General features: G+C 54.7%; 46 protein-coding genes (2 of these 46 cut by a window edge). 15 read left to right on the forward strand and 31 right to left on the reverse strand.

Annotation, left to right across the window (positions count from 1 at the left end):
- The 5 genes from G8770_RS13370 to G8770_RS13390 form a co-directional block, all read right to left on the reverse strand.
- Positions 1–919: the 5' portion of a VWA domain-containing protein gene (locus tag G8770_RS13370; RefSeq protein ID WP_167187540.1), read on the reverse strand. 143 nt of this gene lie to the left of the window's left edge; only the first 919 of its 1,062 coding nucleotides appear in the window; its start codon is at positions 917–919; the stop codon falls past the left edge of the window.
- The gene (locus G8770_RS13375) at positions 916–1,596 is read right to left on the reverse strand and encodes a DUF4381 family protein (RefSeq protein WP_167187543.1); all 681 of its coding nucleotides are present in this window, start codon (positions 1,594–1,596) and stop codon (positions 916–918) included. The genes G8770_RS13370 and G8770_RS13375 overlap by 4 nt, the downstream gene beginning before the upstream one ends.
- Positions 1,593–2,528, reverse strand: a complete 936-nt coding sequence (locus G8770_RS13380; protein WP_167187548.1) for a DUF58 domain-containing protein — start codon at positions 2,526–2,528, stop codon at positions 1,593–1,595. Before G8770_RS13380 ends, G8770_RS13375 begins: the two co-directional genes overlap by 4 nt.
- Positions 2,528–3,511 carry an AAA family ATPase gene (locus G8770_RS13385; protein ID WP_167187550.1) on the reverse strand — a complete coding sequence of 328 codons (984 nt, stop codon included), beginning with the start codon at positions 3,509–3,511 and terminating at the stop codon, positions 2,528–2,530. The genes G8770_RS13380 and G8770_RS13385 overlap by 1 nt, the downstream gene beginning before the upstream one ends.
- A 537-nt stretch (positions 3,512–4,048) precedes the next feature.
- Complete coding sequence (locus G8770_RS13390) at positions 4,049–5,605, reverse strand: arylsulfatase (RefSeq protein WP_167187804.1); 1,557 nt, start codon at positions 5,603–5,605, stop codon at positions 4,049–4,051.
- A 346-nt stretch (positions 5,606–5,951) separates the two neighbouring features.
- Between G8770_RS13390 and G8770_RS13395 the strand changes: the two genes are divergently transcribed.
- Both G8770_RS13395 and G8770_RS13400 read left to right on the forward strand, forming a co-directional pair.
- Positions 5,952–6,887, forward strand: a complete 936-nt coding sequence (locus G8770_RS13395; RefSeq protein WP_167187553.1) for a LysR family transcriptional regulator — start codon at positions 5,952–5,954, stop codon at positions 6,885–6,887.
- 240 nt (positions 6,888–7,127) lie between these two features.
- Positions 7,128–8,534, forward strand: coding sequence for a TolC family outer membrane protein (locus tag G8770_RS13400; protein ID WP_167187556.1), 1,407 nt, complete (start codon positions 7,128–7,130; stop codon positions 8,532–8,534).
- Positions 8,535–8,633: 99 nt separating this feature from the next.
- On the opposite strand, the gene waaA is transcribed toward G8770_RS13400, so the two are convergent.
- Positions 8,634–9,920 carry a lipid IV(A) 3-deoxy-D-manno-octulosonic acid transferase gene (gene waaA, locus G8770_RS13405; RefSeq protein ID WP_167187559.1) on the reverse strand — a complete coding sequence of 429 codons (1,287 nt, stop codon included), beginning with the start codon at positions 9,918–9,920 and terminating at the stop codon, positions 8,634–8,636.
- 322 nt (positions 9,921–10,242) lie between these two features.
- Between waaA and G8770_RS13410 the strand changes: the two genes are divergently transcribed.
- From G8770_RS13410 to G8770_RS13420, 3 genes are read left to right on the forward strand one after another with little or no spacing between them, the layout of a single operon-like run.
- The gene (locus G8770_RS13410; RefSeq protein ID WP_167187562.1) at positions 10,243–11,520 is read left to right on the forward strand and encodes an FAD-dependent oxidoreductase; all 1,278 of its coding nucleotides are present in this window, start codon (positions 10,243–10,245) and stop codon (positions 11,518–11,520) included.
- Between the two features lie 57 nt (positions 11,521–11,577).
- A complete protein-coding gene (locus G8770_RS13415) occupies positions 11,578–12,405 on the forward strand; it encodes an aldo/keto reductase (RefSeq protein ID WP_167187565.1) in 828 nt (275 codons plus the stop codon).
- 28 nt (positions 12,406–12,433) lie between these two features.
- Entirely contained in the window at positions 12,434–13,129 is a 696-nt protein-coding gene (locus G8770_RS13420) for a BUD32 family EKC/KEOPS complex subunit (RefSeq protein ID WP_167187568.1), read from the forward strand.
- Positions 13,130–13,260: 131 nt separating this feature from the next.
- On the opposite strand, the gene hldE is transcribed toward G8770_RS13420, so the two are convergent.
- The 4 genes from hldE to G8770_RS13440 form a co-directional block, all read right to left on the reverse strand.
- Positions 13,261–14,688 (reverse strand): bifunctional D-glycero-beta-D-manno-heptose-7-phosphate kinase/D-glycero-beta-D-manno-heptose 1-phosphate adenylyltransferase HldE, encoded by a 1,428-nt coding sequence (gene hldE, locus G8770_RS13425; protein WP_167187571.1) that lies wholly within the window; start codon positions 14,686–14,688, stop codon positions 13,261–13,263.
- Positions 14,689–14,863: 175 nt separating this feature from the next.
- On the reverse strand, positions 14,864–16,702 hold the full coding sequence (gene msbA / locus G8770_RS13430; RefSeq protein WP_167187574.1) for a lipid A export permease/ATP-binding protein MsbA: 1,839 nt from the start codon (positions 16,700–16,702) through the stop codon (positions 14,864–14,866).
- 97 nt (positions 16,703–16,799) lie between these two features.
- On the reverse strand, positions 16,800–17,897 hold the full coding sequence (locus G8770_RS13435) for a hypothetical protein (protein WP_167187577.1): 1,098 nt from the start codon (positions 17,895–17,897) through the stop codon (positions 16,800–16,802).
- Positions 17,898–17,908: 11 nt separating this feature from the next.
- The gene (locus tag G8770_RS13440) at positions 17,909–19,453 is read right to left on the reverse strand and encodes an MBOAT family O-acyltransferase (protein ID WP_167187580.1); all 1,545 of its coding nucleotides are present in this window, start codon (positions 19,451–19,453) and stop codon (positions 17,909–17,911) included.
- 131 nt (positions 19,454–19,584) lie between these two features.
- On the opposite strand from G8770_RS13440, the gene G8770_RS13445 reads away from it, so the two are divergent.
- A complete protein-coding gene (locus G8770_RS13445; protein ID WP_167187582.1) occupies positions 19,585–21,168 on the forward strand; it encodes a hypothetical protein in 1,584 nt (527 codons plus the stop codon).
- A 6-nt stretch (positions 21,169–21,174) separates the two neighbouring features.
- Positions 21,175–21,945 carry a sulfotransferase family protein gene (locus tag G8770_RS13450; RefSeq protein ID WP_167187585.1) on the forward strand — a complete coding sequence of 257 codons (771 nt, stop codon included), beginning with the start codon at positions 21,175–21,177 and terminating at the stop codon, positions 21,943–21,945.
- Positions 21,946–22,004: 59 nt separating this feature from the next.
- On the opposite strand, the gene G8770_RS13455 is transcribed toward G8770_RS13450, so the two are convergent.
- From G8770_RS13455 to waaF, 8 genes are all read right to left on the reverse strand, one after another.
- Complete coding sequence (locus tag G8770_RS13455) at positions 22,005–22,541, reverse strand: acyltransferase (protein WP_167187588.1); 537 nt, start codon at positions 22,539–22,541, stop codon at positions 22,005–22,007.
- A 31-nt stretch (positions 22,542–22,572) separates the two neighbouring features.
- Positions 22,573–24,039, reverse strand: a complete 1,467-nt coding sequence (locus tag G8770_RS13460; RefSeq protein ID WP_167187591.1) for a BUD32 family EKC/KEOPS complex subunit — start codon at positions 24,037–24,039, stop codon at positions 22,573–22,575.
- 28 nt (positions 24,040–24,067) lie between these two features.
- Complete coding sequence (locus tag G8770_RS13465) at positions 24,068–25,798, reverse strand: carbamoyltransferase C-terminal domain-containing protein (protein ID WP_167187593.1); 1,731 nt, start codon at positions 25,796–25,798, stop codon at positions 24,068–24,070.
- 80 nt (positions 25,799–25,878) lie between these two features.
- On the reverse strand, positions 25,879–26,625 hold the full coding sequence (locus G8770_RS13470; protein WP_167187596.1) for a lipopolysaccharide kinase InaA family protein: 747 nt from the start codon (positions 26,623–26,625) through the stop codon (positions 25,879–25,881).
- A complete protein-coding gene (rfaP, locus tag G8770_RS13475) occupies positions 26,625–27,425 on the reverse strand; it encodes a lipopolysaccharide core heptose(I) kinase RfaP (protein ID WP_167187599.1) in 801 nt (266 codons plus the stop codon). The genes G8770_RS13470 and rfaP overlap by 1 nt, the downstream gene beginning before the upstream one ends.
- Entirely contained in the window at positions 27,422–28,549 is a 1,128-nt protein-coding gene (locus G8770_RS13480; protein WP_167187602.1) for a glycosyltransferase family 4 protein, read from the reverse strand. The genes rfaP and G8770_RS13480 overlap by 4 nt, the downstream gene beginning before the upstream one ends.
- An 11-nt stretch (positions 28,550–28,560) precedes the next feature.
- Positions 28,561–29,565, reverse strand: coding sequence for a lipopolysaccharide heptosyltransferase RfaC (gene rfaC / locus G8770_RS13485; protein ID WP_167187606.1), 1,005 nt, complete (start codon positions 29,563–29,565; stop codon positions 28,561–28,563).
- A complete protein-coding gene (waaF, locus tag G8770_RS13490) occupies positions 29,562–30,596 on the reverse strand; it encodes a lipopolysaccharide heptosyltransferase II (protein ID WP_167187609.1) in 1,035 nt (344 codons plus the stop codon). The genes rfaC and waaF overlap by 4 nt, the downstream gene beginning before the upstream one ends.
- Before the next feature lie 218 nt (positions 30,597–30,814).
- On the opposite strand from waaF, the gene G8770_RS13495 reads away from it, so the two are divergent.
- Entirely contained in the window at positions 30,815–31,813 is a 999-nt protein-coding gene (locus G8770_RS13495) for a branched-chain amino acid aminotransferase (protein WP_167187612.1), read from the forward strand.
- 131 nt (positions 31,814–31,944) lie between these two features.
- On the opposite strand, the gene glnE is transcribed toward G8770_RS13495, so the two are convergent.
- Positions 31,945–34,914 (reverse strand): bifunctional [glutamate--ammonia ligase]-adenylyl-L-tyrosine phosphorylase/[glutamate--ammonia-ligase] adenylyltransferase, encoded by a 2,970-nt coding sequence (glnE, locus tag G8770_RS13500; RefSeq protein WP_167187615.1) that lies wholly within the window; start codon positions 34,912–34,914, stop codon positions 31,945–31,947.
- Between the two features lie 164 nt (positions 34,915–35,078).
- Positions 35,079–36,854 (reverse strand): type IV pilus assembly ATPase TfpB, encoded by a 1,776-nt coding sequence (gene tfpB / locus G8770_RS13505; RefSeq protein ID WP_167187618.1) that lies wholly within the window; start codon positions 36,852–36,854, stop codon positions 35,079–35,081.
- Positions 36,855–37,155: 301 nt separating this feature from the next.
- Between tfpB and G8770_RS13510 the strand changes: the two genes are divergently transcribed.
- The 5 genes from G8770_RS13510 to G8770_RS13530 all read left to right on the forward strand — a co-directional run bounded on the left by G8770_RS13510 (position 37,156) and on the right by G8770_RS13530 (position 42,766).
- Positions 37,156–37,836, forward strand: coding sequence for a TIGR00153 family protein (locus G8770_RS13510; protein ID WP_167187621.1), 681 nt, complete (start codon positions 37,156–37,158; stop codon positions 37,834–37,836).
- Positions 37,837–37,956: 120 nt separating this feature from the next.
- Entirely contained in the window at positions 37,957–39,225 is a 1,269-nt protein-coding gene (locus G8770_RS13515; protein ID WP_167187624.1) for an inorganic phosphate transporter, read from the forward strand.
- 337 nt (positions 39,226–39,562) lie between these two features.
- On the forward strand, positions 39,563–40,978 hold the full coding sequence (locus G8770_RS13520) for a sigma-54 dependent transcriptional regulator (protein WP_167187627.1): 1,416 nt from the start codon (positions 39,563–39,565) through the stop codon (positions 40,976–40,978).
- 97 nt (positions 40,979–41,075) lie between these two features.
- The gene (locus tag G8770_RS13525; protein ID WP_167187630.1) at positions 41,076–42,143 is read left to right on the forward strand and encodes a transporter; all 1,068 of its coding nucleotides are present in this window, start codon (positions 41,076–41,078) and stop codon (positions 42,141–42,143) included.
- A gap of 29 nt (positions 42,144–42,172) precedes the next feature.
- Positions 42,173–42,766: a hypothetical protein gene (locus G8770_RS13530; protein ID WP_167187633.1), complete on the forward strand. Its 594-nt coding sequence runs from the start codon at positions 42,173–42,175 to the stop codon at positions 42,764–42,766.
- Positions 42,767–42,911: 145 nt separating this feature from the next.
- Here the strand turns inward: G8770_RS13530 and G8770_RS13535 are convergent, their stop codons facing one another.
- The 5 genes from G8770_RS13535 to G8770_RS13555 form a co-directional block, all read right to left on the reverse strand.
- Entirely contained in the window at positions 42,912–43,736 is an 825-nt protein-coding gene (locus tag G8770_RS13535; RefSeq protein WP_167187636.1) for a hypothetical protein, read from the reverse strand.
- 15 nt (positions 43,737–43,751) lie between these two features.
- Positions 43,752–44,477 carry a C39 family peptidase gene (locus tag G8770_RS13540; protein ID WP_167187639.1) on the reverse strand — a complete coding sequence of 242 codons (726 nt, stop codon included), beginning with the start codon at positions 44,475–44,477 and terminating at the stop codon, positions 43,752–43,754.
- A 29-nt stretch (positions 44,478–44,506) separates the two neighbouring features.
- Positions 44,507–44,869, reverse strand: coding sequence for a hypothetical protein (locus G8770_RS13545; RefSeq protein ID WP_167187641.1), 363 nt, complete (start codon positions 44,867–44,869; stop codon positions 44,507–44,509).
- 163 nt (positions 44,870–45,032) lie between these two features.
- Entirely contained in the window at positions 45,033–46,055 is a 1,023-nt protein-coding gene (locus G8770_RS13550; protein WP_167187644.1) for a hypothetical protein, read from the reverse strand.
- An 840-nt stretch (positions 46,056–46,895) separates the two neighbouring features.
- Complete coding sequence (locus G8770_RS13555) at positions 46,896–48,302, reverse strand: aminotransferase family protein (RefSeq protein WP_167187647.1); 1,407 nt, start codon at positions 48,300–48,302, stop codon at positions 46,896–46,898.
- A gap of 350 nt (positions 48,303–48,652) precedes the next feature.
- Between G8770_RS13555 and G8770_RS13560 the strand changes: the two genes are divergently transcribed.
- The gene (locus G8770_RS13560; protein ID WP_167187650.1) at positions 48,653–52,186 is read left to right on the forward strand and encodes an ATP-binding protein; all 3,534 of its coding nucleotides are present in this window, start codon (positions 48,653–48,655) and stop codon (positions 52,184–52,186) included.
- Positions 52,183–53,097 carry a response regulator transcription factor gene (locus G8770_RS13565; RefSeq protein ID WP_167187653.1) on the forward strand — a complete coding sequence of 305 codons (915 nt, stop codon included), beginning with the start codon at positions 52,183–52,185 and terminating at the stop codon, positions 53,095–53,097. Before G8770_RS13560 ends, G8770_RS13565 begins: the two co-directional genes overlap by 4 nt.
- A 206-nt stretch (positions 53,098–53,303) precedes the next feature.
- On the opposite strand, the gene G8770_RS13570 is transcribed toward G8770_RS13565, so the two are convergent.
- The 6 genes from G8770_RS13570 to G8770_RS13595 all read right to left on the reverse strand — a co-directional run.
- Positions 53,304–53,501: a hypothetical protein gene (locus G8770_RS13570; protein WP_167187657.1), complete on the reverse strand. Its 198-nt coding sequence runs from the start codon at positions 53,499–53,501 to the stop codon at positions 53,304–53,306.
- A gap of 156 nt (positions 53,502–53,657) precedes the next feature.
- Positions 53,658–54,371, reverse strand: coding sequence for an urease accessory protein UreG (ureG, locus tag G8770_RS13575; RefSeq protein WP_167187660.1), 714 nt, complete (start codon positions 54,369–54,371; stop codon positions 53,658–53,660).
- 90 nt (positions 54,372–54,461) lie between these two features.
- On the reverse strand, positions 54,462–55,196 hold the full coding sequence (locus G8770_RS13580; protein WP_167187662.1) for an urease accessory protein UreF: 735 nt from the start codon (positions 55,194–55,196) through the stop codon (positions 54,462–54,464).
- Positions 55,177–55,617 (reverse strand): urease accessory protein UreE, encoded by a 441-nt coding sequence (gene ureE / locus G8770_RS13585; protein ID WP_243760492.1) that lies wholly within the window; start codon positions 55,615–55,617, stop codon positions 55,177–55,179. The genes G8770_RS13580 and ureE overlap by 20 nt, the downstream gene beginning before the upstream one ends.
- Before the next feature lie 94 nt (positions 55,618–55,711).
- The gene (gene ureC, locus G8770_RS13590; protein ID WP_167187668.1) at positions 55,712–57,451 is read right to left on the reverse strand and encodes an urease subunit alpha; all 1,740 of its coding nucleotides are present in this window, start codon (positions 57,449–57,451) and stop codon (positions 55,712–55,714) included.
- Positions 57,448–57,671: the 3' portion of an urease subunit beta gene (locus G8770_RS13595; protein WP_167187671.1), read on the reverse strand. Its footprint extends 157 nt past the window's final position; 224 of the gene's 381 nt are visible here — the last part of the coding sequence; its start codon lies beyond the right edge, outside the window — the gene reads right to left on this strand; it ends in the stop codon at positions 57,448–57,450. Before G8770_RS13595 ends, ureC begins: the two co-directional genes overlap by 4 nt.

A 57,671-nucleotide genomic window follows, 5' to 3' on the forward strand; every position in this document is an offset into this window, starting at 1 on the left:
TGATGCTGTCGTTAAGTTGAGGCTCCAGTTTTTCCAGTTCATCCATCACCGTTCGCAACTGATCACCGGATTGAGCCTCAAAAAAGACGCCGCCGGTTTGCGCGCTGATGCCTTTCAACGAATCCATGTCCATCGCCTCTTCACCCACTGCCTGCGGATCTCCCACCGCAATGGTGTGGATCACAATGTCGTTGTCCGCCGCCACTTTGGCGGCGTCCAGTGGCGGCACCCGACTGCCGGAATCATTGCCGTCCGTTAACAGTAACAAGACTTTTTGTTTCGGGGTGCGCCCAGTTGAGCGACTGGCTTTAGTGGCATCTGTGTCGCTGGCGTCACTGCCGCGGAAATGATTCACCCCCAGACCGATGGCGTCACCGAGCATGGTTTTCGGGCCGGCCATGCGGGTTTGAGCCTCGTTCAGTAAATCGAGAAACAACTGATGATCTTCGGTAAAAGGCACCTGCAAATAGGGCGCATTGCCAAACACAATTAACCCCAGTCGATCGCCGTCACGCTGCGCGACAAAATCCATCACCACCCGTTTTACACCCGCCAAACGCTGCATCGGTGGCTGACTGCGCAACACAAAATCCTGACTGTCCATGGAGCCGGAGAGATCCACGGCCAGCATCAAATCCCGACCCGGGAGCTGCTGGACCTTGGGCTCACCCAGCCACACCGGTTGCGCCAGTGCGGCCACAATCGCCACCCAACTGCACAACACCCCCAACTGCTGCCAAACATTGCGTTTTAAAATTAACGCCCCGCGTGCCGGTCGATGTCCGGTCAGGTTGACCAACTGCTGAAACACCGATACCCGCAGCGCCGCTCTCGGGGTGTGGTAAGCCCCCATCAACCATGTCACCAGCAACGGCAACGGCAGGAACACAAAGGCCCAGGGTTGCTGAAAAACGATCATGGCAAGTTCTCCTTGCCCTGCGGCGGCTGCTCATCGCGATTCTGACCATCGAGTGCCTGCCGAGAATTCCGGCTGACGCGGTGATGCCGAACCCAATCGTCACACCATTGCAACAGCGCCGCCAGCTCGTCAGTCGGCCAGCTGGCCAGTGTATCTAAAGGCACAAAAGCCAGGCTGCGAAAGCGTTCAGCCAAAGCGGGCTGCGCGCTCAGCGAGTGCCGGTTACTTCTGCCCTCCCCTCCTGTCAGGTCCAGCCATTGCTGCCATTGATTGGCGGAAAGTCCGCTCACCTGCGTGCGCGGCAGCCCTGCCAACGCCACCGACTGCAGCGCAACGCGCCTGATCAGGGCCGGCACCTGTTGCAACTCGGCCAGTGCTTGTTGCTGCATTTGCCCTTGCAGCGACTGTCGACAGGCACGAATTGCGGCACAGGCTTGCCGGCGATAAGCGTTGTCTTTCCAGTGCCAATAGCGGCGTACACACAACCCCACCCCCAGCCAGGCAACGACAAACATCAGCCACCACCACCCCGGAGCCGGCCACCCGTGACTCAACGGCGCGGGCAGAAGTACTTCGTGCATATGGGTCAACCAATCGTTACCAAATCCCGGCGGTGGCTGAAAGCTGTCGTTCACTAAAGCCCGTGCCTTGACTGCAACCACTCCCGCTGCGCTCACAACCGCCCCCCCATCAAGGCCAGCCACTGGGCCGCCACTGGCCGGTCAGTACTGATGGATAAAATGGGTATGTGAGGATTGCGTATTAATTGTCGGGCAGTCTCCAGGCGCTCGCGAAACTGTTGTTCAAATTCTTGTCGTAACTGACTGTCGGCAGTGTCCACCTCCACCTGATACTCGCCGTCACTCACCGCCAACTTGCCGCCTTCCGGCAGGTGTTGTTCCATGGGGTCATAGATCCACCCCAAAATCACATCGTTGTGATTTTGCAGTTGCGAAAGCAGGTTTTTGCTGGTGTCATCTGCACCATCCAAATCCGTGATCAGATAAATCAGTGAATCGTGCCTGGCCAGGTTCAGTAGTCGGGTCAACATTTCGTTCAATTGCCCGGCCCGGCCCTGTTCGACCTCGCGCAACTTTTGATTGTAGTCACTCAATCGATGAAACACTTGCAGCAAGTGTGTCTGGCTGCGACGCGGCTTCAATTCCACCATGTCGTCATCGCCAAAAATTAACGCCCCCACACGATCCTGATGAAACAGCGTTTGCCAGCCCAACAAGGCCGCCACTTCGGCCGCCGCCACAGACTTCATGGCTCGGCGGGAGCCAAAAAACATCGACAAGCGCTGATCCACCACCAACAGCACTGGCCGCTCGCGCTCTTCTGCGTAAATACGCACATGCGGTTTGCGAGTGCGGTTGGTCACCTTCCAATCCATCTGTCGGATATCGTCACCGACGCGATACTGCCGGAGTTCTTCGAAATTCAATCCGCGACCGCGCACCGATGAACGGTGACGTCCCACCAAAGGATTATTAATGCTGTGAGAATGGCTGAACGGTAACTTGCGGGCTTCATATTGCAGATTCACCAGGTCAGCGACGGTGACCGTCACACCCGCTGAGTCAGACACCTCTTTGACCGCCGCCATCAGGCCACCGCCACCTGCTGCAGGATGGTCTCCACCAGCTTGCGGGTGTCGACACCTTCGGCCTGAGCCTCATAGCTCAGTTGAATGCGATGCCCCATCACTTGCAGAGCCACCGCCTGCACATCTTCGGGAATCACATGATCGCGGCCACACAGCCAGGCCCGGGCCCGGGCACAGCGATCCAGAGCCAGACTCGCCCGCGGGCTGGCACCAAACGCAATCCAGCGGCGTAAATCTTCGCTGTAACGTTCGGGGTGGCGCGTCGCCATCACCAGAGCGACAATGTAGTGCTCAATGGCTTCACTGATGTGCAGATTTTTAATTTGTTCCCGCGCTGCAAACACCGCGTTTTCATCCACCACAGGCTCGCGCAGCTGCGGTTGTAACTCTTCACCGCGCACCAGGCGAATAATACTCAACTCGCTGTCATCGTCCGGGTAATCCATGTCGACTTTCAACAGGAAGCGGTCCATCTGGGCTTCGGGCAAGGGATAGGTGCCCTCCTGCTCAATCGGGTTTTGCGTCGCCAGCACCATGAACAATTGTGGCAGCGGGTAGGTTTTTCCCGCCACGGTAACCTGGCGTTCCTCCATGGCTTCGAGCAATGCTGACTGCACCTTGGCCGGGGCCCGATTAATTTCATCCGCCAGAATTAAGTTGTGAAACAGCGGCCCCGGCTGAAACGCCAAGGTCTCTTTATCCCCGTCCACGTGATAAACCTCGGTACCCGTCACGTCCGCCGGCAACAGATCCGGGGTAAACTGGATGCGTCCCAATTCCGCCTGCAGGGCTTTTGACAAGGCCTTAATCGAACGGGTTTTGGCCGTGCCCGGCAAGCCTTCCAACAACACATGACCATTGGCCAGCAGCGCGATCACCAGATGTTCAATCACCGCCTGCTGGCCAATGATGGTCTGCTGTATTTGCTGCACCAGCTGAGCGAGCGACTGCTGCGGGGTTTGCTGGGAAAAATCAGTACTCATTCGGCATCCTGGCAATATGATTTATCTGAAATGTAAAGAATAAATACTTTAGCATCGAAACACCCACCCTAACACCGGGTTACTGTGTCCATATCTCTAGCATAGCCCTTAAACCAGGTTCAGCAGACATCACGGCATCAGACTCCGCAGTGAATCGTCGTAACAGTCAGCAATGGATACGCCGGTATGTGAGACCGTATCGCACGACCCCCTTTACCGATCACTCATCCTAGGTTAACCGGGCTGGTGGCTGGTGTTCGTGGCGCCAGGTTTGCGGCACCCTGTTGCGCGTATCGTCATTGCCGCCACGCCACATGCCGGCAATGTCCGTGCATCCCGCCGGCACACCTCTGGTGGATCAATCACTCGCGTCAGGGTAGAGTTCAAGAGAATGGAACGGAGACGTCAGGTACGAAGTCGTCACCGCGGCCCTCAGAAAAGAAATAACACCTGCCATTTCTGTGAGAGCCGGGATGACATCAAGCACAACCGGTTATCACAATTCGGGTTAGCCTATGGATGTGAAACACTTCCGGGCTAGTCGGCCTTTTGCGGTTGATAACGGGTCAACTGCTCCACCACACCGTCGACGGTAAAACTGTTAGGCGCCTGACGCGACGGGAACTCCTTGAAGGTTTGTGCAAACTGAACCGCTTTGGCCGAGCCATAGAAGATTCTGCCGGCATTATTTTCCCACCAGGTGTTGTAATTATTGGCATCTGTATCCGCACGTTCAAAAGGATCGCGGCGCAGATTGAATATTTTGGGGATGCGCAAACGCACAAACGGCTCACGCCAGACATCAAACTTACGTGCGCGCTGCTCGGCATACACCACTTTCCAGTCACCACTGCGAACACCGAGGAAGGCGCCATCGTCGCTGAAGTAAAAAAATTCCGTGCGCGGTCCGGTATTTTCTTCACCTTTCAGGTAAGGCAAAAAGTTATGCCCGTCCAGGTGTACCTTATAATCCCGATTGCCAAACGCGCGCCCTTTTTTGAGTTCACTGACGACCTGGTCTTCACCCACCGCCGCCATCAGGGTGGGCAGCCAGTCCAAATGCGACATGATGGAATTCGACACCTGCCCCGGAGCAATTTTGCCCGGCCAGCGCACCAGCGCCGGCACCCGGAAACCGCCCTCCCAGTTGGTGTTCTTTTCACTGCGGAACGGCGTGATCGCGGCATCCGGCCAGGTGTTGTAATGCGGGCCATTGTCGGTGGAGTAGATGACGATGGTGTTATCTTCGATGCCCAGGTCTTTCAGTTGCTGCAGCATTTCACCCACGTGTTCATCGTGCGTCACCATCACATCGTTGTAAAAGCCCTGTCCGGATTTACCCAGATTCTTTTCAGCCGGGTGGGTCCAGTAGTGCATGCCGGTGGTGTTCAACCAGACAAAAAACGGTTTCTTCGCCTTGTGTGCCTTGCTGATAAAATTCTTGGCGCCGGCGACAAACTCTTCATCCACGGTCTCCATGCGCTTGCGAGTCAGCGGACCGGAGTCCTCCACCCGGCCGTCGGCGTAGCTGTGAATCACACCGCGGGGGTTAAAGGTTTTCTGGAACCAGGCCTCCTGCGGGTAATCCGGCATCTCAGGCATTTCTTCGGCATCCAGGTGATAGAGGTTGCCAAAAAACTCGTCAAAACCGTGGTTGGTGGGTAGGAATTCATTGCGATCCCCCAGGTGGTTCTTGCCAAATTGCCCGGTGGCGTACCCCAGGGGTTTGAGCATTTCCGCCAGCGTGGGATCTTCTTTCTGGATACCGGTGTCGGCGCCGGGGGTGCCCACTTTTGTCAAGCCGGTGCGCACCGGGATCTGGCCGGTAATGAACGCTGAGCGACCCGCAGTGCAACTTTGTTCGGCGTAATAATCGGTGAACATCATGCCCTCGCGGGCGAGGCTGTCGATATTCGGAGTTTTATAGCCCATCAATCCATGACTGTAGGCACTGATGTTGGTTTGGCCGATGTCATCGCCAAAGATGACCAGGATATTGGGTTTGTCGGCCGCCAGAGCGGCTGTTGACACCACACCCAGGCCCACCAAAGCGGTGACCGCCAGGGCACGGCGCGCAGTCAAGGCACGCCGCATTAAAGTTATTGGATTGCACGTCATCTCTCTGACCTCATAGTGTTATCGGTTATGTCGTTATGAGTTCTGTCGCTATGGATTCGGTGGGGCAGACAACGGATCCTTTACATCACATCCACCCACAAAGCCTCTGTCCCTGCCAGGCTGACTCACTCCAGCTTCAACGAGTGTAGTCAAATTGACGGCCTCAGGTTCTTTCCAACTGCGACGGCCTCTCGGGCCTGACAACTCATGGCCTTCTGCCAGCCACACATGACTTTATCCTGACCACAAGTTATATACCTAATGACATTTTTGGCATAAAGTTCATAACCAAACCAATATAACACGACAGCGACCCGGACTCATGCCTGCCTCACCCCTAACCCGCCTGGACTTCAAATTGCTGTACGCCCTGCAAGTCTTGATTGAAGAGAGGAGCGTCACGCGTGCCGCCGAGCGCCTCCACGTGTCTCAACCGGCCATGAGTAAAACGCTGGTCAGATTAAAAACATTGTTCGGCGACCCGCTGTTTACCCGCACCGCCTACGGCTTGATTCCCACCCCCAAAACCGAAGAGCTGGCACTGCGTTTGCCCGCCCTGCTGGGCGAATTACAAGGGCTGGTCGAGGGGCATGAATTTCACCCCGGGGAGTATCGCGGTCGCTTCTGTCTCGGCCTGCCCCAATGGGTTTCAGAAATGAACCTGCCGCAAATCATCAAAAAAGTGTGTGCTCAGGCACCCCGTGTCCAGATCGCCACTGTCGACATGCCACAGGATTACCTGGAACAACTCGCCACCGGCAAGCTGGATTTCGCGATTCAACGGCAGCAGTCTGTACCCGACGGGTTTCTCAGTTTTCCGCTGGGCAGCGGCAATGCCGGATGCCTGATGCGCAAAGGGCACCCTCTGAGTCAACAGTCGACCCTGAGCCTTGACGATTATCTGCACTACCCTCACATCCGGGTGTCGTTTCCCGGCATGACCGACGACAACACCGGCATCATCGATCAGGTTTTAAAAGCGCAACACCTCAGCCGTCAGATTGCCTTTGACACCACCCAATTGGCCGCGGCACTGGAAACCCTGGTCAATACCGATTGCCTGATGGTTGGCCCCTACTACCTCGCGATGAAAGGCCGCTATCAGCCCTGGCTGCACGTCGTGCCATTTCCGAAAACCCTGACGTTTCCCAAATTGCCCTTTGTGCTATTGCAACATGAGCGCACCGAAAAAAGCCCGGCTCATCGCTGGCTGAACAAAATACTGCTGGAGATGACGAAACAAAGTCTGATCGACTGAGCCGGCAGCCACAGTGGTTTACCGCCACCGCCACTGTCCCCCGGCCCTTTTTCGCGGTTTGCCCTGTTTTAGCGCTGCTTTGCACCATCGGCTCCCATGAACACCGCCGTTAACACAAATTAACCGCTGTCGCCTGAGTTCCTGTCGACGCTTTCGGCACAAAGCGCTAAACTCGGCGGGTTAATTTATTTACAGAAGGCGGCTAGCTTAAGCCTTCTCACAGCGGATACAGGATTATCTATGCTTAAGCGACGCTTAACCCTCGCGCTGGTCAGTACAGCTGTCAGTTTATGTGCCATGTCCCCCCTGCAGGCGGAAACTCTGGAAGAAATTTACCGCCTGGCGCTGGAAAATGACCACCAGCTGAAAGCCGACACCGCGGCCTACGAGGCCGGCAAGGAAAACCTCACCATCGGCCGTTCGGCGCTGTTGCCGCAAATCAATGCGCAGGCGAGTTATTCCGAAACCGAGCAAACCACCCTTGGCGAGAGCGCTTTCACCTCATCCCCGCCTGAATACGAAATTGAATCGGAAAATGAAGCCTACTCCGTGACATTAACCCAGCCGCTGTTCAATATGGCGGCCTGGTTTGGCTACCAGCAGGGCAAATCCCTCAGCCATCAGGCGCAAGCCCAGTTCAGCGCCGACCAGCAGTCGCTGATCATCCGCGTCTCCGAAGCGTATTTCACGGTTTTGCGTGCGATCGATAACCTCACCACCGCCCGCGCCGAAGAGAAAGCCCTGGGCCACCAGCTGGAACAAACCAAACAGCGTTTTGACGTGGGCCTGACCGCCATCACCGATGTGCACGAAGCCCAGGCGGCGTACGACAACGCCACCGCCACCACCCTGGAAGCACGCGGCAATCTGGCGATTGCGTTTGAAGGGCTGGAAGTACTGACCGGGCAACAACACGAGCAGGTTGCCCCACTGGTGGAAAACTTCCCGGTCACTAACCCCGCGCCGATGCAACGCAGCGAATGGGTCGACTTCGCCCTGAACAACAACTACACCCTGCAGGTAGCCAAATACAACGCCGAGGCGTTTGAAGACAACGCGCGCGCCGCAGCTTCGGGACACTTGCCGACACTGTCAGCCAATTTGAGTTATGGCAATCGCGATGACAGCAACACCGATATTTTTGTCAATGGCTCATCGGCATCAAACGATTCCCGAATCAATGACCGCTCCACCATCGGCGTCCGCCTGGACGTACCCATCTTCAGTGGCCTGCGGGTGTCCGGTCAGCGCCGTCAGGCCTACAGCCAGTCCATGCAGGCCGACGAAATCTACAACAAGACCCAGCGCGACATTATTCAAGGCGCCCGCTCACTGCACCTTTCTGTCGTGACCAACGTCGCCCAGGTCAATGCCCGCCAGCAGGCCATCACCTCCAGCAGGAGTGCACTGGAAGCCACTCAAGCCGGATACGAAGTGGGCACCCGCAACCTGGTGGACGTGCTGATCGCGCAGCAGAATCTGTATCAGGCGCAGCGCAATTACGACGACACCCGCTACGCCTACATCGTCAACATGTTGCGCCTGAAAGAAGTGGCCGGCAACTTGACGCCGGAAGATGTGCTGCAACTGAATCGCTGGCTTAACGTCGAAAAACAAGTGGACCGCAGCCTCTACGAAATCAAATAAACCAGCAAGCTCTGACCAACCGGGGTCTCACAACCCCGACAGTGGTAACGTCTACAAACCCCGGCCCTCCGGGGTTTGTTGTTTCTGACAGCTTGCGGCTTACATCAGCTGATGATCAATGACACCCAGCAGCCGTTCCAGCGCCCCGCGGTTGGCGTCCGCCACCTGCTGCGCCGCTTGGCCCATGCGCTCTGATCGCTCGGGAGAGGACAAGGCCTGAGCCACCGCCAGTGCCAAATCCGCCGGCGTCTCCACCACCTGCAGGCCACCGGCTTCTTTCAACAAACGCGACACTTCGGCGAAATTAAACAGTGACGGACCGCAAAAGACAGGCTTGGCCCAGGCGGCCGGCTCAATCAGGTTGTGCCCCCCGTTCGGTACCCAGGTGCCCCCCATGAACACCAGGTCACTGGCACCCAGCAGCGCCAGCAACTCGCCCATGGTATCGCCCACCACCACTTGGGTATCTGCGGCCACCGCACCACCCTCGCTGTGCTTTTGCAGCCGATAATTCCTGGACGCTTCGGCCGCCACCCGCTCAAAACGTTCGGGGTGACGCGGCACCAACACCAACAGCAGGCTCGGGTGTTCAGGCAACAGTGTGGCAAACGCCTGCAACAGCAGAGCGTCCTCCCCCTGGTGTGTACTCGCTGCCAGCAAAATGGGGCGGGCAGAATTCGACGCCTGGCCAGTACCCTGCCAGCGCTGCCGAATCGCCTGCGCCTGAGCTCTCACAGTCGCATCCAGCGTCAGATCGAACTTGATATTACCCGTCACCGACAGCTTGTCGGATGGTACCCCCAGGTTCACAAACCGCTGGCCATCCGCTTGCGCCTGCGCCGCGACCATACTCACCTGCTGTAGCATGGGTGTCGCCAGGGCAGCAAACCGCCCATAACCCCGCGCCGATTTTTCCGATAAGCGGGCATTGGCAATCACCACCGGAATCTGCCTTTTATGACAGGCCGCGATGGTATTGGGCCACAACTCGGTTTCCATAATCACCGCCAGTTGTGGGCGCGCCCGGCGTAAAAAGCGCCCCAGGCAATCGGGCAGGTCATAGGGCGCGTAGACATGAAACACCGTCTCGCCGAACGCCGCCTTGACACGCTCCGACCCGGTCGGAGTGGTGGTGGTGACGATCAGGTCATGCTGCGGATAACGCAATTGCAGCTGTTTAATCAGGGGCAGGGCCGCCAACGTCTCCCCGACGGACACGGCATGCAACCATATGGCCGGGCGGTTACCGGGACGGGCGGCGAAGAAGCCAAACCGCTCTCCCCAGCGACGGGCATAGGCCGGTGCCGAGCGAGCACGCCACAACAGCCGTACAACCACCAACGGCAGAGACAGATAAAAAACCAGACTGTAAAACCAACGCATCATAAATTCACATTTTTACCATTCACACCACATTCACCGGCTGCCAGCCTGGCAAATCACATTTTGCCTGGGCTTACTCATGAACGATCACCCGCCAGACCAACCCAGGCATGAAGGCCCTGAAACAAGACGCCACATCGCCAGGCAGGAGGATAACCAGCCCACCGCCTCAAGCCCAGTTCTTTATCACAAACAGTGCCATCCCCCGCACACGAAAATACTTTACACGCCCAAACGGTTTCACAATCCGGCTAACAATACACAAACCACGTTTTTTGCGCTTAAATCTCGTATAATCCCTGCACTTCCCAAACGTCGGTATCCCATGCATACATCGCCACAGGCTCAGCAAAATAACTCACAGGCCAGCGGAAACCCCGAAGGCCAGCGGGACATTTACCTCGACATCGCCATCATTGGCGGAGGTATTGCCGGTCTTTGGCTGATCAATCGCCTGCAAACTGCCGGCTATCAATGCGCCTTGTTTGAAGCAAAAGCGCTGGGCAGCGATCAGTCTGTGGCCTCACAGGGTATGATCCACGGAGGCATCAAGTACACCCTCAATGGTGCCCTGACTGGAGCCTCCGAGGCCATTGCCGACATGCCCGCTCACTGGCAAGACTGCCTGGTGGGATGTGGCGATGTAGATTTGCGCGGCGCCAACGTCCTCAGTGATCACTTTTACATGTGGTCCACCGCCAGTGTGACGTCCAAAATTACCACCTTTTTTGCCAGCAAAGCCACTCGCGGCCGGGTAGACAAGGTCGCTCCCGCTGATCGCCCCGCACTCTTCCGGCAAAAAGGTTTCAGGGGCCAACTTTATAAGCTGGTGGATATCGTACTGGATGTCCCGAGCGTCTTGCAGAAGCTCGCGAGCAATGCTGCCGGCAGAACCTACCTGCTGCCCACTGAATCCGCCCGCTGGGAGAAAGATGAAGAGGGGCAGTGCCTGCTGCACATCAGCACCGACTCGGAAACAATCAGGGTGCACGCCAAGCAATTCATCTTTACCGCCGGCAAAGGTAACGCTGACCTGCTGCACCAGCTGGGTGAAATTGCTCCGGCCATGCAGTCGCGTCCCCTGCAACAGGTTATGGTCAAGTTTGATGTGCCTCACAAATTTTATGGCCACTGCCTGGGGGCCGATAAGACTCCCAGACTGACCATTTCCAGCCACCCCTGCCTGGACGGAAAATGGGTCTGGTACCTGGGCGGCAGTCTGGCCGAAAACGGGGTCAAGCAGGATGCCGACACGCTGATTGATCACGCCGATCGGGAACTGAAAAACCTGATGCCATGGCTGGATCTGTCCCATGCCCAATGGAGCACGCTGTGGGTTGAGCGCGCAGAGCCGCGGCAAAAAAATTTAGTGCGCCCCGACCAGGCCTTTATTGAGCGCGCCCCGCACTGTCGCAACCTGGCTGTTGCCTGGCCCACCAAGTTAACCCTCAGCCCCAATCTGGCAACGGCAACGCTGGAGTTGTTAAACAAACAGGGCATCAAACCCGGCAAGGTCGCTGACTTCAGCGCCCTCTCATCCCTGCCCCAGGCTCCGGTTGCCAAATCGCCCTGGGACACAGCGATTTTTCACGCACGCCCCTAACCAAGAAATTTCGTTAAGCCAGAATCCGTAACCCCCGATCAGGATCAACAACACCCCATGAACAGCCTTTTCAACTTTCGCCACGCCATTGCGGATACCGGAATTCGGGTGAGCCCCCTGGGGCTGGGCACCGTAAAGTTTGGCCGTAATCAAGGGGTGAAATACCCGTCCGGGTTTGAACTGCCCAGCGATCAGGACGCGGCAAATCTAATCGCTCAGGGCAAAGACCTCGGCATCAATTTAATCGATACCGCGCCCGCCTACGGCACCAGCGAAGAGCGCCTCGGGCCGCTCCTTAAAGGGCAACGCCACGACTGGATTATCTGCAGTAAGGTCGGCGAAGAGTTTGAGCTGGGGCAATCCACCTTTGATTTTTCCGCAGCCCATACCCGCCGCAGTATCGAGCGCAGCCTGCAGCGCTTACAGACAGACATGATTGATTTGGTGCTGATACATTCAGATGGCAACGACCTGGACATCATTGACAACGGTGAAGCCTTGGGCGAACTGGAAAAGTTGAAACAGGAGGGGCTGATTCGCGCGTTCGGCATGTCCACCAAAACCGTGGCCGGGGGGATCGAAGCCGCCAAACGCAGCGATTGTGTAATGGTGACTTACAACCTCAACCAGCCCGAAGAAAAACCGGTTCTCGATTACTGCGCGCAACATCATAAAGGGGTGCTGATCAAAAAAGCGCTCGCCAGCGGTCACATCGCCCTTGATGACAGCACCGACCCGATTCAGGCCAGCATGGATTTTCTGTACGCGCACCCCGCGGTCAGCAGTGCGATTATTGGCACCATCAACCCGCGTCATCTGGCGGACAATGTCAGCAAGGCATTAACCACACTCAATCGACTGGCGTGCGCTGACGCTAAGCGTTAGCGCAATCTGGAAACGTGATAACACAAACATGAAGCAAAGCTCATTCAAACACCTCTTCAAAATGAAAACCCTGCAAAATGCGGAACTGGAGAAACTGATTGTAGCCGGCCACGTTCTGGAAAAGGACGGTCACGGCCCCAAAGTCATTCTTTTGGCAGAAGATCGCTACCTGAAAATCTTTTACCCAAAGCGCGCGATCAGCATGTCAAGGCTGCGCTCACGGGCATCACAGTTTGCCAGTAACGCCGCCAAACTGAAAAAGCGTGGCATCACCACCGTCGGTATCCTTGATGTGTTCCGCACCTGCAATCCACGCCGGGACTGTGTTTGTTATCACGGCATACCCGGCGAGACGGTGCGCAGTGCACTGAAAAAAACACCCCGCGACACCGCCCTGTCAAAACAGCTGGGGGGCTATATCGCACAGCTGCACAACGCCGGAGTGATGTTTCGCTCACTGCACTTTGGCAACGTGATTCAGTTGCCGGACCAACGCCTTGGGCTGATTGATATTGCGGACATGCGGCTGAATGTTTTTACACTGACGTATCATCAACGCCAACGCAACTTCCAACATGTGTTTCGCTATGAAGAAGATCTGACCCTGATTCATCTGGAGTCCTTTATTGACGGCTATCACGCCGTCAATAAGAGTCAGGGGCATAACAGGGCACGCCTGGAAGAAGCCATTCGCAACGCCGCGCCTGCGATTACCGGCTCCTAGTACTGCAGCCCCGAAGTCAAGGGCTAGAAGAAGTCACGGGCTATAAGTCACTGGCTATAAGCCTCAGAGGGCAGCGCAATGCAGTTGCCCTCTGAGACGTAAGTCTTGCAACTACTGAGCCGCGGTCAGGCTCAATCCTGGTCGCGGATTTTTTCAACAATGGCGGTGGTCGAGCAGTTGTCGAAAAAGCTCAGAACCTTCACCTCGCCACCATAACCTTTGACTATTTCCCAGCCCACGACCTGGTCTTCGGAGTAGTCTCCGCCTTTGACCAGCACTTCGGGCTTGATGATCTCCAACAAACGCTCCGGGGTGTCATCGCCAAAGGAAATGACCCAGTCGACCGCTTCCAGACCCGCCAGCACCGCCATGCGACGATCCACCGGGTTGATCGGGCGGGCAGGGCCTTTTAGCCGCGACACCGACTCATCACTGTTAATGGCCACCACCAACCGATCCCCCAGGCTGCGAGCGTCCTCGAGGTATCCCACATGGCCAGCGTGGATAATGTCGAAGCAGCCGTTGGTAAACACGACCTTTTCGCCCTGGGCGCGAGCATCCTCCAACGCAATCAACAGTTGCTCTTCGGTCATCACACCGCGCTCGGAGCCCTGCTCGGCACCAATGGCGCGGCGCAATTCCGGCCCACTGATGGTCGCCGTACCCAGCTTACCCACCACAATACCGGCGGCCAGATTGGCCAGCGCCACCGCCTGCGGCAGCCCACTGCCCGCCGCCATTGAAGAAGCCAGCACCGAAATCACGGTATCCCCCGCACCGGTCACATCAAATACTTCGCGGGCCCGGGCCGGCAAATGAAACTCCGGCTGGTTGGGGCGCAACAGGGTCATCCCGTGCTCTCCCCGGGTTACCAGCAGCGCTTCCAGATCCAGCGACAGCATCAATTCGGTGCCCTTGGCCACCAGAGTGCTTTCCTGAGAACACTCCCCCATGACCGCTTCGAATTCGTGCAGGTTCGGCGTTAACAAGGTGGCCCCGCGGTAGCGCTCAAAATCGGTCCCTTTCGGATCCACCAATACCGGCACCTTGGCCGCCCGCGCCGCCTTGATCAGGCTCTGGGTATCCTGCAAGCTGCCTTTGGCGTAATCCGACAGGATTACGGCCCCCATCATCGGCAGTAATTTGCGAGCTTTATCCAGAAACCCGTCACTGTCTGCGGCACCGAAACTGTCTTCAAAATCCATCCGAATCAGTTGCTGGTGACGGCTGATCACCCGCAACTTGGTGATGGTGGGTTTGTCGGCCGAGGTCTGAAAATCCGTATGAATGCCCACCGATTCCAGCCGGCTACGCAACGCATCCGCCGCTTCGTCCTGCCCCACCACACTGATGAGGGACGCCCCCGACCCCAATGCCGCAATATTCAATGCCACGTTACCCGCACCACCCGGGCGATCTTCCACCCCGTTCACCTTGACCACCGGCACCGGCGCTTCCGGGGAGATTCGCGAGGTGCCACCGTGCCAATAGCGGTCGAGCATGACATCGCCAATAACAAGAACCTGGGACTGATCAAAACGGGGCATGGTGAGTTGCATGATATTTTCTCAATAAGTCTTAGGGTACTGGGGGTTGGGTGCCTGCGCCACAACAGCGTCAGCAACAAGAACACCTCCCAAAAATCATTTCCCGTCATTTTAGCCGCTGACAGCACAGGCTGACAGGAACAGCCTCTTAATCTGAACACCGGGCACTGGCAACCGAAGTTAAACCCTAGCCCTGAAATTGCATGGAGTGTAATTTGGCATAGGTCCCCTGCTTTTCCAGCAACTGCGCATGGTTGCCGATTTCAACAATACGCCCTCGATCCATCACCACAATTTTGTCGGCACTTTCAATGGTGGATAAGCGATGGGCAATCACCAGCGTAGTGCGGCCTTTCATCAGCTCCTCCAGTGCCCCCTGAATCGCGCGCTCGGACTCGGTATCCAGCGCAGACGTTGCTTCATCCAGAATCAGAATAGGCGCATCCTTAAGCAGCGCACGGGCAATCGCCAGGCGCTGACGCTGGCCACCCGACAAGCGTGTGCCATCCTCACCGATCAGGGTATTGAAACCTCTGGGCATGTTTTCAATAAATTCCGTGGCATGGGCGGCATCGGCTGCCTGGCGAATGGCCTCTTCTGAGGCCCCCGCCAATCCACCGTAGGCAATATTACTGGCGACGGTATCGTTGAACAGCACCACATCCTGATTGACCAGTGCAATCTGGGAACGCAAAGACGACAGGGTGTACTCCGTTAACGGTTGACCATCGATTAAAATCTGCCCCTGTTGATAGTCGTAAAAGCGCGGAATCAAACTGGCCAAGGTCGACTTACCACTGCCGGAGCTGCCCACCAGCGCCACCGTTTCCCCGGCCGCAATCTCAAGGTCAATCTCTTTCAGCACCTCGCCGTCCTCTTCCTGATAGGCAAACGAGAGGTCTTTGAATTCGATACGCCCCTGCAAACGACCACTTTCCAGTGTGCCGTCATCGTGTTCCGTCTGTTCATCCAGCTGCTCAAAAATGCTTTGCGCGGCCGCAATGCCTTTCTGAATCGTGCCATAGATTTCACTGAGCTGGCGCACCGGTTTGGGGATCAAGCCTGCGGCAGTGATGTAAGCCACAAAAGCACCAGGGCTGCTGGTATCCATGAAGGTCATGGCCAGATACACCAGCGCTCCCATGGCGGCCGCCACAATCACCTGCATGACTGGCGTTGCCAAGGCACTGGTTTTCACCAACTTCAGATTCTGCTTGAGGTTTTCCTGACTGACTTTTTCAAACCGTCGGCGCTCATACTCTTCACCGGAAAAGGTTCGCATCACCCGATACCCCGAAATCATCTCCGAACAGATTTGAGTGATATTGCCCATCACCACCTGAATTTTACTGGCCAGCTTTTTCAGGCGCTTGCCCACGGTCGCCACCAGAATACCGATGAAAGGCGCTATCACCACAAACACCATGGTCAGCTTCCAGTCCTTCCACAGCAGGTAACCTAGTAGGCACACAACGGTAAAACCCTCACGAATCAGAACCTTCAGAGCATCGGTAGCAGCACCGGTGACGCCCTGCACGTTATAGGTAATGCGGGAGATGAGGTTGCCGGAATTGTGTTCATCGAAATAGCTGCTGGGCAGGCAGGTGAGCTGGTTAAAAAGCTGCACCCGCAAGTTGTGAACAATATTCAACGACACCTTGGCGATAAAATAATTACCAACGAAAGAGCCCACCCCACGGATGGCAAAAATCGCCATCATCAGCAGAGGAATCGCAACGCGCTGATCCCGGTCGCCACTTTCAATGGCGTTGATGAGCATTTCCATCACCTGCGCCAGTGCCGGCTGACTGGCGGCAAAGATTAAAAAACCGATGATACTGAGGGCAAATATGTGCCAATAGGGGCCAAGGTACTTCAGCAGACGCCAGTAGACATCCACTCCACCGGCTGGCGGTGCTCCTGCCAGCGCGTGCGCACCTTCTTTTGTCGTGGACTCGCTCAAGCTGGCCTGAGAGGCAGCGGGTTCAGACAACGCAGTTTCAGATTCTGCTGCGGGCTTATTCATATACAGGCACCAACCATAGCAGCCAAGCTGCCGGACCGAAAAAATTGGGGGCCAATCATAACACAAAGCACCCGCCTTCTACCCCGGCCATTGGGGTTTAGCCTTCTGCCGGAGCTTGTAGGCATTCAGAGACCGCCATGTTAATCGCCGCGCCCTTCATCAGGTGAGGAAAATGCCCAACAGTTCCCAATTGAGCGTCAGTCACTCTGAATTCGCCCGCCTGCATCATTCGCAGCAGCTGCGAACTGATTTGGGGAGAGAAATGGATCAAATCCTTGTAATTCTGCAGGTTATCCACAACGCCCTGCAGAGCGGTAAAGTCAAACAGCTCGACATTCGGCTCTGGGGTTAATTGAATCACGACCTCCCTCATGAGTCGGCGGTAAGCGGCATAACGCAAAGGCTGACGCTCCGCCAGCAGGGCCCAGTAAAGCTCTGAAAAGGGAGGAAAAAACAGCTTAAACTGCGTTCCCGGGTGAGCCTGCACAGTGGCTAGCAAGTTTTCGCTCACATTACTGACAATTTGCTCATCTGCGACCCGAAAATCATCACTGACCGCCGGGAGACCGCGGCGACTCATCTGTAACGCCATGATGTCCGGGCAGCCGTATTGATATTTATCCCCCCAATACTGAAGGTTTTGCCAAGACTGTCCCGTGACATCTTGTCTGGCGGATAAGCTGCGCAATGCGCCCCTCCAGTCCTTCAGTGCTTTTTCGATATTACTGATGTTAAATAAATAATATATATCATTGAGCCAGTGGTTGTCGTAAAGATACCCGGGGAAAGCGTTACCTTTCACTTCCTGCGCAGGCAGGATGAAGGAGCCCGGATGCACGCCCCATACCAGGGTATCAAGCGTCTGCTGCTGCAAAGCCAGCCCCGCGGTCAATGCCTGCTCCCGCCCTGTGCCGGCCGAAATGGAGAGCACAGCCGCCTGACCTCCGAACAGCTGCTGCAGCTCTTCAGGCCTGAAGTTTTGGGTCATTGAGGTGCCGATGACGGCCACATTGAACGCTCTCTGGCGAATAATACCCGGGTTCTGCTGACGACCATCACTGTCCCAATGAGCCAGCCCCGAGTCATGGAAAAAACGCCAGGGGTCCACGTACGCATTTAACGCAATGATCGTCAGACAGCTCAGTCCGGCCGTGAACAGGATACTGAGTAAGAAAGATTTAGATGATGCCTGCATGGATCCCGCGCCTAAAATTGAAAATACAGAAATTCAGAAACACGACTGAGGGACAGCAGGCCAGCCACCAGCAGCAAACCACAGAAAAAGCCCGTCAGCGGCGTCAGCGGTAAGGCAAAACGACTCCTTTGCACCTCCTCCAAAACCGGTTGTTTGTGAGCCAGAAGATTATAAATATTTGGCGCAGAACAAACGAAGACCCACAAAGCCAGCATATTCCACAATGGGGACAGCGATTGCAAGGTTTCAAGATCCTGGAAATTCACGCCCTTTTGACTTAGCCAGGGCCCAAACTCACTCCAGCGAGACAGGTATTTGGCCGGCAGGGTAGTGCCATTCCTGCCGACCATTCCTTCGAGCATGGCCACGGCTCCTGCCAAGCTCTCCGCGCGAAAAAACACCCAGGCAAAGACCACACACACCAAAGTCAGTAACATGCCCAGCAATCCACCAATACGATGGATCCACGCCGGCATTGCCGGAATACCCGAAGTCAATCCCCGCCAGCCATGGTTGATAACCAGAAAAATCCCGTGCAGCCCCCCCCAGATGGCAAAATTCCAACCCGCACCATGCCACAGCCCCCCCAGTAACATGGTCAACATTAAGTTCGCATACCGGCGCACAGGCCCCAGTCGATTGCCTCCCAGAGCAATATACAAGTAATCACGCAAAAACGTGGATAACGTAATGTGCCAGCGACGCCAAAACTCAATGATATTTCGACTGCGATAAGGCGAGTTAAAATTGATCGGCAGAACAATCCCAAAACAGCGTGCGGCCCCCACTGCCATATCGCAGTACCCGCTGAAGTCAAAGTAGAGCTGCAGACTATAGGCCAGAGCACCCTGCCAGGCCTCCACCAGAGTGAGGGTGCCACCGGCATCCGCCTTGGCAAAAACCGGAGTGGCGAACAACGCCAGGTTGTCCGCAATCAGCACTTTTTTGGCCAACCCCACAGTAAAGATCACCAGGCCAATAGAAATATTGTCCAGCTGAAGTGGCTGGCGCCGGTTACGCATGAACTGAGGCATCATATCCCGGTGATGGACAATGGGACCGGCAATCAGTTGCGGAAAAAAGCTTACGAACAAACAGTAATGCAGAAATCCGTAGTGGCGGGTCTTTCCTTGATAGCTGTCCACCAGGTAAGCAATCTGCTGGAAGGTAAAAAACGAAATGGCCAACGGCAATAGAATGGTCAACCCATCCCAACGGGTTCCAGCCAGGGCATTGAGGGTTTCAATAAAAAAGTTGGCGTACTTGTAATAGCCTAACAACCCAAGGTTGATCACAATTCCAGCGGCCAACACCAGCTTTCGCCACTTCGGCCTCAGGGCCTCACGCCCCAGATACAACCCCAGAGAATAGTTGCCCAAAATCGAGTACAACAGCAGCGGCAGGTATTCGACCCGCCACCAACTGTAGAAGAACAGCGACGCCGCAACCAGCCACAACACCGGCGCCGCCTCTGGCGCAGTCCTTTTCAGCAAGTAGTAGCCCAGCAAAACGACTGGCAAGAAAACCAGAATAAACTCAAACGAATTAAACAGCATTGGGTATAATCAACCAGAGATTCTGGCCCGTGACATTGATATACAGGGTCGCTATGGTAGACGTTTTTAACCGCCCATCAAACCTATTCAACCACCCCCAGGGGTATCGCCCACATCAATTTATGAATTTAATGTCTTATCGATCACACTTTCTGGCGCTGCCACAATATCTGACCCCGGCACTAGCTGCGGCGTTACTCAGTACGCTAAGCACGCTGATCATCATCAGCCTGTCAGGCAGCATTAACGCCGACGCCACCCAATACCTGATTGCGGCAGACACATTTAAAGTCAGTGGCTGGGACGCCGCCGAGGAGATTTATCCACGCCCCTTTTACTCTGTACTGATAGGCGGGCTTAGCCAGATCACCCACACCAGCTCCTTCGTCAGTGCGCAACTGCTGGACATCAGCTTGCTGGCACTGCTGGGCTACGCCTTTGTCAAAGTCATTCAAGCGCTGGGAGGTGACCGCCGCGCGCAGTGGATAGGGGCTTGCCTTATCGTGCTACTGCCAACGCTTGCCGATTATCGCGACTATCTGATCCGCGATTTTGGCTACTGGGCTTTTATGCTGCTCGCGCTTAACGCTCTCATTCGCTTCCAGGCTAATGCAAGGCTCCTGCAAGCTGGCCAATGGTGCGCCTACAGTGGCATTGCTATGCTGTTTCGCCCGGAAGCTGTGTTATTGCTCGTCCTTGTTCCCACGGCTTTATTGCTGCCATCACCACAGTCTCTTGTGCTGCGACTCAAACTTACGGCCAAATTGTATGGATTGCTGCTGGCTGGGTTGCTGATCGCCCTGGCGATTGGCCTCAGCACGGGATTGCAACTGCAAGACAAATTTATTGAATTGGCCCTCTCCCCACTGCTGGAACAAGCCAATCAACTCGCCATCAGCCTGCCGAAATACACTCAAGTCATGGCCTCAGAAATTTTAAACCGGCATTCCGAAGAACACGCGGCCTTATCCGTAAGCCTGGTTTTGTCCGGTATCTTTGTCGCTACCCTGCTCTCCGCACTGACACCCATCATTGTATTTCTTGGTCTGTATCTGTGGAAGAAAGGCCAGCTCCGCTGGCCGCGCAATACCCCTTATCTGATGATGCATATCGTGTTGGCCGGTATATTGATAAACTTTTTACTGTTCAAGCATTTTATGCAGGCGCGCTACATGCTCTTAACCGCCCTGCTGTTATTAATTCCCTTGTGCATCGGCCTGTCAAGGGAGTACGACAACATTGCCCGCAGTAAGGTGAAAAAAGGCCTGCTGTTCACGCTGGCAATGCTGGTCTTACTCGACAACCACATTAGCACCAGCAGCCATGAGCACGATCAAGACAGCCTGGCCTGGCTACAACAACACAGCAGCCAGGATGACTGGATCTACACCAACGATCATCAGTTGGCGTATTTCAGTGGTCTTACCTTCGACTGGAACGACATCCTTTACGCCAAACGACGCCTCGAGAAAACCCCTGCATCGCGACTGTATGGCTACGATTTTGTTGCCCTCAACGTCGGTCGCAAAGATGCTAAAATACAAGCCTACGCAGAAACATTATCAGCGCTGAATTATCACCAACGCGCCAAATTCAGCAACAACCGTGGAGACCAGATCATTATCTTCGAGTCCCCCGATGCCCATCGTCAACGTGAAAGTGATCAATGGCAGTCAGCCCACAAACAAGCGTTCCACAACCCTAACCGGGGATAAGTAACCATGAAGCATATTCATATTGTCGGCTGCCCCCGCAGCGGCACCACCTTAATGATGGAGCTGATGAGCGCCTGTTTTCAGCACGATCAAAGCTGCGACCACGAAATCAGTATTTTCGAACCGTCCCCCGACAACATTGACCTCTACATCAGCAAAAAGCCCACGGACATCCTCCACATCAAACACATTTTTGAGAGAGATCCGAACCTGTTTGTCATATATTTGGTACGCGATCCTCGTGCGGTGTTTACCAGCAAGCACCATTCAAACCGGGACATTTACTTTTGCAATTATAAAATCTGGAAAAAATGTGATCTCGCTGCAGAATCCTTTGAAGGCCACCCCAGATTTTTAACCATCCGCTACGAAGATCTGGTGGAAAAACCTGACGCATGCCAAAAGGCAATTGCCACCCAATTTGAGTTTCTCCAAGAGCAACATCAGTTTTCGGAGTACCACAAATTCGCTAAACCACCGGAGGACGCACTGAAAGCGATGGAGGGGTTACGACCGGTCAATTCTGCCAGTCTAGATAAATGGAAACAGCACCTGCCTCGCGTTAAAGAACAATTACAACGCAATCCAACCCTGACAAGCGACCTGATCCGACGTGGTTACGAGCCGTCCAAGAACTGGGAACAGATTCTAAAGAATACAGATGCAACGGTTTTTCCCTGCCGCTACCCTGAAAAAGACAACCCGCTTAAAGAAGGCGAGAAAGCATTGCGCATGTGGTGGCGATCAAAACGTTATCTCCGCCAGCACAAGCTCTAGCAATGTACGTTTGCTGTCATTGACTTGCTAAGCTCTAGAAACCGAGAGCAAACGCGTCGCTAAAGCTGATACTCCTCAATATCCGCTTCTGTAATCTTACGAATCACTTTGGCTGGTACACCACCAACCGCGGTATAGGCTGGAACATCCTCGGCGACGACCGCCCCGGCAGCCACAACCGCCCCCTCACCAATTGTCACCCCCGGCAGAATAATCGCTGCACAGCCAATCCAGGCCCGGTCGCCAACATGAATGGGCTTGGTCCATGTCCCTCGACGACCACCGGGAAAGTGGGCCAGCCCATGCCCCACCGTCTCAAAACAAACCCGGGGTCCCACTCGGACATCATCCCCCAACACGATGGGACTCTCAGGGCAGGCAAAGCGAACTTCAGTATTCAAAAAAACCTTCTTACCCAGCTGAATATTCTTCGCTCCGCCAATTGGCCGAATCGTCAAAGGTCCGAAAATCATTCCCTTTTTCAGAATCTTCACACCTGCCAGGCGTAACAGCAGGTACCGGTATTTGTCACACAGGGTCAGGCGCGGCAGCCAATTGGCCAGCGTCAAAAACAACAACTCTCTCAATGCACCCATCGCTCACCTCTCAACAGCCCGCTCTTTGCGTTCATCTGCGCAAGTTATACTTCTGTAATAATTCTTGAGTGAGAAAAGAAAAGGTCTGATAAAGCTCACTGCCCTTTTCCCAATTGACTAAAAAGCGTTCAAAATCTTTATGAATGGCCCGCTTAAACATCAGTCCTGATGCGTGTATCTGCACCGCATCCAGATCAATCACCGCCACCTGATCACCATCGACCAACAAGTTGGTGGCTTTCATATCACCATGACTGACCTGGGTGTACAACAACCCCTCGAACACATTCTCAAAGTGGTGAAGCAACTCCTTGTGACAGCCGTGAACCGGCAAATAATGAAAGGCATCCTCTCCAGAGGCAACCGTACTGATAAAATACGCGCGTCGCAGCATTCCCCAGCGGCGTTCTTCTACCATCGCCACCGGCACCGAAGTCGGCACCCCCATCAAATGCAAGATATGACCACCGAGCCAGCTGGTCCGAGCCCGCGAACGACCAAAAGCACGCTTGACAGCCACCCAATGGTTTTTCAGGTTATAACGCTTTATCACGTATGTCCGTCCACTCAGTTCAATGCGCGCCACCGTTGCTGAATTACCCCGTTTCAAAAGGTGCCCGCGGTCAATGGCACGATCCAGGGTGTGGCAACCGCTCAGCAGGTTTCGAAGCTCTGGCGTCTGCTCTCGCCGCATGCACAGCGCACGTACGTTCTCGCCTTTAATTTTGGAAACCCACGAAGACGTTCGCAACATTTTATACGTCAGTTTGCGCATGCGCTGGCGCCAGGCCATCATTACCATTTGCGCCAGAGCAACATCATCAATATCGAGAGTCTTTGACAACTTGTCGCTACAGATGCCCATCAAATCACGGTGCAAAGGATAAGGGAACTGCGCCACCATCAGCGCCAGGTTTTTTAACAAAACCCTCTGGGATGACGTGTGCTGCTTTTTGATGCCACCGGCATCAAGAACATATAAGCGATCATCACTGTAGGCAAAATTTTCCTGATGGGCATCGGCCTGATACAAACCGGACTGATACAGTTGTCCCAGTAATTCGGCCAACTCAGCGAAAAGTTGCCGCTGTTGTTCACGGGAGTTCGCGCCTTTCCAGCACTCTTTGAAGCTTTTCAGTTGCGGCAACAATTCCTGCACCAGCCAGTAACCGCCACCTTCGATGGTGCCATGATCAAGCACTTCAGCCGCCGAAACCCGCCCTTCAGACAACGCCTGCGACATGCGAATTTCTCGTTGAAATTCCTGCTTGGCACGGGTGACTCCGATCAGGGCGATTTTACCGTGGCCAAAGAAAAGCTTAATGAAGACCGGAATCCCCTGCCAGCGGCCAATACCCGCCAAACGCCGGCCCGGCAAGTGCCGGGCATAGGATGAGAACACCAAACTGCCATCACGCCCCTCAACAGGCACTTCAATTTGCTCCGGCAATACCCGTCCCAGCGCCCTCAGATCCGCGGTTGTCTGCTGCTTAGTCATAATAAACGGGCTCTGCTTTAGGAGGCATTCAGTGTTTCACAACCAAAATATCTTCCATAATCAAATATTCCAAATCTGATCCGAAAAACATATTCAAGGCATCTGTGGGAGAGCACACCATGGGTTCTCCACGACGGTTAAGAGATGTGTTCAAGACCACACCATTACCAGTCAATTTTTCCATCTCTTCCATCAACTGGTAATAAGGCTCATTAACGCCAGGTTGTAACGCCTGGGCGCGGGCGGTGCCATCTTCATGCACCACTTCTGGCACACGGGCTTTCCACTCATCTTTGACTTCGAAAGTGAAGGTCATATAAGGCGCAGGATGGTCCACTTTAAACATTTCTGGTGCCACACGACTGAGCATGCTCGGGCAGAAAGGGCGCCAGCGTTCCCGAAATTTGATCTGTTCATTGATGCGGTTAGCAACACCTTCGGCACTCGGACAGCCGAGAATAGAACGACCACCCAGCGCGCGAGGCCCAAACTCCATACGCCCCTGGAACCAGGCCACGGGATTGCCGTCGGCCAGTATCTGTGCGATTTCTGCGGGTACATTTTCGATCCTGCGCCAGTTTGGCTGGCCTGCATGTTTGGCACAGGCTGCTATCACCTCTTCACTGGTGTAACGGGGACCGAGATACACATGCTCCATTTTTTCAACGGCCACCCCACGCTGTTCAGAGGCGTATGCGGCAGCTCCAATGGCGGTACCGGCGTCACCCGAGGCGGGCTGAACAAACAACTCTTTCAATTCTTCGCGGGCAACGATCTTCTGGTTTAGCTTCACATTCAGTGCCCCGCCACCGGCAAAAGCCAATTTACCTGTTTCCCTGAGAACATCACCCAGATAATAATCCATCATTTGCAACGAGAGCTTTTCAAACAACGCCTGCATGCTGGCCGCATAATGAATATAAGGTTCGTCGGCGATATCGCCCTCTCGCTTTGGGCCCAACCAATCAATCAGCTTGTCACTGAAATAGTAACCCTTGCCCTTGTCTTTGTGGCGACGTAAGCCAATAACATTGGCGTATTCTGTATTGATCACCAGTTCGCCATCTTTAAAATTTGCCAGGCGAGAGAAGTCGTATTTGGTCGGATCACCATAGGGCGCCATGCCCATGACCTTGTACTCGCCATCGAGCATCTCAAAACCCAGAAACTCCGTAATCGCGCCATACAGCCCACCCAACGAATCCGGGTCGACGAATTCTTTGATCTTGTGAATTTTGCCGTTTTCTCCATAGCCAAAAAAAGTCGTGGCATATTCACCCTTACCATCAATACCCATGATAGCGGTTTTTTCCTTAAATCCACTGCAATGGTAGGCACTGGAGGCATGCGCCAGGTGATGCTCGACGGATGCGATCTCAACTTTTTTGGGATTGATCCCCAGCTGCTGCAACAGCCAGATAATTTTTGACTTATAACGTCGGTAGCGACGGTTACCATTCACGATCGCATCAATGGCACGATCCGGAGCATACCAATAGCGCTTGGCATAATGCCAACGGTGAGGTTTAGTAATACTGATGGGCGCAAAGGGAATCGCTACGACATCAATGTCTTCAGGATTTATGTCTGCATATTCAATACAAAATTTAGCCGACTCATAGGGCATACGATTTTTGGCGTGTTTGTCCCGCACAAACCGTTCTTCTTCGGCTGCGGCCACCAATTTTCCATCGATATACAACGCGGCTGAAGGGTCATGATTGACTGCACCAGACAAGCCCAAAACGATCAACGACACACGCAAACCCTCTCTCAATTATCCTTAACAATGTTCATCTGCGACCAGTAACAATCCTGCTGTTTCCTGTCGCCCCCTCACTATTCTCTACCGTCAAAGAACTTCAGAATTTTTCTGATATCCCGTTTATCTTTTTTCGTCAGGCGCTTAGCGCCGACATACTGAAAATAAAATCTTAAGCGTTGGCTTCTGCTCAATACCTTTTTGCCGATTTTATCCAGACAGGCAATGTCTTTAATGCGGCGGTATTCGAAAAAAGGCCCCCACCAAAAAGCACCTGCGGGGCAGTCTATCATGTGAATGAGCGGGGAATGCTCAGGGCCCGACACCAGAATATTGCGCAATTTCCAGTCATTATGGGCAAACTGATGTTGATGCATCACCGCTGAAGCATGAGCCACCTGATCACTCACCGAAGCCACCCAGTCGGCTGATCGCAACAGCGGTGAAGCGGCCGCCGCCAGCGCGGCAAGATCGGTTGACCCCGGAACCTCTGCCGTAATCAAGGCACCTTTTCGCGACCATCCCACGCGCTCTTCACCGTAAGCCACAACGTTGGCGACGGATAAGCCCCACGATTTAAAACGCAGTAAATTTTCCCACTCCCGCCGCGCCTTTGACTTCCCCAAACACCGTGCCAATCCGTCACCGGCTCGACCATAGCGCTTGACGTAATAACCTTTGCCGTCCAGCTCAACGCGCAATACCGTACACAAGGAGCTGGTGGTGATAATTTTCCCCTGCAGGGCCCACACTTGCTCCAGTGAAGAAAACGCACGATGAGCCTCAGGCAAATCAGAAGCAATACTGTTGTGCCAGCCCGCCATCAGCGAATGATCCCTTTTCGCACCGCTCGCTTATACAAATGCTGTGCTTTGGCTTCCACTTGTTGCCACAACTTTTGTTGATCGTTTAAGGCCTCTCGCAACGGCAAGCCGGTGTAATCCCGGATAAAACGCAATTTATCTCTCAGAGTTAACGGCACATCAAATGCGGAAAAATACAAGCTCGCCAAGTCCTTGAGGCGCCAGCGATAGGGTATTTTTTTATGGATCAAGGCGCGATGCAGGTCAATAATCGCCAAATCAGGATCGTTGGTGAAGGTACGATTGCGCAACAAAAAATGGCAAATATAAAAATCCCGGTGGTTAACACCGGCCTCATGCATCGCCCTGGCCATGTGGCAAACGGTAGCCATCACAGCACGCTTTTGTTGTAACGAGGGCGGTTGTTCTCGCCATTCAATGGCCAGGTCTTCCAGCGATATCGACGGCTCAATGGCATCCGTCACAATGAACGAGAGCTGCCGGGCCGGATTTTGACCTTTCTCACCAAAAGCCGCCACCGACATCGTCCCTACATCCACCGCCTGCAGGGCCTCGATGGCCGCTTTTTCGTTACTGGCGCCAAGCACCGGCAGACGCCCCTGAACCAGGTTTTTAAAAATCTCCTTCCACCCTATACCGCGGTGTAACTTGAGGAAGTAAGCCTTTTCGTGCAACTCAAAACGCAGAGTACGGCGACCTTCCAGTTCGCGGTACACATCCCCGGTAATGTGTTCTACGACCTCAAACGGATCTTGACCAGCCCAGGCTCTGGCCAGCTCTTCACGCAAATAGACGCTCATGAACGCTCCCGGGACAACACTTGATCAATAACATCGGCGGCATATTGTGGCTGGCTGTATAGATCATGATTCTGAGCAAATGCGAGGCCATTCTCACTCCAGGACTGCTGTGGCAACTCCAACAGCATCGAGGCCAGCAATTGGTTGAGGGTGTCTTGGCTGAAGGGCGACGCTAACACCTGGCCAGCCCCGGCATCGTGAATATAGTGTGCATACCCGCAGACATCGGTAACCAACACCGGCAATCCACTGCACAGGGATTCAATCAAAACTTTGCCCGCGCTCTCGTAATAGGCCGGATGCAACATCAAATCGGCACCAAACATAAAGCGGCGCACATCACTGCGGCCGGCAAAAAATCTCACCCGATCCAGTACGCCCAACTTTTTTGCCTGGCGCTTAAAGCGAGACGGGGTATCCTGGCCCACAATAAAAAACCGGGTTTTCAACAGCTGGGCTTGCGGTAATGACGCCAGGGCAAGTAAAGCCCGATCCAAACCCTTGGTTTTAAAACCAGACCCGACCATCAACAACAGCGTCTCATCGTCTGACAACTGAAACTCTTGGCGGAAAGCCCGCCGCTGTATTTCACGTTCGGAGGCATCTTTGTAGGCTGGGTCAATCCCAGGGGGCAGTAAGTGAATCCGCGGCTCAGGGGTGGCGTAATACTTCTGAAAGATATTACCCTGATTGCGGGCAATGGTCAGTATTTCAGTTTTCGAGTGAGGGGCAAAAATGACATCTTCATAGTGCAGGAAGTGCTTACCCCGGCCACTGTTTTGGTACCAGGCACTTCGCTCCAGAGCCTTTTCTTTGAAGCAAGGATCTGCGGCAAAATAGACATCCAGATCCGGCATTTTGTTAAAACCAATCATCAAATCAAACTGGTCGGCAACCTGCCGGTCACGCAGCCATTGGGTGAAATTCTGATAGCGCCGGTAACTGGCCCAGCCCTTAACCGGTACCGTCACCACCTCTAACCACTCAGGTACCTCTCCCTGCCACTCGAGCACATAGGCGGTTATCTGATGGCCGCGGCGATGGCATTCGCTGGCCACCGCGAGAAAATCCCGCTGCAGACCACCGAACGAAAAATATTTATACAGGCAAAACGCCAACTTCATAGGACGGGGTCTCAGCAGACTTCACGTGATGGCAGTAAGGGCTGCAGTTGCGCCAGCACCCGGTCGGCCGTGAGCGGGGAAAAAATTTCAGGATCGGCCTTGTAATCCACCGGCTCATAATCTTTCACGCACAGATGGACCTGGTTTTCACCGTAAGCGCCAATCAATGCCGGACTGGTGGGCCCGTACAAAGAGACGGTAGGGATATCCAGCGCCGCACTCAAGTGCCCAAGCCCGGTATCCACCGCGACCACCGCCGTGGCTTGCGCCAGCACCCCCGCCACACCGTTCAGGTTCAGTTTCGGCAACACCTGTATCATGGGGTTGCCCTCGGCAATACGATAGGCGCGACGCTTTTCATCCTTGTTGCCCCAGGGCAGGCGCACGCGCACGCCCTGCGCGGTCAGGGTTTCGGCCAGCTGTTTCCAGTAGTCTTCCGGGTAATGCTTGTCGTGGCGGGTGGTGCCGTGCAGGAACACGACGTTGCTGGACTCTTGCGTAGCGCTGCAAAACCGGCGCTTGTCGATGCCATAGCGGCCCTTGGTTTCCGGCTTGGGGTAGGACAAGGCGAGCGCAAACAGGTGGCGGATTCGTTCAACCGCGTGCATGTCAGTAGGCACATCGTATTGATGCTGGTAAGCCAGCGCGGCGAGCTTTTCCCGCACCGAATGCTTGTCATAACCGGCGGTCGGCGCCTTCGCCAGACGAGCCACCCAGGCACTCTTCAGCAGCCCCTGAGCATCGATCACCAGATCGTAGTGATGCTTGCGCAATTGCGTGCGGAATTGCTTCCACTCCACCGAGCCAATGGTTTTAAAAATCTCTTTGCGCCAGCGCCGGATCGACACCGGGATCACCGTATTGACGGCCGGGTGCCAGCCGGGAATTTCAGCAAAGCTGTCTTCGACCACCCAATCGAACTCAATGTTCGGGAAGGCCTGCTTGGCATCCGTCAATGCCGGCAGGGTATGAATCACATCACCCATGGAGGATGTTTTAACAATCAGCACTCTCATTGGGCCAAAACTCTCTTCAACGCGTCCAACACTTGCTCTGGTTTAATATCAATCATGCTCTGGTGATAGCCAGCCTCGGCTTCCCCTTTACGTACTTTTAAATAGCCGTCGATTAACCGGATCACTTCAGCCCGGTCACTCAGCGGTGGAGTGAACTCCGGACTGGTCGGGCCATAAAGCGCCACCAGCGGTGTTTCGACTGCGGCGGCTACGTGCATCAGGCCAGAATCATTGGTGACCACCGCTTCGCAGGCCGCGAGCAAATCAATCGCCTGGGGCAAGCTCGTGCGCCCGGCCAGACCGTGGAACGCCGCCTGCTGTTCATCGGGCAACTGCTCCCTGATCGTCTCAACCACCTCGGCGTCCTTGGCCGAACCGAAACACGCCACCTGTTTGCCATCGGCGATCAATCTGGACGCCAGTGCCGCGTAGTGATAATCCGGCCAGCGCTTGGCGGGGCCAAACTCGGCCCCCGGGCACAGGCCGACCAGGCCTTCGGGCGGCAAGTCAAACTCGGCCAGGGCAGTTCGCTGCCCCTCGCTGGAAACCGTCAGCCGCGGCGGCACAATAGCGGGCAGCTCCGAGGCGCGGCGCACACCTTTACCGGCCAGCGCCACATAGCGCTCCACCATGCGAGGGAAGGCCGCTTTATCCAGCTTGCGCGGATCGTTCAGTAACACATAGCGCATCTCGCCCAGCCAACCGGTTCGCAACGGTATCTGGGCCAGCCAGGGGATCAGTGCCGACTTGAAGGAGTTAGGCAACACAATGGCCTGGTCGTAACCGCGCTTTTCCAACACCGCCGCCAGTCGCTTGCGCACCCCCCATTGGAGGCTGCCATGGCCCACAGGCATGGCGATGGAATTGGCGATCTCTGGCATGCGCTCAATCAGTCCCCGACACCAGTCTGGCGCCAACACATCTATCTCACAGTTCGGGTGCTGAATTTTGAGTTGCCGATAGAGCGATTGGCTCATCAGCATATCGCCGACCCAGGAGGGCCCAATGATCAAAATTCTGCTGCTTCCCATGTGTCACCCACTCTTTAGCCGCACGGCGAAATAAAACTCGGCATGATACCCCAGTCACCCGAAAACGTCAGTAAAAGCGCCCTTAACCAGCACTCAGTATTCCAATTTCAGAGCAGGCTCATTACAATTCGCGGTCCGGGACTTATCGACAGGGCCACCCCCCTAACATCCTGACTCACAGTGACACTGATTTTTGACCCCCTATTTGAGGTTCCCCTATGACTGCCTTTGGTAGTGTTTTCATGCCAGAAATGGCCTTGACTGAATTTGACGGAGAAAAGTGGGGCGATCACAAATTGGTGCCCAGTGACAGCCTGACGCTGCACCCCGGCGCTCATGTGCTGCATTACGCCAGCACCTGCTTTGAAGGCCTGAAAGCCTTCCGCCACCCGGATGGCAGCGTCAAAATATTCCGCATGGACGACAATATTGCCCGCTTTGCCCAGAGCACGGAACTGCTGGCGCTGCCGGCCATCGACCCGGCACAGACCCGCGATATGATCCTCCAGGTGGTGGAGCGCTTCGCCAGTCAGGCGCCAGAAGCCCCCGGTTCGCTCTATATCCGCCCCACCCACATCGGCACCGAGCCGGCGATCGGCAAGGCGGCCGCCCCGTCGCTCACCTCTTGTCAGTACGTGCTGGTATCGCCCGTGGGTGACTATTTCGCCGGGGGTTCCGACACCACCTTGCGTTTATTACTGGAAGAAAACGGCATGCGCTGCGCGCCGCACATGGGCCGCATCAAAAGTGGCGGCAACTACGCCAGCGCCCTGCAGCCGATCATGAAAGCCAAACGTGACCTCAAGGTAGACCAGGTACTGTTCTGCCCCAACGGTGATGTTCAGGAGACCGGTGCCGCCAACTTCCTGCTGATCGATGGTAACACCCTGATCACCAAGGCACTGGACGACAGCTTCCTGCACGGCATTACCCGCAACTCTCTGCTCACCATTGCCCGCGACATGGGCCTGAACGTGGAAGAGAGAGACTTGAGCGTGACGGAACTGCTGGAACGCAGCCGCAAGCCAGGCTGTGAGGCTGCGCTTTCGGGGACGGCCGCGGTATTAACCCCGGTGGGTACCCTGTTGCACAATGGCACCGAATACCAGGTGGGCGATGGCCAGGCGGGCACGACCACCGCCAAGTTGCGCCAGGCGCTGAACCACATCCAATGGGGACTGGCCGAGGACACTCATGGCTGGCTGACCAGCATCTAACGCCAGCTCCAGTCTCGTCGTGACGGGTGAAGGATTCAAGCCCGTCATGGCGATCGCAGCGCGGCCCCCACATTCTGCCTCGGCAGATAGCCTCCGGGGGCTCGCACCGACAGGCATTCTGACCCGCGACATCACCCCAAATAGCGAGTCCAGATCCGCGTCACACTCTCTCGCTCCGCCTCAAACTCATTGCCATCCACTACGCCCGGCATACGCTGTAACGCCAGCCGGTGACCCGCTGACCGGAACACCTTGTAGGCCTCGATCAACTGATCCGCATCGTCCGCGCTCATCAACCCCGCGGCCTTGAGCGTTTCCAGAATACGGATGTTGTCACTCCAGCGACACAACTCAGGCGCCTTTTCCGCCCAGGCCAAAACCATGTACTGCACCAGAAACTCGATATCGACAATACCGCCGACGTCCTGTTTGAGGTGAAACTGGCGGGTCTTTTGCTCTTCACTGCCCTGCGTCCCCAAATGCGAGCGCATCTTCTCCCGCATGGTCACCACATCTTTTTTTAACGCAGCCTCGTCGCGAGGCTGTTGCAGCAGTTGATTGCGCAGCGCTTCAAATTCGGCGGTCAATCTCTGGCCACCGGCCACCACCCGCGCCCGGGTCAGGGCCTGATGCTCCCAGGTCCAGGCTTCATTGCGCTGGTATTTTTCAAAAGCCGTCAGCGAGCTGACCAGCAGCCCCGAATTGCCCGAGGGCCGCAGCCGCATGTCCACCTCATAAAGTTTACCGGACATGGTTTGGGTGTTGAGGATATGAATCATTTTTTGCCCCAGGCGGGTAAAAAACGTCTGATTGTCGATCGACCGCTCCCCGTTACTGTAACCCTGGGCGCTGGCGTCGTGAATAAAGACCAAATCCAAATCCGAACCATGGCCCAGCTCGATCCCCCCCAGCTTGCCATAGCCCACCACCACAAAATCCGGCTCCGGCTGCCCAGCCAAAGGCTGTGGACGGCCATGCCGCTCGACCATCTGTTGCCAGGCCAGACTGAGCACATGCTCAAGAATCACCTCGGCCAGCCAGGTGAGATAGTCACTCACTTTCATCAACGGCAAAACGTCGGTCACTTCACTGGCCGCTACCCGGAGGCCATGAGCCATGCGGAAGTAACGCAGGGTTTCCATCTGCCCTTCAAGGTCATCCCACCCCACTCGCAGCACCTGCTGGCGCAACTCATCACGCAGGGTATCTTTGTCCGGTGGCGCGTAGAGACTGCGCGGGTCCAGCAATTCGTCCAGCAAGGCGGGGTGCTGTGCCAATTGCGCCGCAATCCAGCTGCTGCCACCACACAGGCGGATCAACTGTCGCAAGGCGTCGGGGTTCTCGACCAACAGTAACAAATAGGCGGTGCGCCGTGCCACCGCTTCCACCAGCACCAGGATCCGGCTCAAGGTCTCGGCGGGCTCCTGCATGTCGCCCAACAACGCCAGCAATCTCGGCATCAGCGCATCCAGACGCGTCCGTCCATCGGGCTGCATGGTCATTAATGCGCGACTGGACAACAATTGAATCAAGGTCTCAGCCACCGCTTCCGGCTCGACCATGCCCTTGTCCCGCAATTGGACGCTCAGCGCCTCGACGTCCGGCAACGCATCTTCAGGTCCCGAGCGCTTGGGCCATAAAGGCTCCCAGGCGGCGAAGTCTTCATCGCTTTTGTTGCTGTCTTCAGGTTCGGCAATCACATCCTGAAAGTGAGCATTCACCACCCGCCGGTGGGCCTCCAGGTCACGATGAAAGCCGGTAAAATCGTCATACCCCATCACCCAGGCCAGACGCTCTTTGTCCGCCTCCTCAATGGGCAGGGATTGCGTCTGTTTATCCTGGTAGCCCTGAATGGCGTGTTCGGTATTGCGCAGGAAACGGTAGGCTTCACTCAACTCACTGGCCGCGCCCGCAGGCAAAAAGCCCTCTTGCTCCAGCAGAGGCAACAGTATTAACACCTGCCGCTCACGCAACCGCACGTCTTTGCCGCCGCGAATCATCTGGAAGACCTGCACAATAAATTCAATCTCACGAATGCCACCGGCCCCCAGCTTCACATCCGTGTTAATACCCTTGCGCTGCACTTCGCGATTGATGAGGGTTTTCATGTCCCGCATCGACTCAATGGCACTGAAGTCCAGATAACGCCGATAGGTAAAAGGTCGCAGCAAATCCATCAGCTGCTCGCCAGCCCGGACTCCGCCGGGCATGACCTCGCCGGACACCACCCGCGCCTTGATCATGGCGTAGCGCTCCCACTCCCGCCCCTGGGTTTGGTAGTACTCCTCCATCGCATCAAAATTCAATACCAGCGCCCCACTCTGACCGTAGGGCCGCAGCCGCATGTCAACCCGGAACACAAAACCGTCGCCGGTGCCGGTATCGAGACTGTGGATAACTTTCTGGCCCAGCTTGATAAAGTATTCCTGGTTCGAAACGGAACGCTTGCCGCCCTCCGTCTCCCCGGATTCCGGGTAGGTAAAGATGAGGTCAATGTCAGACGACACATTTAACTCATACCCCCCCAGCTTGCCCATGCCCAACACCACCATCGGCTGCGGAGTCTGGCTGTATTTGCCAATGGGCACGCCGAAGCGGCCCTGCAACTGTCGGTGGTGATAGGCGATGGCCGCCTGAATGGCCACTTCGGCCAACGAGGTCATATCCCCGGTGGTCTCTGGCATCTGCGCCAGACGGCAGAAATCCCGCCACAGAATACGCAGCATCATGTCGCGCCGGAAACGGCGCAATTGACGATCAAACTCTTTGTCGTCGGCGTCGAAAGTGTCTCCGTTGATGTTCAGTTTTCGCTGCGTCAACCGCGCATCCAATTCCGCGGCCATCGCTTCGGCACTGAGCGTGCGCGCAAAGGAACCGGCCTCCAGCCAGTCCAGAAAAGCATCGGTCTGATCCAGCGCCACTTTGGCAACATACTGACTGGCCACCCACATCCGCGCCAGCTGCGCCGCAGGTTCGGGGTGTGCCTGCAGCCAGGCGGTTAACCGCGCCTGCTGCGCCTCACTGCTGCGATCCCGCCAGAGATCCAGCTGACGCTGCAAGGACGAGTGAAAGAGAGAGGGGATTTGTTCAAAAGACAGCATAAGCATTCCGCAATAATAAAAAACCAGAGCCGGGTACCTGAGCGCCGCTATGCAAGAGCGTTCATTGCATCGCCAAGCGTTCAACGCAAACCCGCAGGACCTGACACCAGTCTAGCTCAGTCGACCACCGATCCTTACAGGATCAGCTTGTTTTACTGTTCACCCTAGCGCGCACTGTCCGCCGGCGGCGCCACACGCATCACTTCCTCGATGGTGGTCAGCCCCTGCGCCACTTTTTGGGCACCGGACAAACGCAAGGTCCGCATCCCTTCACGCATGGCCTGTTTACGCAGCGCCAGCAGGTCACAGCTGTCGCCCATAAAGGCCTGCAGTGACTCGGACAGCGGCATGATTTCATACACCCCCTGGCGACCGAAGTAGCCGGTGTTGCGACACTCCAGACAACCGGCGGGCTGGTACATGACTTTCGGTGCAGCCACTTTCCAGGGGCTGACCAGCTGTTGCCAGGCGCTGGCGTCGACGGCCACCGCCTCTTTACAGTGCGGGCACAGGGTGCGCACCAGGCGCTGCGCCATGATGCCGATGACGGTGGAGCGAATCAAATAAGACGGCACTCCGAGGTCCAGCAATCGGGTAACCCCGGTGGCGGCGTCATTGGTGTGCAGAGTGGAAATCACCAGGTGGCCGGTCAGCGCCGCCTGCACCGCCATTTGCGCGGTCTCCAGGTCGCGGATCTCCCCCACCATAATAATGTCGGGGTCTTGCCGCATCAGCGTGCGCACCCCCGCGGCAAAATCCAGATCGATGTTGTGCTGCACCTGCGTCTGGTTGAAGCTCTCTTCCACCATTTCAATCGGATCTTCAATGGTGCTGACATTGACCTCACTGGTGGCCAGGGATTTCAGCGAGGAATACAAGGTCGTGGTTTTCCCCGAGCCGGTGGGCCCGGTGACCAGCACAATGCCGTGGGGCTTGCTCATCATCTCCTGCCAGCGCGCGTAATCGTCACCGGTGAGCCCCAACTCACTGAAGCTGCGCAACAGCACATCGGGGTCAAAGATCCGCATCACCAGCTTCTCCCCGAAGGCGGTGGGCAAGGTCGACAGGCGCAACTCCACTTCACGGCCATCGGGGCGTTTGGTTTTGATGCGACCATCCTGCGGCTTGCGCTTCTCCGCCACGTTCATGCGCCCGAGAATTTTCAGGCGGCTGGTCACGGCCGTGGTAATGGCGGCAGGCAACTCATAGACCTGGTGCAGGACGCCGTCGATGCGAAAGCGGATGCGCCCCACTTCCCGGCGGGGCTCCACGTGAATGTCACTGGCCCGCTGGTCAAAGGCGTACTGCAGCAGCCAATCCACAATATTGACGATGTGCTGGTCGTTGGCCTCCGGGTCCTTGAGCGCCCCCAACTCCAGCAACTGCTCAAAGTTGGTCACATTGGACGCCCCGGCCAGGCCAGAGGCTCCCGAAATGGACTTGGACAGCGAGTAAAACTCCACCGTGTAGCGCTCGATGTCCGATGGCGCGGCAAAGACACGCGTCACCTGACGGCGGGCGACATGCTCCAGCTGGGGAATCCACTCCAGCAGATAGGGCTGCTTACAGGCCACCACCACCTCGTCTTTGGTCAGCTTGACGCAGAGAATGCCGTGGCGCTTGGCAAAGGCGTAGGACATCACCTCGGTGACCTCCGCCGCATGAATTTTCAGGGGATCAATATGCACCAGCGGCAAGCGGGCTTTCTCCGCCAGCCATTGCGACAGCACCGGCTCATCCAGCACCCGCCCGGGCTGGCGGGCATCCTCGATACGCTGGGAGGCAATATAACTGAGCGGGTGCATGGTCGCCTGTTCCCGGTTGCGACTCTGCCCGGCAATGAAATTGGCATCCACCTGGGCGATGCGGCCATCCTCCACCAGCTCGTCCAACAGGTTTCTCAAGTCGACTGTGCGCTCAATCGTCACCGATACATTCATGCCTTGCCCTTCTTCTGTTCACCCTGACGTTCATTTAGTCGTTATTTGAGCCTTCAGCCAGTCGTTATTTGAGCCTCCGGCCTCTGACATTGGCCCCCAACTCGCTGGTTTGACAAGGATTGTAGCGACTATCCCACGGCAGTGATACCGACTGAATCCGCTTCCAAACCAGCGAACTGCGGCCAACTCTCTTCTAAACTTTGCACAACTGTCATATAACAGACATGAAAAGTTCATTTTTTTAATGAGTTCTTTAGCCTCACTCTTTATACTCCGCGCTGCAACTCAAGGGAGCCTTATGATGCCTATTGCAAACACACTCGGAAATCTTTTTGGGAAATCCCCCATCAAGCCCATTCAGGAGCACATGGCGGTAGCCCATCACGCGGTGGAACAATTAGCTCCATTCTTTGACGCGGTTAAGGCCAACGACTGGGAGCAAGCCGCGGCCATTCAGCAGAAAATCGGCGAGCTTGAAAATCACGCCGATGAACTGAAGAAAGAAATTCGTCTGCACCTGCCCAAAAGCCTGTTTCTGCCCGTCGCCCGCACCGATTTACTGGAACTGCTGTCCGTTCAGGACCGTCTGGCCAATCGCGCCAAAGACATTGCCGGCATTATGCTGGGTCGCGAAATGTCCATTCCCAAGGCCATTGAGGCCGACATGCTGGAATTTGTGAACACCACCATCGCCACCTCCGCTCAAGCCCACAAAGCCATCAAGGAATTGAGTGACTTGCTGGAAACCGGTTTCAGTGGCCGTGAGGTGACTCTGGTCGCCAAGCTCATCGAAGAGCTGGATCGACTCGAAAACCACACCGACAAACTGCAAATCGCCGTTCGCAGTAATTTATTCAAGGTGGAAAAGGATCTGCCGCCGGTTGATGTGATGTTCTTTTATCGCGTCATCGAATGGGTCGGGGATGTCGCTGACCGCGCGCAAAAGGTCGGATCACGATTACAGCTGTTGCTGGCCCGTTAATCCGTTACCTTTATCTCGTTAACAACAACCCGCCGCTCAATTTGGCTTACCGACAAACTGCTATACCTCAGAGAAGCGAGCAGCGGGTTAAAACTTTAATAAAACCAGGGACTTTATTTTATGTCCATTCTTGCTGAACACGGTCAGACACTGCTGATCCTTGCCTGTATTTTTGGCGTTTTCATGGCCTGGGGTATTGGCGCCAATGATGTAGCCAACGCCATGGGCACCTCCGTAGGCTCCCGAGCCCTGACCATCAAACAAGCGATTTTCATCGCGATGATCTTTGAGTTTCTGGGGGCTTATTTAGCAGGTGGCGAGGTCACCTCCACCATCCGCAAAGGCATTATTGACCCGGCCCTGATGGCTGACTCCCCGGAATTGCTGGTGTTTGGCATGATGTCGGCGCTGTTGGCCGCGGGCACCTGGTTGCTGATCGCCAGCGTACTGGGCTGGCCGGTATCAACCACCCACACCATTGTCGGTGCCATTGTCGGCTTTGCCGCCGTGGGTATCTCGGTAGACGCGGTGGCCTGGGACAAGGTGGGCAATATCGTCGCCAGCTGGGTGGTGTCGCCGCTGATGGCCGGTGCGATCAGCTTTTTCCTGTTCCGCAGCGTTCAACGCCTCATCCTCAATACGGAAAACCCCTTCGCCAACGCCAAGCGCTACATTCCGGTTTACATGTTCGCCGTCGGCTTCCTGATGGCCATGGTGACCATGCTCAAAGGTCTGAAACACGTCCTGAAAGACACCGGGATCAGTTTCAGCTTTGGTCAAAGCGCCCTCATTGCCGCGGTGTTTGGTCTGCTGGTGATGGCCTTCGGCCTGTGGATGCTGCGCAACATCAAAGACGAAGGCAATGAAGACAGCCGTTTTGCCAGCGTGGAAAAAATCTTTGCCGTATTGATGGTGTTTACCGCCTGCTCAATGGCCTTTGCTCATGGCTCCAACGATGTCGCCAACGCCGTGGGGCCACTGGCCGCCGTCTATGGCGTGATCAGTACCGGGGCAGTGACAGCGAAAACCACGATGCCCAGCTGGATCTTACTGTTGGGCGGTCTCGGTATTGTCGTGGGTCTCGCCACCTACGGCTGGAAGGTGATCGCCACCATCGGTAAAAAAATTACCGAGTTGACCCCGAGCCGCGGTTTTGCCGCCGAACTGGGGGCTTCCGCCACCGTGGTGCTCGCCTCAGCCACCGGCCTGCCAATTTCCACCACCCACACGCTGGTGGGCGCAGTACTCGGGGTAGGCCTGGCCCGGGGCATCGGCGCCATCAACCTGCGTGTCATTGGCACCATTTTTACCAGCTGGATCATTACTCTGCCGGCTGGCGCCGGACTGGCCATCCTGTTCTTCTTTTTCTTCAAGGGGTTGTTCAGCTAAAGGCACCACCACGGTCCAAGCCCCCCCCAAAAGGCCACAACTCTGTGGCCTTTTTTATGGCACAAACACACCGTCAACTGAATTCTGCCGCCTTGCTTTGCCTGAAAAAAATCACCAGAAAATGCGTCAGGCCAGAGAGCGCCATTCAAATCATGACGAATAAATGACCAGTATTATCAAAACCTTTTTTAATAGATAAAACATATTTACTCTTTTATTGACCCACAACTAAGCTTCAGGTCAATTCCCCTTTTAATGGAGCCCTTCAGTTACAAAACAAGTTTGCTGCCGCAGGACGCTCAGAGCACAGGTAGAAAAAGAAGAAAAGGGACAGATTATGGATACGACGAAACGCCACATATGGCACTTGGGTTATTTGACTGACACCGACACTGAAGATTTACACGCTGCATTTCCGGATTGGTTTATCGAATCGGTCCAACTCCCCAGCAAAGAAAGGATCACCCTGCCCAACGGTGACCACAGCATCGGTTTGCTTCACCTCAATGCCAACTTATCACCAGAGCAAATCGAAACCCTGTCAAAAACCCTCAAAGACAACACCCACTTCCCCTGGCTCGCTCTCGCGGACAAAGAAAGCCTCAACAAGACCGGCATCCAACAACTCATCACGGACTACACAATCGATTATCACACCTTGCCGCTTGATCATAAGCGTCTCGCTCACGCCGCGGGGCACGCGCTGGGCATGTCAGACTTACGCCGCGATTTACTACGCCAACGCAGCCACACAACAAGCCATAAAAAAGATTCAACGCTCATCGGCTCAAGCCCCGCAATCCAGGACGTGAAAACCGCCATACACCGAGCTGCAGATACCGATGCCCCAGTGCTCATCACTGGTGAAAGCGGTACCGGTAAAGAGCTTGTCGCCAGAGAACTTCACCAAAAGTCCAGCCGCAAAAACGGGCCCTTTATTGCCGTCAACTGTGGAGCCATTCCCCACGCATTGATTCAGTCCGAACTTTTTGGCCACGAAAAAGGCGCCTTCACCAACGCCTCACAGCGGCGTATCGGCAAGGTGGAGGCCGCTCACCAGGGCACCCTGTTTTTAGATGAACTGGGTGAATTGCCCCTCAATCAGCAAATTAACTTTTTACGGTTTTTACAGGATGGCGTCATCCAAAGAGTCGGCGGCCGGCAAAACATCTTCGTTGACATACGCATCATTGCCGCCACCAATGTCGACCTGGTTGAGGCCATAGAGAAGCAAACGTTTCGGCAGGACCTCTATTACAGAATCAATGTACTCGGCATCCACATGCCCCCCCTCAGAGACAGAGGGGACGACTCGGCAACACTGGCTGATTACTTTCTGCAAGAGTTCAAACAAAAACAGACCCGCAACTTTCACTTCTCCCCCGCGGCCCTCAAAGCCATCCACAGGCATTACTGGCCCGGTAACATTCGGGAACTGAAAAACCGTGTTTTTAAAGCCGTGATGATGAGTGAGTGCAATGAAATTAGTGATGTGGATCTGGGGCTGGAAAACCTCAGTCTGGAAGAGAAATCGCTGACGCTGTTCAAAGCCCGGGAGAAAGCGGAAGCCGACATCATCAAGTCGTCGCTGGACTATACCCAAAACAACATCTCCGAAGCATCCCGGTTGTTAAAGATATCAAGACCGACCCTGTACAAACTGATTGCGCGACATAATATTCAAGCCAAGGAGCCACCCATGCACGCCAAGCAGAAGTCAACTCCCAGCCTGGATTCCAGGTCTCGTTGCTGACGGGTTGTTCGATTTGCCACGAAAGCGACACCGGGCCAGGCATTGGGTAAAAAAATAATCACCCCAAACCTCATCCAACACACAGGGACTTGTAGCCATGCAACGTGTTTCAGCGAGACAAATTCTGACCCTCTCCTTTTTGGCGTCACTGTTCACCCCGGCAATGACCTTGGCCGATGCGGTCAATACCACCGTGGGCACACAAGATGAGAACCGGGAAAAGAAAGTCAATGAAGTGGTTAGCAGTATTATCGACAACCGGGGGGTTCTCACCTCGAAGGGCACGTTTATTTTTGAGCCCTCTTTTACCTACACTCACAGCTCTGCCACTGTCGTCGCCATTGAAGGCTTTACCGTCTTGCCGGCATTGATTATCGGCCTGATCAACATCAGTCAGGCCGAGCGGGATATTTTCAATTACGCCATCACCCTGCGCTATGGGCTCACCTCGAGAATGGAAGTAAGCCTGAAAGTCCCCTATATTGATATTGACGAAAGCATTCGGGAGCGCCAGGCGCTGGATGGAACGCCAGTAGACATCGTCAGTGATACCAGCGGTGACGGCTTGGGCGATGTCGAGATGAGCGTCAACTATCAATTGAACGACGGGTTAAACGGCTGGCCCTTTTTCATTGCCAACTTGCGGGTAAAAAGCGACACCGGCACCAGCATATTTGACCTGGACAGACGCCAGCTCGTCAATGACGACGGTGACGTGCTGGGCGTCATCTTTGATGAACAGCCCACCGGCTCGGGGTTCTGGGCCTATCAACCCGGGCTCACCGTTCTGTACCCCACGGATCCCGCCGTGATTTACGGCAGTATCAGTTATCTGTGGAATGAAAAAGACGATAAAGGCGCTGAATTCGGCGGTGAAATAAAACCCGGTGACATCTTTGGCTTCAGCTTCGGCATCGGCTTTTCGGTGAATGAAAGAACCTCTTTCAGCTTAGGCTATGAGCACAACGTCATTGACAAAACCGAGGTGGAATTTGCGCCAGATCTGGAGGATGCAAGCTTTGACCGCTACCATTCCGGGAGCCTGTTACTGGGCATTTCACAACAGACCCGAGGTCGGAATCTGCTCAACCTGTCACTGGCGGTGGGCGTCACCGAGCAGAGCCCTGATGTCCAGCTGACCTTCAAAATGCCATTCCAGTTTTGACTATGGTGTGTTTTTTACTAGGATTTTAATTGCGATGCATTTTTGATCACACTGGCGACGATGATGTTAACTTCAGTCATAGCTTCAATCATAGCGCCAGTCATAACTACGACCATAACTGCGATCTCCAATACGATCTCAAATACAGTCATAGAGACAACCTTAACTACGATGCCTTGTTAACCATGTTGCGAGCTTGCCGCCAAAGCGTTGCCCTTAGCCTACTGCCAATGCTGATCGTCGGCTGTGCCTCGGAGATTGAAAAGATTAACACGGACATCAACCGCTACCCCTATTGCCAAGACCGCACGCCAGCCATGAATGACATTCGACAAACCGGCTGTGGCGATTGTGAAGACTACGCCTTTGCCAAATGCCTGGCATTGCGGCAGCAAGGGTACGACGTCATCTTTTTGTACCGCAGTGGAACCGACGTAGGGCATGTCGCTCTGGCCGTAAACGGTCAGACCCTCGACAATCAGGTCGCCTGGCCTTACCCCTTTAAGCCCGATGACTGGACCTACAGCCACCCCTGGGATTGCCAGGAACTGCCGGATCAACAAGAAACCGATCAAGCGGCCCAGGCGAGCCAGCCCCCCGAATCAGCCTCGTCAACAGACTGACGCGCCATTGCCACTGACTATTTCCTGTTTCCTATCACCTGTCACCTGTCACCTGTCACCTGTCACATTTCTAGTTTCTAGTTTCTAGTTTCTAGTTTCTAGTTTCTAGTTTCTAGTTTCTAGTTTCTAGTTTCAGATTAGAATCTCAGCGGCTGTATTGCATTAACTGCGTCAACAGCTTGTCATTCAGTTTCTGCCCCAGGCCTTGGGACAAATTGGACAACTCTATATTCAGGATGTCGAACGTTTGGATGAGGCGGTTGTCCGCAGAGTTTTGAACCACGGTCGAGCTGTTGGTCTGCAGGACCTGCGTTAACCCTTGCTCAAGCACCATGGAAGGCTGCAGAGCAGACTGAATTTCCGAGCTATCGACCAGAGTGGGTGCCCCGCCCGCAGACTTCACGGAAGATTGAGTCGCGCCTACCGAGCTCAGAATTGTGCGCTCACTCACCTTCGAATTGACTTGAAAGCCCGAAACCTGCTTGACCGCCTGACTCGCTTTTTCCGCAATGGGTGCCACGACCGACTGCACCTCATCCACCTCTGACGCCAAACCACCGATGGACTCATGTTGCGCCTCGTTCAGCGGTTGTGAACTCAGGTCACGGGCCGTTTTTGTCAACGCCTGATCCATCAACTCAAAGGCCGAGTCCATTGTTTGATCCATTTCGGCCATGGCCACATCAATGCCTGCCCGGGCATTAAATTCCGGAATCACCAATTTGGAACGAGCCGCCACCATGCCATCCACCAACACCACTTTCTCCAGCCCGATTTGGATTTTAAAGCCACTTTTGTCGAGAAACCCACCACGCAGTCGATCCAGTTGCTGAACAGTTAACGGCGCTTCAGCAAAGGACAAATACTCCTCGCCATGGACGGCGGACAAGGCATAGCCGCTGTGTAACATGACCGCACAGAAAACCGCTTGTGTCAGGGGATGTCTCAGGCTCAAAGAACTTTTTTTCATGACCGCATTCCTACCCTAAAAATCGTTCGATCTTGGTAATGTCAGAGTCAGCTGTGACAAATTTTTTGAATCGATTAAACTGGCGTAATTGGCGTGTGCATGAGCGGCCCAGGATGCATCCATGTCATAGGCCAAGCGGCCCTGCTCAACATGATTACGCACCAAAAACACCAAACCGTTCCAGCTGTTTAGAAACGTTTGTCGATCAAACACCCGGGAACCCGTGGCGGGATCACCGACCAACACACTGTCATCACGCACCCCCTTAATCACCACAAAGTGGTTATAGCCGTTGGTATTGATGATGGTTATGGCCGGGACCTTTGCCACCGTATCCAGTTTTTCCAACGTCAACTTGAAACCGTCCGACTGATACCCCATTGAGTCCAGATAATTTTTCATGTCCAGCATGGAAAACCCCTCCCGCTGGACCTTAACCGGATCCGCCAGTGCGTACATGGCATTGAAGACTTCCTGTTCACTGATCGGGTGGGCATAGTGATAGGACAACAAGGTCGCTACCGCCGCAGAGCCGCAACTGAAATCGTATTGCTGCTTGACCACCTCTCGAAATTTACGCTCCTTGAAACTCTCTACTTCAACGTGATAATTCGGGCCAATACCGGGCAGCACCACACTGCCAGCCGCAACCCAAGAGGAAACTAACGAACAGACAAGAGCCGTTACGGCACAGGGCGCAGTGTGCTTTCTGAAAGCAAGTTTCTTTAAAAGATATCGCATAACCCCAGCCAAACTCCCTTGTTCACGCATTACTGATTAATCAGGACATTAACCATCGTGGTACCCTGAATGATGACCTGGTTACCGGTATTTTGTATTACGGTGGTGATCCCGGTGGCGCTGGACAAGGCATTATCCGTCAGCGAATTATCCCCGGTTACGGAATTACTTAACTGATTATCCTGCAACAGGGCATTTTGCTGTGACTCACTGATTTGAAACTGAAGGTCCAGATCAGACTTGCCATTTTGGTGGGACAGCACATCTGACGTGATGGCAGATGTGCCTAATTCCAACACCTCTTCACTGGCTGCAGCGCCCACCGATGAGACCATTGATGAACAACAAACCACCGCCAGCCAAAGCGCTGGGGGAACTCGCTTTGTTTTCATTCCCGCCTCCTTTCAAACCTGTCCAACAAGCGGAATGTTTTTCTTAACACCACGAGTCTTACACGGCAGTGGTCTCTTGAAAAACAGCCAGTACACGGCTGACATCGTGTCAGCCGGAATACTGGCAACGGAGGGCAATGCTTTCTTACCCGTTATGCGCGACTTAAAGACTTAGATTGGATTGAACAACAACCGTACCCTGGGTCAGCGAACTGGCACCGGAGTTTTGGTTAATCACCGAAATACCGGAATGACTGACACCGCCTTCTATGGAGTTGTTGCTGCTAACGCTACTGCCCTCATAAAGAGTGCCACCGGTGTAGCTATTACCAGACACTTCACCACTTAAGGTCGAGGTATTCATCGCGGTACCAATACTGATATCCCCAATCGTTTGGGTATAGCTGTTATCGGTCATGGAGTTATCGTTAAAGGATTCGGCAATACTGTTGTCCGAATTATCCGAATTGTCGGAGTTATCGGAGTTATCGGAATTGTCGGAGTTATCGGAGTTGTCTGAGTTATCGGAGCTGTCGTTGTAGGCATCGGCGATGCTGTTATCCGAATTGTCCGAATTGTCCGAGTTATCGGAGTTGTCGGAATTATCCGAGTTATCCGAATCGTCTGACACCTTGAACGCATCGTTGGTATTGATGCTGTCGTCGTTCATGGAGTTGTCAGAGTTATCCGAGTTATCGGAGTTGTCGGAATTATCCGAGTTATCCGAATCGTCTGACACCTTGAACGCATCGTTGGTATTGATACTGTCGTCGTTCATGGAATTGTCCGAATTGTCCGAATTGTCGGAGTTGTCAGAGTTGTCGGAATTATCTGACGCATCAGAGTACTTGAACGAGTCTGTGGCATTGGCACTCGCATCGTTGGTGGAATTATCCGAATTGTCCGAGTTATCGGAATTATCCGAAGCATCGGAAATATTGAATGAATCGGCAGCATTAGCACTCGCGTCATTCATAGAATTATCAGAGTTGTCGGAATTATCCGAATTATTCGATGAATCGTTCAGCGAGTCCGCGGTATTGGCGCTGGCATCATTGGTAGAACTGTCGGTGTACGTGTTGGTATTAGCCCCTCCATTATCAGCGGTCTGATCCGCCCAAGCCTGATAACCCGCAAACATAGTCATTGCGATTGCCGCAGTCAGAATTTTACGTTTAAAATTCATAGTCCTGTTCTCCTAGTGTTTTGACTAAATTACCCATTTCAAACAGAAAGCCTAGCCCACAAAACCAAGCGGGATACGCCCATTAAAACCGGAAAGAAATTGCAAGATAATTTTCGCAGCGACTCCCTCCACGTTTTAACCGAGTGCAGCAACCATGCCATCTGTAAAATAGTTATCGGCAAGCTTTTGAATTACATATTAAAAATAAAATAATTCTGTGAGAAAAGGTTTTTCAAACACACACGCCCCAGAGAAAATTCTATAAAACCTGTAAGAGATAGTTAACAGACATTCAATGACAAACCCTTTTAAACCGAAAATATTGAGGCTAAATAAGAACTTATCAAAACCGGAGAAACTGTAAATTCAAGTTAACAACCGAACAAAATGCAAGACTACTTTGGCGAAAAAAGCTTCCCAGATGAGGACTTTTCTACCCCGAAGACAATGACTCAAACGCCGAAATCACACAATTAAAATAATTTCGTTTAATCAATAATGACTGCTAAAACCATAAAACCACCACCAAAAAACTCACCTTAAATTTAATATTAGGAGGAACAACCCTCCCCAAAAATCGGCAATACTTTCAGCGCCGCAGAAAAACACGCCTGCAGGGACAGCAACGCAGGTCATTCACAGTCACCAACAGCGCGTTAAATATTCACCAGCAAACGCTCAAAAAAAACCACCCCATACCTTCGGGTGGAGACCAATGTCGCGGCCGCCCCAGAATGTCAAAAAAAATTCATAAAAAAACCGCGACACCGAAGCGCCGCGGTTTTTTGCCCATCCCTTTCCAACCTTTGGGGTCAGAATTTCATGGCCTTCAGATCGTTTTTATTGAGACACACAGCACACCGCGTTATCAATGGCGTCAACAATCGCATCAATATCCGCCCGGGTCGCAATCAACGCCGGACTCAGGCACAGCGTATTGTTAAAGTCGGCAAAGGAGCGATTGGTGCGTCCGATAATGACCCCGTTCTGCATGCAATGGCCGGCCACCGCCATGGCAACACTCTCATCCACAGGCTCTTTCGACACACGATCTTTCACCAGTTCAAAGCCCATGAACAACCCCTTGCCACGCACATCCCCAATCAAGGGATACTTGTCTTTCAGCGCCAACAACCGCTGCCGCAAATACTCACCTTGCTGCTGAACATTTTCCAGCAGATTTTCTCGCTCGATGATTTCCAAATTGACCAGCGCCGCCGCCGGACCGGCGGTACAGCCGCCAAAGGTGGAGATGTCGCGAAAGTAATCCATGCGGCCGTCACCATCATCATCGTGCAACAAATTGAAGACCTTATCGTTGGTCACGGTGCAGGAAATCGCGGCGTACCCCGACGCCACCCCCTTGGCCATGGTGACAAAATCCGGCTCAATGCCATAGTGCTGATACCCAAACCAGGTACCGGTACGACCGAGGCCGCAAACCACTTCATCAATGTGCAACAACACGTTGTACTGTTGGCAGATCTCCTGGACACGCGGCCAGTACCCCTCCGGCGGCTCGATCACACCCCCGCCCGCAGTAATGGGCTCAAGGCAAATCGCGCCCACGGTATCGGGACCTTCTTCTAAAATAATACGTTCAATTTCGTTGGCCGCACGCACGCCATAATCATCCACTTCGCCCCACTGTGAGCGATATTCACAACAGTGTGGCACTTCGACAAACCCCGGCGTAAAGGGACCGTACTGATGCTTGCGCTCAAACTGCCCGGTGGCACTCAAACAACTGATCGTGGTGCCGTGGTAGTCCCGTTCACGGTAGAGAATTTTATGTTTCTTGCCGCCGTATTTTTTCGCCGCAATTTGACGCACCATTTTGAAGGCTTTCTCATTCGCTTCGGAGCCAGAGTTGGAATAATACACTCGACTCATGCCCGGCATTTTTTCCAGCAAGCGCTCTGCGAATTGGGCCGCTGGAATGTTGCCGGCGGTTTGAGCAAAGTAGTTCATGGTCACCAGCTGATCGCGCACCGCATCGGCAATTTCAGTGCGTCCGTAACCCACATTGACGGTCCATACTGCACCGGACACCGCATCCAGATACTCATTGCCCTGAGCATCCCAAACCCGCATCCCCTCACCTTTCACCACCACCATAGACTCCTGACCCGCGTGCCGGGTCAGATGATGCCATACGTGCCTGGCATCCTGTTCAACAGCCTTGCTGGCAATCTCTCTGCTTTCGATCTCTGCGGCAATCACACTACTTGTTTTCAAATCTGACATCTCAACCTCAGCTAGGGCGTGCACCTAATTCAGCGTTAAAAAAGAAATCCCACCATGGAGGCCATGGCCATTGAATACATGGTAATAACCCATCGGTGCCCCCCAAAGAACCAGCCTCGGCCTTTTACACAGACCAGTTCGTCCCGCTCCCATCAAACTGGTCTGATAGCGCATGATTTAGCCCTGATTGAGGATAAATACTCCATTGAGAGTCGCGCTTTCTGCTAAAATGGCGCGTCTTTTGCGTCCTAAAATCCAATAATGACTCAGTCGTAAATCAGGCACAGCTCCGCAGGACGGCGCGCACCAGCGCAGTGCAAGTGCGTGAGGCAACCAAAAGGAATTCGCCCATGCGGGCCACACAATCAATTTTTCGCGTCAGGCGGCAATACAATAAATGGGTCGGTGACGAGACGCTGGAAGATTACGCGCTGCGTTTTACCGCCAAAAAAGCACGCCGCTGGAGCATCAGCCATATTGGCATGACCGCGCTGGGTGCCACGGCCTTTTTGGCACTGGAAGCCCTCAGTGCCGCCACCACCCTGCAATATGGTTTCATCAACACGCTCTGGGCCATGCTGGCCATCAGTGTGTCCATATTCATCATTGGCCTGCCGATTTCCTATTATTCAGCCCGCCACGGCCTGGACATTGACCTCTTAACCCGAGGCGGCGGCTTTGGCTATTTAGGCTCCACCATCACCTCGCTGATTTACGCGTCGTTTACGTTTATCTTTTTTGCCATTGAGGCCGCCATCTTCGCCTCGGCTCTCAGAGCGCTATTCAGTATTCCGCTCTGGGTTGGCTACATCATCAGCGCCCTGGTGGTGGTGCCCATTGTTACCCACGGCATCAAGGCCATCAGTCGCTTCCAGGTGGGCAGTCAACCTCTGTGGCTGCTGCTGCAAATTTGCGCCCTCGCTGCGGTGGTGTTTTACGAATTTGAGCGAATCGATAACTGGGTGCAATTTGTTCCCCGGGAACACGCCAGCACCCAGGGCTTTGACCTGATGCTGTTTGGCGCTTGCGTCTCCATCTTTTTCGCCATGGTGGCGCAAATTGGTGAACAGGTGGATTACCTGCGATTTATGCCACCCAAGACCCCGGAAAATCGCTACCGCTGGTGGTTTTGGTTAATCTTATCGGGCCCCGGCTGGATTCTGGTGGGCATGGTCAAAATGTTGCTGGGTTCATTTCTGGCCTATCTGGCTTTCACCCAGGCGATGCCCTACCAACAGGCCACCGATCCGGTGTACCTCTATCAATTGGCGTTTAATTACATCACCGAATCGCCATCCGGCTCGCTGGTGCTGGCCGGCATTCTGGTCATCCTCTCGCAGATGAAAATCAATGTCACCAACGCCTATGCCGGCTCGATTGCCTGGTCGAATTTCTTCTCCCGCTTAACCCACAGCCACCCGGGTCGCGTCGTGTGGCTGGTGTTTAACGTGGCCATTGCGCTGGTGTTGATGGAAATGGGGGTTTACCGGGTACTGGAGGCCATTCTTGGAGTTTTTGCCATTGTCGCGCTCAGCTGGCTCGCCTCACTGGCCGCCGACCTGCTGATCAACAAACCGCTGGGGCTCAGCCCGCCCATCACCGAATTCAAACGCTCGCACCTGTATGACATCAACCCGGTGGGGGTCGGCTCCATGCTGATGGCCTCGGCGCTGGGTATTGTCTGTTATCTGGGCTATCTGGGAAACAACGCCAGTTACCTGGCGCATTTCATCAGTCTTGGTGCCTGCTTTGTCTTTGTGCCCACCATCGCCGGGATCACCAAAGGTCGCTTTTACCTGGCTCGTCCGAGCAGTGACATCCTCTTTTACGAGCTCCATAAAGATGAAGACCAGGCACTCAGCCAATCCCTGAACAGCGAGCCGGCAACGTTGCGCTGCTGTATTTGTGAAAGTGATTTTGAATACGAGGATATGAGCCACTGCCCGGCGTATCAGGGGGCCATTTGCTCCCTGTGCTGCTCCCTCGACGCCCGCTGTCTGGACAGCTGCAAGCCCGACGCGCGCTTAAAAGTTCAGCTCAACCAGTGGCTCGAAAGCTTTGCTCCGGCCAGCGTCGTACGCGCCCTGAATTCGCGAGTTGCGCGTTTCGCCTTTATCCTAAGCTGTGTCGCGCTGCTCAATGGCGCTTTTCTGGCCCTGATCTATTTTCACATCAAACCGGCATCAGCGCCGACGGCGGAATTGTTAAGCACCACCATCTGGATGATTTTCTACGCTTTTATGATTGTGTCCGGCGTCATTTCCTGGCTGATTTTATTGGCCCATGAGAGTCGCCTGGTGGCTCAACAGGAATCCAACCGGCAAACCCGTTTATTGATTGATGAAATCGACGCTCACCAGGAAACCGACCGGGCCCTGCAGGAGGCCAAAGAACTGGCGGAACGCGCCAACGATGCCAAGAGTCGGTATTTGTCGGGCATCAGTCACGAACTGCGTACCCCACTGCAATCCATTTTAGGTTACGCGCAACTGCTGTCCCAGAAAGCGGATATGCCGGCTCAGCATCAGTACCCGCTGGAAATCATTCGCAACAGCGGCGAGCACCTGGCGGGACTGATCGAAGGCTTATTGGACATTTCCAAAATTGAAGCCGGCCGCCTGGACATTTATCGCAACCAGGTACGCCTGCCGGAACTGCTGGAACAGCTGGTGCAGATGTTTACCCAGCAAGCGGAAATGAAAGGTCTTAGGTTTCATTTTCACCTGCACCACCGACTGCCCGACGTGGTCATCACCGACGAGAAACGACTGCGACAAATCTTAATCAATTTACTGTCCAATGCGGTCAAATATACCGATCATGGCCGAGTGGACTTCCACGTGTATTACCGCAATCAGGTCGCTGAATTTTCCATCATTGATACCGGCCTGGGCATCCACAAAAAAGACATTGAACGGATCTTCACGCCCTTCGAACGCGTGCGTAACAGCCATACCCCACACACTCCGGGCACCGGGCTGGGCCTGACTATTGTCAGATTGCTCACCGAGGTCATGGGCGGCAATCTCGACATCAAGAGCACGCCCGGCGAGGGCAGCTGTTTCAGCGTATCCATGATGTTGTCCTGGGTCAGCACTCCGACTGTCGCCGCGCCACCACAGCGCACCATCAAGGGCTATCAGGGCGCAACGCAAATCATCATGGCGGTTGACGATGACCCCATTCACCGCGGCCTATTAACCGATATCCTGAACCCGCTGGGGTTTCGCGTAGTGGAAGCCAACTCAGCCGACGATTGCTTGCGGCAACTGGCAGACGTTCGCCCGGACTGCTTTATTCTCGATGTTAACATGCCAGGTTGCAGTGGCTTTGAACTGGCCACGCAGTTGCGTCAGGAGGGTTACACAACCCCCATCCTCATGCTGTCTGCCGAGGTCAATGAGCGTCACCGCAACCCACTTGAGCTGCAATTGCCTGCGGGTTTGAAAGCGCCTCACCCAAAGGCACCCCACGACGATTACATGGTGAAGCCTATTCGCAATCAACTGTTGCTGGAAAAAGTCGGCAATCTGTTGACGCTCGAATGGCAGTACATTGATGACACTCTGACCGGCATAGCATCACTGACCAACATAGCATCACTGACCAACACAGCATCTCAGACCAACCTAGCATCGAAAGTTCAGTGCTCTGCTGCGAAACTGGACAGCAGCGCTTCGCTGAAAAGCCGGTTACAGCATCCGCTGATACAGCAACTGACCAGTCGTGTTCAGGTTGCACATCGTAAAGGGGTGCTCGACACCCTGGATGAAATTCAAACATCGGGTATTCTTGACGCCGATGCCCTGAAACACTTGCGTGACCTTGCGCAATCCATGCAGTACGAACAACTGGAACTTCTTCTGGAGACCGACCCCGCATGACGTATTCCGACAAACAAGACATCGTACTGGTGGTCGATGACTCGCCTGATTCTCTAAGCCTGATCAGCGATGTGCTGGAAGAAGCCAACATCAGCGTGCTGGTGGCCCTGGAAGGGCGTCAGGCATTGACCATTGCCCAGCGTCTGCGTCCGGATATGATTCTGCTGGATGCCATCATGCCCAAAATGGACGGCTTTGAAACCTGTCGACAACTCAAAGCCGACCCGGAACTGGCCAGCATTCCGGTCATTTTCATGACCGGACTGACAGAAACCGAAAATATTGTTCAGGGGCTCGAAGCCGGGGGCGTGGATTACCTCACCAAACCCATCAAACCCAATGAACTGCTGGCGCGCATGAAAGTCCATCTCAACAATGCACGTTTAACCACCAGCGCCCAACAAGCACTGGACTCCACCGGTCAGTTTCTGATGACGACAGACCACAACGGTCAACTGCTCTGGGCGACACCCCAGGTGCGTGAACTGTTCCACAAAGCCCCCTTGCCAACCGATGAACTGCAGCAATCGCTGGCCAGCGAACTCAAATTCTGGCTGCAACACGCCCCCAGCCCGCAGCAAAAGCTGAAACTGGAAAAGCTCGGCCTGTCCCTGTCCGTGGTGTTTATTGAACAGCGCAACCCGCAGGAGTTTTTATTGAAACTGGTGGATGATGTGGAAGTGTCAGACCAGGAACTGTTTCAGAAGAAACTGTCCCTGACGGTACGCGAAGCTGAGGTTTTGCACTGGATCGCCTGCGGCAAAACCAATCGGGAAATCGGTGAGATCCTGGCCATCAGCCCGCGCACGGTCAACAAACATCTGGAGCAGGTGTTTCAAAAAATCGGAGTGGAAAACCGAACCGCGGCGGCCAGCGTGGCGCTGCGCATTGCCAACGAATCTTTAGCCTAGACACAACCTTTGACTCATAAGCACACCTTGGAACTGATAAGCAGGTCTTGCGCCTAATTAGCACGTCTTCAGTCTAATCAGCACACCAAGGGCGTAACCTTATCGACGGCTCATTAACCGGTCACGGCTCAACCGTATCGTCGTATCCTCAGATCGCCTCTGCCTACCGCAAGCAACATCCCTGTCAGCCGGTTACCAAAACGAAATTACTTCTTGCCCTTCCAGGGTGCCTTGTTGATCACATACCCCCCGGCCACCACCACGGCGGACACCGCCAGCAACAGCCACAGCGAGTGTTCCATATCGTGCTGTACACCGACATCGCCACCGTGACCGGAATGGGCCAACACCAGCGGCGACACCAGACTCAACCCCACAACGCCTGCAAAACGGAACTTACCCATACTTTTTCACTCCCCTGATACTCATAATCTCTAGTCTCTAGTTCTCTAGTTTCTAGCCACTAGTCTCTAGTCTCTAGTTTCTAGTTTCTAGTTTCTAGTTTCTAGTTTCTAGCAACTCGCAACTCGCAACTCGCAACTCGCAACTCGCCCCGGATGTTAAACCACCGCTTTCGCCGGCGGCATGTCCTGCGGTGGCAACATACCTTCATCGACAATAAAGCGAATGATGTCATCAATGCCGTCGCCCGCTTTCAGATTGGAAAAGACAAACGGACGACTGCCACGCATTCTTTTGCTGTCGGTATCCATGACCTCCAGAGAGGCGCCCACCAGAGGTGCCAAGTCGGTCTTGTTGATGATCAGCAAGTCCGATTTGGTAATGCCCGGGCCCCCTTTGCGGGGAATTTTATCGCCGGCCGAAACATCAATCACGTAGATGGTGAGGTCCGACAATTCCGGACTGAAGGTCGCACTGAGGTTATCTCCGCCACTTTCCACAAACACCACATCCAGTTCGCCGTGACGGCGCAGCAATTCATCAATGGCCGCCAGGTTCATGGACGCATCTTCCCGAATGGCCGTGTGCGGACAACCGCCGGTTTCCACACCGATGATGCGATCTTCACTGAGCACCTCGTGGCGGGTCAAAAACTGCGAGTCCTCCTGGGTGTAAATGTCATTGGTGACCACCGCAATGTTGTAATAATCGCGCATCGCCGAGCAGAGTGTGCGCAACAGCGCGGTTTTCCCCGACCCCACCGGACCACCCACCCCGACCCGCAGGGTTTGTTTGGGGCGAGACGTTTTTTGATGTGACTCATCGTGATGGGGCGTAGTGTCCGGCGCGGAAGCACCGTGTGTATAGGCCATGTTTGGTTATCCTCTCTATAATCCTTTGTCAGTCGTTGTTCATGGTCGGGTGACCTTAACGATTTAACATATCCGTTAAAAACTCACACCTTAAGAGCGAAACAAGCGTGTGTATTGGGTCTCGTGCAAGGCGCTGGCAATGGCCAGAGCCGGCAGGCTCGCCCCCAGTTCATCATCCGCCAATGACTTCGCCGTCGCGATGGTGGCGGGAATGCACTGCTGCAATTGACCCAGAAGTTGCTGCGCGTGCGTTTGCCCCAGAGGCACCAGCTTGGTGGCTGCGGCCACCTGATTCTCGAGCCACGACCAGGCATAACCCAGCAGGGCCGCCTCCGCATTCACTTGCCACTGCTGGGCAGCGCAGGCAAACACCGCCACAAAACTCACTTCCGCAGGTACCTGCGCTGGTGCGCATGGCTGGGCAGACTGAGCTTGCCGCAACCCGTCAAGCGGCACATCAAGGCGGGTCAACAAGCGCTGCAGCGCCTCCCCCATGGCGGTATCGGCAAGCCTTAACTCTTTGGTTTCGCGGCAGGCCAATGCCATCCGGTTCCAGTATTGAACCCCAGCGACGGTATTCTCCCCGCCGTCTTGCTGCACTTGGCACAACCGATGAATGCGCCACAGAATCGGTAAATCCACTCTCGCCAGAGCATCGTGCATCTGCAATTCCAGCCAGGCTTCGGCACTCTCAACCGAATCCACCCAGCCGGCTTCAACGGCGTATTCCAGGCCTTGGGAAAAGGCATAGCCACCCACTGGCAAGCTGACACTGCTGAGCTGCAACAGACGCAGCAAGCCGACATCAGTGGTGGTGATGGCCATGACTGTAGGCTCCCGATTCCGGCACAAATACTGCGTCCTCGTGGGTGACCGTTAACCCCAGCATTTTCAACATATCCTCCAGCACATGGTCGGGAGTCATGTGCAGCCAGCGATCGCCCACCTGCAATTTCACGTGGCGGTTACCCAGGTGATAACAGGCTCGGCTGAAGGTGTGCCAATCCTCACACTCGGCGCGGGTCACCTGCTCTACCGCCCCCTGCACCTGAAGGTATTTGCCGCATTCTGTTTTTAACACTTCGCCCACGAGCAATGGTTTGCCTCGCTCCAGAAACACCCGCACCTCAGCGCCCGCCTCCGACACCGTTTTCAAGCGGCCTTTGTCCCGCTGTTCCTGGGTGAGTACGATGACATCATCGCAATTTAAGTCCGGGACGATCCCTAAACGCTGATAAATATCCAACAATATTTTCCTTCTTGTAACTTCGTGATCAAGTTTACCGTCCTGTCACTGCCACACCTGCGGCTCGCAATGACGAGTGATAGCCCTTAGGGTCTTAAAACAACGTATAGCGCTGCGCCAATGGCAGTTCTGTCGCCGGCTCGCAGGTCAGCAACTGGCCATCGGCCCGCACCTCATAGGTTTGCGGATCCACCTGGATATTAGGCAGCCAGTGATTGTGAACCATATCGCCCTTGGTCAGTGTGCGGGTATTGCGGCAGGGCAATAACTGGCGCTGTAACCCCAGCGCCTCAGCCACACCGGCATCGATCGACGCTTGCGAGGCAAAGGTGAATGAGGTCTTGGCCACCGCCAACCCCATCGCGCCGAACATCGGCCGATAATGCACCGGCTGTGGCGTCGGGATGGAGGCATTCGCATCCCCCATGGGGGCCGCTGCAATCATGCCACCTTTCAAAATCAGCGCGGGCTTGATGCCAAAAAATGCCGGCTTCCACAGCACCAGGTCCGCCAGCTTGCCCACTTCGATCGACCCCACCTCGTGGGCGATGCCGTGGGTGATGGCCGGATTGATGGTGTACTTGGCGACATACCGGCGCGCCCGGAAATTATCGGCGCCGTCTGTATTGGGGTGGCCCACACTGTTGGGCTCACCGGCTTCATCTTCTTTTAAAGGGCCGCGCTGCACTTTCATTTTGTGGGCAGTTTGCCAGGTCCGGGTAATCACTTCGCCCACCCGCCCCATGGCCTGTGAGTCTGAAGAGATCATACTGAACGCGCCGAGGTCGTGCAGAATGTCTTCGGCGGCAATGGTTTCTTTGCGAATGCGCGAATCGGCGAAGGCCACATCTTCCGGAATGCTGGCATCCAGATGATGACAGACCATCAGCATGTCGAGATGCTCATCAATGGTATTGACCGTATAGGGCCGCGTCGGGTTGGTGGACGAGGGCAACACGTTGGGATAGGCACAGGCCTTAATGATGTCCGGTGCGTGCCCGCCGCCGGCCCCTTCGGTGTGGTAGGTGTGAATCACCCGGTCTTTAAAAGCCCCGATGGTGTCATCCACAAAACCGGATTCGTTGAGGGTATCGGTGTGGATGGCCACCTGCACATCGTATTTATCGGCCACCGTCAAACAGTTGTCGATGGACGCCGGGGTCGTGCCCCAGTCTTCGTGCAGTTTTAACCCGCAGGCGCCGGCCATCAGCTGCTCTTCGAGAGCCACCGGCAAGCTGGCGTTACCCTTGCCCAAAAAGCCAAAGTTCATGGGCAGGGAATCGGTTGCCTGTAACATCTTGCCGATATTCCATGGCCCCGGGGTACAGGTGGTGGCGTTGGTCCCGGTGGCCGGCCCGGTACCGCCACCAATCATGGTGGTGACGCCGGACATGAGCGCTTCATCCACCTGCTGCGGACAAATAAAATGAATGTGCGCATCAATGCCCCCCGCCGTCAGGATGGAACCTTCTCCGGCGATGACTTCGGTGCCCGGACCAATGATAACGTCGACACCATCCTGCACATCGGGATTACCCGCCTTGCCGATCGCCACGATACGACCGGCGTTAATCCCCACATCCGCCTTGACGATGCCCCAGTGATCCAGAATCAGTGCGTTGGTGATGACCAGGTCCACGGTCTCGCTGCACGAGCGTTGCGATTGCCCCATGCCATCGCGAATCACCTTGCCGCCGCCAAACTTCACTTCGTCCCCGTAATGGGTGAAATCCTTTTCTACTTCTATCCATAACTCGGTGTCGCCCAAACGTACGCGGTCACCCACGGTGGGGCCAAACATATGGGCATAACTGTGTCGATCCATGGTCGTCATTCTGACTCTCCCTGTGTGCTTGAATCAGACGAACCCGAGGCCGGCGAACCGGAAACCGACGGCGCTGTCGCAGGCAAATCGCCCATCACCTCGCCCCGAAAACCGTAAATTTTTCGCTCGCCGGCAAAGGCCACCAGTTCCACTTCGCGCCCCTGCCCCGGTTCAAAACGAACGGCGGTGCCGGAGGCAATGTTCAAATGAAATCCCATCGCCTGGCTGC

Origin of the sequence: Pseudomaricurvus hydrocarbonicus, from assembly GCF_011602365.1 — a bacterium.
GTDB classification, from domain to species: domain Bacteria; phylum Pseudomonadota; class Gammaproteobacteria; order Pseudomonadales; family Cellvibrionaceae; genus Pseudomaricurvus; species Pseudomaricurvus hydrocarbonicus.

Bases quoted from the DNA above. Each gene is read 5' to 3' on its own strand.
- G8770_RS13470 (WP_167187596.1), bottom strand. From the start codon at position 26,625: ATGGCGGGCTGGCACAACAGTATTGCTTCTGATTTGCCTGAGGCTCAT.
- G8770_RS13440 (WP_167187580.1), bottom strand. From the start codon at position 19,453: ATGCTGTTTAATTCGTTTGAGTTTATTCTGGTTTTCTTGCCAGTCGTT.
- G8770_RS13545 (WP_167187641.1), bottom strand. From the start codon at position 44,869: ATGAAAACAAAGCGAGTTCCCCCAGCGCTTTGGCTGGCGGTGGTTTGT.
- G8770_RS13525 (WP_167187630.1), top strand. From the start codon at position 41,076: ATGCAACGTGTTTCAGCGAGACAAATTCTGACCCTCTCCTTTTTGGCG.
- G8770_RS13540 (WP_167187639.1), bottom strand. From the start codon at position 44,477: ATGCGATATCTTTTAAAGAAACTTGCTTTCAGAAAGCACACTGCGCCC.
- G8770_RS13480 (WP_167187602.1), bottom strand. From the start codon at position 28,549: ATGAAGTTGGCGTTTTGCCTGTATAAATATTTTTCGTTCGGTGGTCTG.
- rfaP (WP_167187599.1), bottom strand. From the start codon at position 27,425: ATGAGCGTCTATTTGCGTGAAGAGCTGGCCAGAGCCTGGGCTGGTCAA.
- msbA (WP_167187574.1), bottom strand. From the start codon at position 16,702: ATGAATAAGCCCGCAGCAGAATCTGAAACTGCGTTGTCTGAACCCGCT.
- G8770_RS13460 (WP_167187591.1), bottom strand. From the start codon at position 24,039: ATGACTAAGCAGCAGACAACCGCGGATCTGAGGGCGCTGGGACGGGTA.
- hldE (WP_167187571.1), bottom strand. From the start codon at position 14,688: ATGCAACTCACCATGCCCCGTTTTGATCAGTCCCAGGTTCTTGTTATT.
- G8770_RS13565 (WP_167187653.1), top strand. From the start codon at position 52,183: ATGACGTATTCCGACAAACAAGACATCGTACTGGTGGTCGATGACTCG.
- rfaC (WP_167187606.1), bottom strand. From the start codon at position 29,565: ATGAGAGTGCTGATTGTTAAAACATCCTCCATGGGTGATGTGATTCAT.
- tfpB (WP_167187618.1), bottom strand. From the start codon at position 36,854: ATGAATGTATCGGTGACGATTGAGCGCACAGTCGACTTGAGAAACCTG.
- G8770_RS13435 (WP_167187577.1), bottom strand. From the start codon at position 17,897: ATGCAGGCATCATCTAAATCTTTCTTACTCAGTATCCTGTTCACGGCC.
- G8770_RS13555 (WP_167187647.1), bottom strand. From the start codon at position 48,302: ATGTCAGATTTGAAAACAAGTAGTGTGATTGCCGCAGAGATCGAAAGC.
- G8770_RS13445 (WP_167187582.1), top strand. From the start codon at position 19,585: ATGTCTTATCGATCACACTTTCTGGCGCTGCCACAATATCTGACCCCG.
- G8770_RS13395 (WP_167187553.1), top strand. From the start codon at position 5,952: ATGCCTGCCTCACCCCTAACCCGCCTGGACTTCAAATTGCTGTACGCC.
- G8770_RS13570 (WP_167187657.1), bottom strand. From the start codon at position 53,501: ATGGGTAAGTTCCGTTTTGCAGGCGTTGTGGGGTTGAGTCTGGTGTCG.
- G8770_RS13410 (WP_167187562.1), top strand. From the start codon at position 10,243: ATGCATACATCGCCACAGGCTCAGCAAAATAACTCACAGGCCAGCGGA.
- G8770_RS13455 (WP_167187588.1), bottom strand. From the start codon at position 22,541: ATGGGTGCATTGAGAGAGTTGTTGTTTTTGACGCTGGCCAATTGGCTG.
- G8770_RS13400 (WP_167187556.1), top strand. From the start codon at position 7,128: ATGCTTAAGCGACGCTTAACCCTCGCGCTGGTCAGTACAGCTGTCAGT.
- G8770_RS13420 (WP_167187568.1), top strand. From the start codon at position 12,434: ATGAAGCAAAGCTCATTCAAACACCTCTTCAAAATGAAAACCCTGCAA.
- G8770_RS13535 (WP_167187636.1), bottom strand. From the start codon at position 43,736: ATGAAAAAAAGTTCTTTGAGCCTGAGACATCCCCTGACACAAGCGGTT.
- G8770_RS13390 (WP_167187804.1), bottom strand. From the start codon at position 5,605: ATGCGGCGTGCCTTGACTGCGCGCCGTGCCCTGGCGGTCACCGCTTTG.
- G8770_RS13415 (WP_167187565.1), top strand. From the start codon at position 11,578: ATGAACAGCCTTTTCAACTTTCGCCACGCCATTGCGGATACCGGAATT.
- glnE (WP_167187615.1), bottom strand. From the start codon at position 34,914: ATGCTGTCTTTTGAACAAATCCCCTCTCTCTTTCACTCGTCCTTGCAG.
- G8770_RS13385 (WP_167187550.1), bottom strand. From the start codon at position 3,511: ATGAGTACTGATTTTTCCCAGCAAACCCCGCAGCAGTCGCTCGCTCAG.
- G8770_RS13520 (WP_167187627.1), top strand. From the start codon at position 39,563: ATGGATACGACGAAACGCCACATATGGCACTTGGGTTATTTGACTGAC.
- G8770_RS13510 (WP_167187621.1), top strand. From the start codon at position 37,156: ATGCCTATTGCAAACACACTCGGAAATCTTTTTGGGAAATCCCCCATC.
- G8770_RS13450 (WP_167187585.1), top strand. From the start codon at position 21,175: ATGAAGCATATTCATATTGTCGGCTGCCCCCGCAGCGGCACCACCTTA.
- G8770_RS13515 (WP_167187624.1), top strand. From the start codon at position 37,957: ATGTCCATTCTTGCTGAACACGGTCAGACACTGCTGATCCTTGCCTGT.
- G8770_RS13380 (WP_167187548.1), bottom strand. From the start codon at position 2,528: ATGGCGGCGGTCAAAGAGGTGTCTGACTCAGCGGGTGTGACGGTCACC.
- waaA (WP_167187559.1), bottom strand. From the start codon at position 9,920: ATGATGCGTTGGTTTTACAGTCTGGTTTTTTATCTGTCTCTGCCGTTG.
- waaF (WP_167187609.1), bottom strand. From the start codon at position 30,596: ATGGGAAGCAGCAGAATTTTGATCATTGGGCCCTCCTGGGTCGGCGAT.
- ureC (WP_167187668.1), bottom strand. From the start codon at position 57,451: ATGACGACCATGGATCGACACAGTTATGCCCATATGTTTGGCCCCACC.
- G8770_RS13580 (WP_167187662.1), bottom strand. From the start codon at position 55,196: ATGGCCATCACCACCACTGATGTCGGCTTGCTGCGTCTGTTGCAGCTC.
- G8770_RS13495 (WP_167187612.1), top strand. From the start codon at position 30,815: ATGACTGCCTTTGGTAGTGTTTTCATGCCAGAAATGGCCTTGACTGAA.
- G8770_RS13560 (WP_167187650.1), top strand. From the start codon at position 48,653: ATGCGGGCCACACAATCAATTTTTCGCGTCAGGCGGCAATACAATAAA.
- ureG (WP_167187660.1), bottom strand. From the start codon at position 54,371: ATGGCCTATACACACGGTGCTTCCGCGCCGGACACTACGCCCCATCAC.
- G8770_RS13550 (WP_167187644.1), bottom strand. From the start codon at position 46,055: ATGAATTTTAAACGTAAAATTCTGACTGCGGCAATCGCAATGACTATG.